At 60.6% G+C, this 57,671-nt stretch carries 46 protein-coding genes, 1 rRNA gene and 2 pseudogenes (1 of these 49 running past the window's edge); 34 read left to right on the top strand and 15 right to left on the bottom strand.

Features of this window, described 5'->3' with window-relative positions; all coding sequences use genetic code 11:
- The 3 genes in view from F2S13_RS17370 to F2S13_RS17360 are tightly spaced (at most 59 nt apart) and all read right to left on the bottom strand, a layout consistent with a single transcriptional unit that may run on beyond the window.
- Window positions 1-1,071, bottom strand: the 5' portion of a protein-coding gene (locus F2S13_RS17370) for a replication-associated recombination protein A (protein WP_166363008.1). 255 nt of this gene lie to the left of the window's left edge; only the first 1,071 of its 1,326 coding nucleotides appear in the window; the start codon lies at window positions 1,069-1,071; its stop codon lies beyond the left edge, outside the window.
- 29 nt (window positions 1,072-1,100) lie between these two features.
- Window positions 1,101-1,724, bottom strand: a complete 624-nt coding sequence (gene lolA / locus F2S13_RS17365; RefSeq protein ID WP_166363006.1) for an outer membrane lipoprotein periplasmic chaperone LolA — start codon at window positions 1,722-1,724, stop codon at window positions 1,101-1,103.
- Window positions 1,725-1,783: 59 nt separating this feature from the next.
- Window positions 1,784-4,294 (bottom strand): DNA translocase FtsK, encoded by a 2,511-nt coding sequence (locus F2S13_RS17360; RefSeq protein WP_166363004.1) that lies wholly within the window; start codon window positions 4,292-4,294, stop codon window positions 1,784-1,786.
- 286 nt (window positions 4,295-4,580) lie between these two features.
- Here F2S13_RS17360 and trxB point away from each other — a divergent pair, with 286 nt between their 5' ends.
- From trxB to infA, 4 genes are all read left to right on the top strand, one after another.
- Window positions 4,581-5,531: a thioredoxin-disulfide reductase gene (gene trxB, locus F2S13_RS17355; RefSeq protein WP_166363002.1), complete on the top strand. Its 951-nt coding sequence runs from the start codon at window positions 4,581-4,583 to the stop codon at window positions 5,529-5,531.
- Between the two features lie 90 nt (window positions 5,532-5,621).
- Window positions 5,622-6,302, top strand: a complete 681-nt coding sequence (aat, locus tag F2S13_RS17350; protein ID WP_166363000.1) for a leucyl/phenylalanyl-tRNA--protein transferase — start codon at window positions 5,622-5,624, stop codon at window positions 6,300-6,302.
- A 56-nt stretch (window positions 6,303-6,358) separates the two neighbouring features.
- Window positions 6,359-7,066: an arginyltransferase gene (locus F2S13_RS17345; protein WP_166362998.1), complete on the top strand. Its 708-nt coding sequence runs from the start codon at window positions 6,359-6,361 to the stop codon at window positions 7,064-7,066.
- A gap of 99 nt (window positions 7,067-7,165) precedes the next feature.
- Window positions 7,166-7,384, top strand: coding sequence for a translation initiation factor IF-1 (infA, locus tag F2S13_RS17340; protein ID WP_002553999.1), 219 nt, complete (start codon window positions 7,166-7,168; stop codon window positions 7,382-7,384).
- 124 nt (window positions 7,385-7,508) lie between these two features.
- On the opposite strand, the gene clpA is transcribed toward infA, so the two are convergent.
- Together clpA and clpS are read right to left on the bottom strand one after the other, a co-directional pair.
- Window positions 7,509-9,779: an ATP-dependent Clp protease ATP-binding subunit ClpA gene (gene clpA, locus F2S13_RS17335; protein ID WP_166362996.1), complete on the bottom strand. Its 2,271-nt coding sequence runs from the start codon at window positions 9,777-9,779 to the stop codon at window positions 7,509-7,511.
- Window positions 9,780-9,809: 30 nt separating this feature from the next.
- Window positions 9,810-10,172, bottom strand: coding sequence for an ATP-dependent Clp protease adapter ClpS (gene clpS, locus F2S13_RS17330; protein WP_166362994.1), 363 nt, complete (start codon window positions 10,170-10,172; stop codon window positions 9,810-9,812).
- Window positions 10,173-10,395: 223 nt separating this feature from the next.
- Between clpS and cspD the strand changes: the two genes are divergently transcribed.
- A complete protein-coding gene (cspD, locus tag F2S13_RS17325; protein ID WP_166362992.1) occupies window positions 10,396-10,647 on the top strand; it encodes a cold shock domain-containing protein CspD in 252 nt (83 codons plus the stop codon).
- Window positions 10,648-10,724: 77 nt separating this feature from the next.
- Here cspD and icd read toward each other — a convergent pair whose 3' ends face one another.
- The gene (gene icd / locus F2S13_RS17320) at window positions 10,725-11,981 is read right to left on the bottom strand and encodes an NADP-dependent isocitrate dehydrogenase (RefSeq protein ID WP_166362990.1); all 1,257 of its coding nucleotides are present in this window, start codon (window positions 11,979-11,981) and stop codon (window positions 10,725-10,727) included.
- A gap of 478 nt (window positions 11,982-12,459) precedes the next feature.
- Here icd and F2S13_RS17315 point away from each other — a divergent pair, with 478 nt between their 5' ends.
- On the top strand, window positions 12,460-14,688 hold the full coding sequence (locus F2S13_RS17315; RefSeq protein ID WP_166362988.1) for an NADP-dependent isocitrate dehydrogenase: 2,229 nt from the start codon (window positions 12,460-12,462) through the stop codon (window positions 14,686-14,688).
- A 101-nt stretch (window positions 14,689-14,789) separates the two neighbouring features.
- On the opposite strand, the gene F2S13_RS17310 is transcribed toward F2S13_RS17315, so the two are convergent.
- Window positions 14,790-19,655, bottom strand: a complete 4,866-nt coding sequence (locus tag F2S13_RS17310; protein WP_166362986.1) for a dermonecrotic toxin domain-containing protein — start codon at window positions 19,653-19,655, stop codon at window positions 14,790-14,792.
- A 147-nt stretch (window positions 19,656-19,802) separates the two neighbouring features.
- Between F2S13_RS17310 and F2S13_RS17305 the strand changes: the two genes are divergently transcribed.
- The 8 genes from F2S13_RS17305 to aceA all read left to right on the top strand — a co-directional run bounded on the left by F2S13_RS17305 (window position 19,803) and on the right by aceA (window position 28,037).
- Window positions 19,803-20,246, top strand: coding sequence for an NUDIX hydrolase (locus F2S13_RS17305; RefSeq protein WP_166362984.1), 444 nt, complete (start codon window positions 19,803-19,805; stop codon window positions 20,244-20,246).
- A 53-nt stretch (window positions 20,247-20,299) separates the two neighbouring features.
- Window positions 20,300-21,433, top strand: coding sequence for a tRNA 2-thiouridine(34) synthase MnmA (gene mnmA, locus F2S13_RS17300; RefSeq protein ID WP_166362982.1), 1,134 nt, complete (start codon window positions 20,300-20,302; stop codon window positions 21,431-21,433).
- Window positions 21,430-22,050 carry a high frequency lysogenization protein HflD gene (hflD, locus tag F2S13_RS17295; RefSeq protein ID WP_166362980.1) on the top strand — a complete coding sequence of 207 codons (621 nt, stop codon included), beginning with the start codon at window positions 21,430-21,432 and terminating at the stop codon, window positions 22,048-22,050. Before mnmA ends, hflD begins: the two co-directional genes overlap by 4 nt.
- A gap of 142 nt (window positions 22,051-22,192) precedes the next feature.
- A complete protein-coding gene (gene purB, locus F2S13_RS17290) occupies window positions 22,193-23,563 on the top strand; it encodes an adenylosuccinate lyase (RefSeq protein ID WP_166362978.1) in 1,371 nt (456 codons plus the stop codon).
- A gap of 83 nt (window positions 23,564-23,646) precedes the next feature.
- Window positions 23,647-24,813 (top strand): ribosomal protein uL16 3-hydroxylase, encoded by a 1,167-nt coding sequence (locus F2S13_RS17285; RefSeq protein ID WP_166362976.1) that lies wholly within the window; start codon window positions 23,647-23,649, stop codon window positions 24,811-24,813.
- Window positions 24,806-25,228, top strand: a complete 423-nt coding sequence (locus tag F2S13_RS17280; RefSeq protein WP_166362974.1) for a GNAT family N-acetyltransferase — start codon at window positions 24,806-24,808, stop codon at window positions 25,226-25,228. Before F2S13_RS17285 ends, F2S13_RS17280 begins: the two co-directional genes overlap by 8 nt.
- A 207-nt stretch (window positions 25,229-25,435) precedes the next feature.
- Complete coding sequence (locus F2S13_RS17275; protein WP_166362972.1) at window positions 25,436-26,176, top strand: secretin N-terminal domain-containing protein; 741 nt, start codon at window positions 25,436-25,438, stop codon at window positions 26,174-26,176.
- A 535-nt stretch (window positions 26,177-26,711) separates the two neighbouring features.
- Window positions 26,712-28,037: an isocitrate lyase gene (gene aceA / locus F2S13_RS17270; protein ID WP_166362970.1), complete on the top strand. Its 1,326-nt coding sequence runs from the start codon at window positions 26,712-26,714 to the stop codon at window positions 28,035-28,037.
- Window positions 28,038-28,147: 110 nt separating this feature from the next.
- Here aceA and F2S13_RS29255 read toward each other — a convergent pair whose 3' ends face one another.
- Window positions 28,148-29,029 (bottom strand): RHS repeat-associated core domain-containing protein, encoded by an 882-nt coding sequence (locus F2S13_RS29255; RefSeq protein WP_218583970.1) that lies wholly within the window; start codon window positions 29,027-29,029, stop codon window positions 28,148-28,150.
- Window positions 29,030-29,682: 653 nt separating this feature from the next.
- On the opposite strand from F2S13_RS29255, the gene F2S13_RS17260 reads away from it, so the two are divergent.
- The 14 genes from F2S13_RS17260 to F2S13_RS17195 all read left to right on the top strand — a co-directional run bounded on the left by F2S13_RS17260 (window position 29,683) and on the right by F2S13_RS17195 (window position 46,940).
- On the top strand, window positions 29,683-30,096 hold the full coding sequence (locus tag F2S13_RS17260) for an NADH-quinone oxidoreductase subunit A (protein WP_166362968.1): 414 nt from the start codon (window positions 29,683-29,685) through the stop codon (window positions 30,094-30,096).
- Window positions 30,097-30,106: 10 nt separating this feature from the next.
- Window positions 30,107-30,781, top strand: coding sequence for a NuoB/complex I 20 kDa subunit family protein (locus tag F2S13_RS17255; protein ID WP_166362966.1), 675 nt, complete (start codon window positions 30,107-30,109; stop codon window positions 30,779-30,781).
- An 80-nt stretch (window positions 30,782-30,861) separates the two neighbouring features.
- Window positions 30,862-32,643, top strand: coding sequence for an NADH-quinone oxidoreductase subunit C/D (nuoC, locus tag F2S13_RS17250; protein ID WP_166362964.1), 1,782 nt, complete (start codon window positions 30,862-30,864; stop codon window positions 32,641-32,643).
- Window positions 32,644-32,645: 2 nt separating this feature from the next.
- On the top strand, window positions 32,646-33,143 hold the full coding sequence (gene nuoE / locus F2S13_RS17245) for an NADH-quinone oxidoreductase subunit NuoE (protein WP_166362962.1): 498 nt from the start codon (window positions 32,646-32,648) through the stop codon (window positions 33,141-33,143).
- Entirely contained in the window at window positions 33,140-34,495 is a 1,356-nt protein-coding gene (gene nuoF / locus F2S13_RS17240) for an NADH-quinone oxidoreductase subunit NuoF (protein ID WP_166362960.1), read from the top strand. The genes nuoE and nuoF overlap by 4 nt, the downstream gene beginning before the upstream one ends.
- A gap of 137 nt (window positions 34,496-34,632) precedes the next feature.
- Complete coding sequence (nuoG, locus tag F2S13_RS17235) at window positions 34,633-37,347, top strand: NADH-quinone oxidoreductase subunit NuoG (RefSeq protein WP_166362958.1); 2,715 nt, start codon at window positions 34,633-34,635, stop codon at window positions 37,345-37,347.
- Window positions 37,344-38,351, top strand: a complete 1,008-nt coding sequence (nuoH, locus tag F2S13_RS17230; RefSeq protein ID WP_166362956.1) for an NADH-quinone oxidoreductase subunit NuoH — start codon at window positions 37,344-37,346, stop codon at window positions 38,349-38,351. The genes nuoG and nuoH overlap by 4 nt, the downstream gene beginning before the upstream one ends.
- Before the next feature lie 11 nt (window positions 38,352-38,362).
- Window positions 38,363-38,911 (top strand): NADH-quinone oxidoreductase subunit NuoI, encoded by a 549-nt coding sequence (nuoI, locus tag F2S13_RS17225; RefSeq protein ID WP_166362954.1) that lies wholly within the window; start codon window positions 38,363-38,365, stop codon window positions 38,909-38,911.
- A gap of 9 nt (window positions 38,912-38,920) precedes the next feature.
- Window positions 38,921-39,421, top strand: a complete 501-nt coding sequence (gene nuoJ / locus F2S13_RS17220; protein ID WP_166362952.1) for an NADH-quinone oxidoreductase subunit J — start codon at window positions 38,921-38,923, stop codon at window positions 39,419-39,421.
- A gap of 4 nt (window positions 39,422-39,425) precedes the next feature.
- Complete coding sequence (gene nuoK / locus F2S13_RS17215) at window positions 39,426-39,734, top strand: NADH-quinone oxidoreductase subunit NuoK (protein WP_166362950.1); 309 nt, start codon at window positions 39,426-39,428, stop codon at window positions 39,732-39,734.
- Window positions 39,731-41,584 (top strand): NADH-quinone oxidoreductase subunit L, encoded by a 1,854-nt coding sequence (gene nuoL / locus F2S13_RS17210; RefSeq protein ID WP_166362948.1) that lies wholly within the window; start codon window positions 39,731-39,733, stop codon window positions 41,582-41,584. Before nuoK ends, nuoL begins: the two co-directional genes overlap by 4 nt.
- A 39-nt stretch (window positions 41,585-41,623) precedes the next feature.
- On the top strand, window positions 41,624-43,156 hold the full coding sequence (nuoM, locus tag F2S13_RS17205; RefSeq protein WP_166362946.1) for an NADH-quinone oxidoreductase subunit M: 1,533 nt from the start codon (window positions 41,624-41,626) through the stop codon (window positions 43,154-43,156).
- Between the two features lie 7 nt (window positions 43,157-43,163).
- Window positions 43,164-44,633 (top strand): NADH-quinone oxidoreductase subunit NuoN, encoded by a 1,470-nt coding sequence (gene nuoN, locus F2S13_RS17200; RefSeq protein ID WP_166362944.1) that lies wholly within the window; start codon window positions 43,164-43,166, stop codon window positions 44,631-44,633.
- A gap of 183 nt (window positions 44,634-44,816) precedes the next feature.
- Entirely contained in the window at window positions 44,817-46,940 is a 2,124-nt protein-coding gene (locus F2S13_RS17195; protein WP_166362942.1) for a TonB-dependent receptor family protein, read from the top strand.
- A 10-nt stretch (window positions 46,941-46,950) separates the two neighbouring features.
- Here F2S13_RS17195 and F2S13_RS17190 read toward each other — a convergent pair whose 3' ends face one another.
- A complete protein-coding gene (locus tag F2S13_RS17190; protein WP_166362940.1) occupies window positions 46,951-48,006 on the bottom strand; it encodes an AI-2E family transporter in 1,056 nt (351 codons plus the stop codon).
- A 138-nt stretch (window positions 48,007-48,144) separates the two neighbouring features.
- On the bottom strand, window positions 48,145-49,464 hold the full coding sequence (locus tag F2S13_RS17185; protein WP_166362938.1) for a Na+/H+ antiporter family protein: 1,320 nt from the start codon (window positions 49,462-49,464) through the stop codon (window positions 48,145-48,147).
- Window positions 49,465-49,818: 354 nt separating this feature from the next.
- Between F2S13_RS17185 and F2S13_RS29870 the strand changes: the two are divergent.
- Window positions 49,819-51,108, top strand: a pseudogene (locus tag F2S13_RS29870) (methyl-accepting chemotaxis protein); the annotation flags it as partial.
- Window positions 51,109-51,210: 102 nt separating this feature from the next.
- Window positions 51,211-51,966 (top strand): methyl-accepting chemotaxis protein, encoded by a 756-nt coding sequence (locus F2S13_RS29865; protein WP_425500236.1) that lies wholly within the window; start codon window positions 51,211-51,213, stop codon window positions 51,964-51,966.
- A gap of 41 nt (window positions 51,967-52,007) precedes the next feature.
- Here F2S13_RS29865 and F2S13_RS17175 read toward each other — a convergent pair whose 3' ends face one another.
- From F2S13_RS17175 to F2S13_RS17160, 4 genes are read right to left on the bottom strand one after another with little or no spacing between them, the layout of a single operon-like run.
- Window positions 52,008-53,318, bottom strand: coding sequence for an ATP-binding protein (locus F2S13_RS17175; RefSeq protein WP_166362934.1), 1,311 nt, complete (start codon window positions 53,316-53,318; stop codon window positions 52,008-52,010).
- Window positions 53,315-53,983: a response regulator transcription factor gene (locus F2S13_RS17170; RefSeq protein ID WP_166362932.1), complete on the bottom strand. Its 669-nt coding sequence runs from the start codon at window positions 53,981-53,983 to the stop codon at window positions 53,315-53,317. Before F2S13_RS17170 ends, F2S13_RS17175 begins: the two co-directional genes overlap by 4 nt.
- Window positions 53,983-54,282 carry a PepSY domain-containing protein gene (locus tag F2S13_RS17165; RefSeq protein ID WP_166363085.1) on the bottom strand — a complete coding sequence of 100 codons (300 nt, stop codon included), beginning with the start codon at window positions 54,280-54,282 and terminating at the stop codon, window positions 53,983-53,985. Before F2S13_RS17165 ends, F2S13_RS17170 begins: the two co-directional genes overlap by 1 nt.
- Before the next feature lie 9 nt (window positions 54,283-54,291).
- Window positions 54,292-54,600, bottom strand: coding sequence for a PepSY domain-containing protein (locus tag F2S13_RS17160; RefSeq protein WP_166362930.1), 309 nt, complete (start codon window positions 54,598-54,600; stop codon window positions 54,292-54,294).
- Window positions 54,601-54,765: 165 nt separating this feature from the next.
- On the opposite strand from F2S13_RS17160, the gene F2S13_RS17155 reads away from it, so the two are divergent.
- The 4 genes and pseudogenes from F2S13_RS17155 to queD all read left to right on the top strand — a co-directional run bounded on the left by F2S13_RS17155 (window position 54,766) and on the right by queD (window position 57,222).
- The gene (locus tag F2S13_RS17155; protein WP_166362928.1) at window positions 54,766-55,848 is read left to right on the top strand and encodes a patatin-like phospholipase domain-containing protein; all 1,083 of its coding nucleotides are present in this window, start codon (window positions 54,766-54,768) and stop codon (window positions 55,846-55,848) included.
- 198 nt (window positions 55,849-56,046) lie between these two features.
- On the top strand, window positions 56,047-56,478 hold the full coding sequence (locus F2S13_RS17150) for a hypothetical protein (protein WP_166362902.1): 432 nt from the start codon (window positions 56,047-56,049) through the stop codon (window positions 56,476-56,478).
- Between the two features lie 180 nt (window positions 56,479-56,658).
- Window positions 56,659-56,802: pseudogene (locus F2S13_RS17145) on the top strand (helix-turn-helix transcriptional regulator); the annotation flags it as partial.
- A 63-nt stretch (window positions 56,803-56,865) separates the two neighbouring features.
- Complete coding sequence (gene queD / locus F2S13_RS17140; RefSeq protein WP_166362898.1) at window positions 56,866-57,222, top strand: 6-carboxytetrahydropterin synthase QueD; 357 nt, start codon at window positions 56,866-56,868, stop codon at window positions 57,220-57,222.
- A gap of 249 nt (window positions 57,223-57,471) precedes the next feature.
- Here the strand turns inward: queD and rrf are convergent.
- A 5S ribosomal RNA gene (rrf, locus tag F2S13_RS17135) occupies window positions 57,472-57,587 on the bottom strand.
- Window positions 57,588-57,671: the final 84 nt, after the last annotated feature.

Raw genomic sequence — 57,671 nt, 5'->3', positions numbered from 1 at the left:
ACCGTGTTCGGCCGCATCGCGCATGGCGGCCTTGAAGCCCATGTACACCGCGTTGCTCTTCGGCGCACAGGCCAGATAAACGATGGCCTGGGAAACGGCCAGCTCGCCTTCCGGGCTGCCCAGGCGTTCCTGCACATCCCAGGCGGCCAGGCACAGGCTCAGGGCGCGCGGATCGGCATTGCCGATGTCTTCGCTGGCCATGCGCACCACCCGGCGGGCGATGTACAGCGGATCGCAGCCACCGTCGAGCATGCGCGCGAACCAGTACAGTGCGCCATCAGGGTTGGAGCCTCGTACGGATTTGTGCAGCGCCGAGATCTGATCGTAGAAGGCCTCGCCGCCCTTGTCGAAACGGCGACGGGTGTCGCCGAGCAGGCTCTGCAGCAACTCGACGCCGATTTCCGTGCCGTCTTCGGCCAGGTCCGAAGCGTTTTCCAGCAGATTGAGCAGGCGCCGGCCATCGCCATCGGCCGCAGCCAGAAGCATCTTGAAGCCTTCGTCGCCCAGGCTCAGCTGGCGCTTGCCCAGGCCGCGATCTTCGCTCAGCGCCCGTTGCACCAGCTTGTGCAGGGCCGCTTCGTCGAGGCTCTTGAGCACGTACACCCGCGCTCGCGACAGTAACGCGTTGTTGAGTTCGAACGAGGGGTTCTCGGTAGTCGCACCGATGAAGATCAGGGTGCCGTCTTCCACATAGGGCAGAAAGGCATCCTGCTGGGACTTGTTGAAACGGTGGACTTCATCGACGAACAGAATGGTCCGGCGCCCGTACTGGCCGGCCTGCTGCTTGGCGATCTCGACCGCCTGGCGAATTTCCTTGACCCCGGCCAGCACCGCCGAGACTGTTTCGAAGTGCGCATCGGAGACTTTGGCCAACAACCGCGCCAGGGTGGTCTTGCCGACCCCGGGCGGCCCCCAGAAGATCATCGAATGCAGGGCGCCCTGCTCCAGCGCTTCACGCAGGGGCTTGCCGCGTGCCAGCAGATGCTCCTGGCCTACGTATTCGTCCAGGTTGGCCGGGCGCAGGCGCGCGGCCAGGGGCTGGGCGATCGGATCACTTCGAAACAGGTCCATGGGCTGGAGTTAACCTCTTCTTCCAGGATTTACTCCTGGATCACGTCCGCGCCTTTCGGGATAACGAACTTGAATTTGCTGGCGGCGATCGGCTCATTGGCTTTTACGCCCGTGAACAGGATGTTGGTGCGCTGGCCGACGCTGTCGATCAGTTGCATGTCATTAATCACCCCATTACGAAACGACAGACGCAGGGAGTCGAACAGTGTGTCCTTGGTTTTCGGCTTGAGCGTAAAGTCGATCACGCCGCCGGATTCCTTGGCAGAAATATCGAAGCTCTGGCTGATCTTCGACACGTCGCCGGACAGCAACAAGGCCGGCGTCTGGTTCAGGCGCTGATCGAGGGTCTTGATGGTGACCTGCTCCAGGTCCGGGTCCCACAACGAGACTTTCTTGCCATCGGACACCATCAATTGCTCTTGCGGTGCATCGGTGTGCCAATAGAACAGCCCCGGGCGCTGCACCGACATATCACCGGCGGTTTCCTGCAACTGGGTACCGCTTCCGTCGAGGGTCAACTGGGAGAAGCGCGCGGACAGTGTCTGGGACTTTTCCAGCAACTGGGTCAGACGTGCCACGTCCTTGTCATCGGCATGGGCCGGGATAGCGGAGAAAGCCAGTGCAGAGACCAACAACATGCGGATAAGGCGCATGGGAATCCTCATATAAAGTAAATAGGCCGGCCACCTTCCAGGGCGGCCGGCAACTTCGATCAATCGCGCATCGGCCCTGGCGCGATCACTTCGCGCGAACCGTTGGTGTTCATGGCCGTGACCACGCCGGCCATTTCCATGGCTTCGATCATGCGGGCGGCACGGTTGTAGCCGATTTTCAGCTTGCGCTGCACTGCCGAGATCGACGCACGACGGCTTTCCAGCACGAACTGCACCGCTTCGTCGTAGAGCGCATCGGATTCGCTGTCTTCGTCGCCACCGCCGCTGCTGCCTTCAAAGCCACTGCCAGCCTCTTCGACGCCGGCCAGGATGTCGTCGTTGTATTCCGGTGCACCGCGCAGCTTCCAGGCTTCGACCACCCGGTGAACCTCGTCATCGGAGACGAAGGCGCCGTGGACACGGATCGGCAGGCTGGTGCCAGGCGGCATGTAGAGCATGTCACCGTGGCCCAGCAATTGCTCGGCGCCGCCCTGGTCGATGATGGTCCGGGAGTCGATCTTGCTCGATACCTGGAAGGCCATGCGGGTCGGAATGTTGGCCTTGATCAGACCGGTGATCACGTCCACCGACGGACGCTGGGTCGCGAGAATCAGGTGGATACCGGCGGCACGGGCCTTCTGGGCGATACGGGCGATCAGTTCTTCAACCTTCTTGCCGACGATCATCATCATGTCGGCGAATTCGTCCACCACGACCACGATGGTCGGCAACTTGTGCAGCAACGGCGCTTCGTCGTGAATGCTTTCGCGCTTGTACAGCGGATCCGTCAGCGGCGTGCCGGCCTCCTCGGCCTCCTTGACCTTGTGGTTGAAGCCGGTCAGGTTACGTACGCCCATCTTCGCCATCAGCTTGTAGCGACGTTCCATCTCCGCCACGCTCCAGCGCAGGGCGTTGGCGGCGTCCTTCATGTCGGTGACCACCGGGCACAGCAGGTGTGGAATACCTTCGTAGATCGACAATTCAAGCATTTTCGGGTCGATCATGATCAGTTTGGCGTCTTCGGGGCCCGACTTGAACAGGATCGACAGGATCATCGCGTTCACGCCCACCGACTTACCGGAACCGGTGGTACCGGCCACCAGCAGGTGCGGCATTTTCGCAAGGTCGGTGATGACCGGCTTGCCGCCGATATCATGGCCCAGGGCCATGGTGACCGGAGACTTGGCCTCATCGTACTGCGGCGTCGACAGCACTTCGGAGAAGCGCACGATCTGACGGTCTTCGTTGGGGATCTCGATACCCACCGTGGTCTTGCCCGGGATCACTTCCACGACCCGTACGCTGTTCACGGCGAGCGAACGCGCCAGGTCCTTGGCCAGGTTGGAGATACGGCTAACCTTGACGCCTGCGGCCGGCTGGATTTCGTAACGGGTAATGACCGGACCCGGGTGAATCGAGTCGACCGAGACTTCGACGCCAAACTCCTTGAGCTTGATTTCCAGCAGATTACCCACGGCCGCCAGCGACTCGGGTGAATAATTGACCTTTTTCTGTTCGGCCGGATCGAGGATCGAAATGGGTGGCAAGGTGCCTTCAACGGCGCTGTCGACGAACAGCGGCACCTGCTTTTCCTTCTGCACGCGATTGCTCGGCTCTGGCGCCTTGGTCGGAGCGGGCGACGGCATGATGACCGGTGGCACGTGCGGTTCGCGCTGGCTCACCGGCTGCCTGACCGGGGGCTGTTCGCGCTCGATCACGGGCTGTCTGGCTGGAGGCAGTTCGCGCTCGATCACAGGCTGTCTGGCTGGAGGCTGTTCGCGCTCGATCACAGGCTGTCTGGCCGCAGGCTGTTCGCGCTCGGCGATACGCTCCCTGGGCTTGAGGGACTCGCGGCGCTCGGGCGCTGCGGCTTCCTGCATGTCCCGATCGACTTCGCGCAATTGCGCCACCAGTTGCTTGCGTTCGTTGCGTGCGGCCCACCAACGGCTGGCTGCGCCCTGGAACAATTCGAACAGGTCCAGGGTGATCTTGCCGGTGACATCCATGACCTTGAACCAGGACAGGTCGGCGAACACAGTCAGGCCGAACAGGAACAAGGCAATGAACATCAGCGTGCTGCCCTGCACGTTCAGGGCATTGCGCGCCAGGTCACCGAGGCTCTCGCCCAGCGCACCACCGGCCGAAGCCGGCAGGCTGGGGGCAGTGTGAAAGTGAATATGCGCCAGTGCGGCGCCGGACAGCACCAGGAACACCAGCCCGATCAGGCGCCAGGAGAACAGCCAGCCGCTCCACTGCCACGGCTCGTGGCGCTGGCGGAAGATCTGCCAGGTCTTGATCGCCAGCAGCAACGGGAAGATATAGGCGAAATAGCCCAGCACCATGAACAGGATATCGGCGCACCAGGCACCGGCACGGCCAGCGGCGTTCTGTACCTGATCGATATTGCTGGTGTGGCTGAAGCCAGGATCGCCCTGATCATAGGTCAGCAGCGCCATCCACAGGTACAGGCATAGAGCCCCCATGGCGATCAACGCACCTTCCTTGAGCCGGTAGTGCAGTTGCTGACGCCAGAGCGGAACGGGATTGGGTGTAGCAGTGGATTTCTTCAAAACGCGTCTTTTCCTGCGCTGGTAGCGCGTCCAACTGTTGATTGACGATGAAATACTGCCCTCGCGGGTCAGGTGAAAAGTGAATCAACGACTACTTTTAACATACTGCCCGATCTCTTGAGATCCCCGGGCCACAGCCCCCGGCTTGAGGCCAATCGGCATTGTACGGGTTTGCGCTGCCGATGCCACGCTTGCCCAGCTACGGTGCAGCATAGCCGACGGCAGCTTCACGCTCTTAATTTGAGCATGCATTCTCTTTTGTGACAAAGGCTTATGAGGTGTTTTTATGACACAGACAAAGCATTCACGCCTGATCATCCTCGGCTCTGGCCCCGCCGGTTACGCAGCCGCCGTGTATGCCGCCCGCGCCAACCTCAAACCCGTGGTCATCACCGGCATCCAGGCCGGCGGTCAATTGACCACTACGGTCGAAGTCGACAACTGGCCCGGAGACGTCGAGGGCCTGACCGGCCCGGTGCTGATGGAACGCATGCAAGCGCATGCCGAACGTTTCGACACCGAGATCGTCTACGACCACATTCACACCGCAGAGTTGCAGAAGCGCCCGTTCAAACTGCATGGCGACAACGCTGTCTACACCTGCGATGCCGTGATCATCGCCACCGGTGCCTCGGCCCAGTACCTGGGGCTGCCTTCCGAAGAGGCCTTCTCCGGCAAGGGCGTCTCGGCGTGCGCCACCTGCGACGGCTTTTTCTATCGCAACCAGGTGGTCGCGGTGATCGGTGGCGGCAATACCGCGGTCGAAGAGGCCCTGTATCTGTCCAACATCGCCAAAGAGGTTCACCTGGTCCACCGCCGCGACAAGCTTCGGGCCGAAAAAATCCTCCAGGAAAAGCTGTTCGAGAAAGCCGCCCACGGCAACATCGTCCTGCACTGGAACCAGACGCTGGATGAAATACTGGGCGATGACAGCGGGGTTACCGGCGCACGTCTGATCGACACCCAGAACGGCGCGACCAAGGACCTGACGCTCTCCGGCGTATTCATCGCCATCGGCCACAAACCCAACACCGACATCTTCCAGGGCCAGCTGGAGATGCGTAATGGCTACCTGATCGTCAAGGGCGGCAGCGAAGGCGATGCCACCTCCACGGGCATCCCCGGCGTATTTGCCGCTGGCGATGTGGCCGACCACGTCTATCGCCAGGCGGTCACGTCCGCCGGCGCCGGCTGCATGGCCGCGCTGGATGCGGAAAAATTTCTCGACGACAACTGACCCCGCATTCCCGACGCCAGCGGTCTACGTATGGCCCGCTGGCGTCTGGTCGTATACCCTCCCCTCTTCCATGTCTTTTGTTCGAATCCCATGCTGACCTGGCTCACTCGCGAAAACCTGACCTTTCCGCCGCTGGAAAAAGCCCTGCGCGAACCCAATGGCCTGCTGGCCGCCGGTGGCGACCTGAGCGCCGAGCGGCTGATCCAGGCCTACCGGCATGGCTGCTTCCCCTGGTACCAGGACGGCCAGCCGATCCTGTGGTGGTCACCCGACCCGCGAACGGTACTGTTCCCCGAAGAACTTCACGTTTCGCGCAGTCTGAGAAAACTGCTGCGCCAACAGCGCTACCAGGTCAGCTTCGACCGGGATTTCGCCGCCGTTATCCAGGCCTGCGCAGCACCGCGCGACTACGCGGACGGCACCTGGATCACCGACAACATGCAGGCCGCCTATCTGAAACTGCACCAGCGCGGCTTCGCTCACTCGGTCGAAGTCTGGGATGGGGACGCTTTGGTCGGCGGCCTCTATGGCCTGGCCATGGGCCGGCTGTTCTTTGGCGAGTCCATGTTCAGCCGTGCAGACAATGCCTCGAAAGTGGGCTTTGCCACGCTGATAAACCACCTGCAAGCATCCGGTTTTGTCATGATCGACTGCCAGATGCCGACAGAGCATCTGCACAGCCTGGGTGCCCGTTCCATTTCCCGAACGGCCTTCGCCGAGTATCTGCGGCGTTATGTCGACCAGCCCAATTCGGCCACCTGGGTTTCCTAGGCGAGTTGCCATGGCTGGCTTACACTTATTCCATAGGTCCATCCCGAGGGTTGATCATGACTGAGCTGGCGCGATTGAAGTTTTATGCCACTCAACCCCATTCGTGCAGCTATCTGCCCGAAGAACAGGCAACGACGCTGTTTCTCGACCCAAGTCAGCCGATGGATGTGAACGTCTACGCCGACTTGTCTGAAATGGGTTTCCGGCGCAGTGGCGATCATCTGTATCGCCCCCATTGCCAGCACTGCAATGCCTGCGTGCCGGCACGTATTCCGGCGGCCCGGTTCGCACCCAATCGCCAGCAGAAACGCATCCTCAAGCGCAATGCCGACATCCAGGTGATCGAAGCTCGCCCTGCCTACAACGAGGAGTACTTCGACCTGTACCGGCGCTATATCGAGCAGCGCCACGCCGATGGCGACATGTTCCCGCCAAGTCGGGACCAATTCTCGACCTTCCTGGTGCGCGACCTGCCCTTCTCGCGTTTTTACGAGTTTCGGATCGACGGCCGTCTGGTCGCGGTTGCCGTCACCGACCTGCTGCCCAACGGCATTTCGGCCGTGTACACCTTCTACGAGCCCAGCGAAGAACGTCGCAGCCTGGGGCGCTTCGCCATCCTCTGGCAGATCACCGAAGCCCTGCGCCTGGGCCTGGAAGCCGTCTATCTCGGCTACTGGATCAAGAACTGCAAAAAAATGAATTACAAGACCCAATATCGCCCCATCGAGCTGCTTATCAATCAGCGATGGGTCGCCTTGAACTGAAGCCCTTGGCTTGACACCCACTTTTCGGGCACAATGCACGCCGCTTTTGCCTGGCGCAGTTGCACCGGGCCATTAACTGGACACCGAGGGCTTTACTGCATGTCGAAAGAAGACAGCTTCGAAATGGAAGGCACTGTCGTCGACACCCTGCCCAACACCATGTTTCGCGTGGAGTTGGAAAATGGGCACGTCGTAACCGCGCATATCTCCGGCAAGATGCGCAAGAATTACATTCGTATTCTGACCGGTGACAAGGTGCGCGTTGAACTGACGCCCTATGACTTGAGCAAAGGGCGCATTACTTATCGCGCTCGTTAAGTAGTACCAACGAAAACGCCCGGCATGTGCCGGGCGTTTTTGTGTGGGCGGCAAAAAAGACCCTGCCTGTGTACCCTCGTTCCCACGCGGAGCGTGGGAACGAGGGATCAGACAGCCCTTATCGCTAGGCCATTTCCGCCGTGGTTTCGAACTCGAACGTCAGTTCGCCATCCTTGATGTCGATGTGCACCACCCCGCCATGCTCGGCCAGTTCTCCAAACAGGATTTCCTCGGCCAGCGGACGCTTGATCTTGTCCTGGATCAACCGCGCCATCGGCCGCGCACCCATCTGCGCGTCGTAACCACCGGCTGCCAGCCAGCTTCTGGCTGCATCCGTCACCTCGAGCAGTACCCGCTTGTCTTCCAGTTGCGCCTGCAGCTCGATAAGGAACTTGTCCACCACGCTCTTGATGACCTCATGACTGAGGCGACCGAATTGAATGATGGTATCCAGGCGGTTGCGGAATTCCGGCGTGAAGCTCTTCTTGATCACTTCCATGGCATCGGAAGAGTGATCCTGGTGGGTGAAACCGATCGAGGCCCGCGCGGCGGTTTCGGCGCCGGCGTTGGTGGTCATGATCACGATCACGTTGCGGAAGTCCGCCTTGCGCCCGTTGTTGTCGGTCAGGGTGCCGTGATCCATCACCTGCAGCAGCAGGTTGAAGACTTCCGGATGCGCCTTCTCGATTTCATCGAGCAGCAATACGCAGTGCGGCTGCTTGGTGATGGCTTCGGTCAACAGGCCTCCCTGGTCGAAACCGACGTAGCCTGGTGGCGCACCGATCAGGCGCGAAACCGTATGACGCTCCATGTACTCGGACATGTCGAAGCGCAGCAGCTCGACACCCAGCGCCTTGGCCAATTGCCGCGCCGCTTCGGTCTTACCGACCCCGGTGGGACCGGCGAACAGGAACGAACCGACGGGCTTGTCAGGCGACTTGAGGCCGGCACGTGACAGTTTGATGGCAGTGGCCAACGAGTCGATGGCCGCATCCTGACCGAACACGGTGAGCTTCAGGTCACGCTCGAGGTTGCGTAGCAGCTCCTTGTCGGAACTGGTGACATGCTTGGGCGGAATACGCGCGATCTTCGCGACGATGTCCTCGACCTGAGGCACTTCGATGCGCTTGACCCGCATCTCGATCGGTTGCAGGCGCTGATAGGCACCGGCTTCGTCGATCACATCGATCGCCTTGTCCGGCATGTGCCGATCATTGATGTAACGCGAAGCCAGTTCGGCCGCTGCACGCAACGCCTCGTCGCTGTACTCGATGCTGTGGTGCGCCTCGAAACGCCCCTTGAGCCCGCGCAGGATGCCGACGGTGTCTTCCACCGATGGCTCGCTGACGTCGACCTTCTGGAAGCGCCGAGCCAAGGCCCGATCCTTCTCGAAAATGCCGCGAAACTCCTGGAACGTGGTCGAACCGATGCAACGGATATCACCCGAGGACAGCAACGGCTTGAGCAGGTTCGAGGCATCCATCACGCCGCCGGAAGCCGCACCGGCACCGATGATGGTGTGAATCTCGTCGATGAACAGGATCGCCTGCGGACGCTTGCGCAATTCATGGAGCAGCGCCTTGAAGCGCTTCTCGAAGTCGCCGCGGTACTTGGTACCGGCCAGCAGCGCACCCAGATCCAGGGAGTAAACGACACTGTTGGCCAACAGGTCCGGGACCTGATTGTCGACAATGCGCTTGGCCAGGCCTTCGGCGATCGCGGTCTTGCCCACGCCCGCCTCCCCGACCAGCAGGGGGTTGTTCTTGCGCCGGCGAGCAAGGATCTGCGCAACGCGCTCGACTTCGCTCTCACGGCCGACCAATGGGTCGATACGACCCTGGCGAGCGAGCTCGTTGAGATTGCTTGCGTAGGCGTCCAGTGGATTGCCTGAGGAAGAAGACTCACCGCCCTCGTCGTCCTGCATATCTTGCTCACCCTCGTTGTGATCGCCATGCCCTGGCACTTTGGAGATCCCGTGAGCGATGTAATTGACCACATCGATCCGGGCAACGCTCTGCTGTTTCAGCAGAAACACTGCCTGACTCTCCTGCTCACTGAAGATTGCTACCAGCACGTTGGCGCCGGTGACTTCACGCTTGCCCGAGCTCTGTACATGAAAGACAGCACGTTGCAGCACACGCTGAAAGCCCAGGGTTGGCTGGGTTTCGCGATCCTCGTCATGCAGGGGGATCAACGGTGTGGTCGAGTCGATGAACTCCTGCAGGTCGTGCTTGAGTTTATCGAGATTTGCGCCGCACGCCCGCAGAACGGTGGCGGCCGCCTCATTGTCCGTTAGAGCCAGCAGGAGATGCTCCACCGTCATGAATTCATGACGCTTGGAGCGCGCCTCCTTGAAGGCGAGATTGAGGGTGACTTCGAGCTCGCGGTTTAACATAGCTTCACCTCATACCCAAGTGGTCGGCGATTAACCGTCCTTCTCGATTTCACAGAGTAGCGGATGCTGGCTTTCCCTGGCGTACTGATTGACCTGCATGGCCTTGGTCTCGGCGATGTCGCGGGTAAACAATCCACATACTGCCCGCCCTTCTGTATGGACGGCCAGCATGACCTTGGTCGCCAGCTCGCGATTCAGGTTAAAAAACACCTCGAGCACTTCGACGACGAAATCCATCGGTGTGTAGTCATCATTGAACAAAACCACCTTATACATCGGCGGGGCCTGCAACGCCGGCTTGGCCTCCTGTACGGCGAGGCTCCCTGAATCGTCCTCATGCGATTGCGGGTGATCCTGATTGAATGTTAGTCGAATCTGGCTGAATGCATGCATGGAAAGAAGGTTCATCGTTGAGCAAATAGGGTTGTGGGTTTGACCGTGTGACCGTTTTCAAATCGGCCATCGCATGACCTTGACTATCGGCAAAACGGTGTTACAAACAATAGAACCCACATTGGGTAATAAAGATCCGCGCAGTCAACCGTTTTTTGCGGTTCAGGAGCGGATGTAGTGGATGATACTCCAGTGATGGAGTCCTTTGCAGAGGGATATGAGCATGGCAAGCGGTAAAGTCAAGTGGTTCAACAATGCCAAAGGCTATGGCTTCATCAATGAAGACGGCAAGAGCGAAGACCTCTTCGCTCATTACTCTGCCATCAAGATGGACGGCTATAAGACGCTCAAGGCCGGCCAGGCTGTGACCTTCGAGATCATCCAGGGACCCAAGGGCCTGCATGCCACCGAGATCAAAGCCGCTACTGTTACACAAGACGCGTCAGTCGTCGCCTCACACACGACTACTGCCTAGAACGCAGCGCTTGCGTAACAAACGGATATAAAAAAACCGGCCAATCGCTTGGCCGGCTTTTTGTGCTTACTGCTCGCTTACATATGCGAGATCAGTGCATCACCGAAGCCGGAGCTGGAAACCAGCTTGGCCCCTTCCATCAGACGCTCGAAGTCATAGGTCACGGTCTTGGCCGAGATCGCGCCATTGGTGCCCTTGATGATCAGGTCGGCCGCTTCCGTCCAGCCCATGTGGCGCAGCATCATCTCGGCAGAGAGGATGACCGAGCCCGGGTTGACCTGGTCCTTGCCGGCGTATTTCGGCGCGGTACCGTGGGTGGCTTCGAACATGGCCACGGTATCGGACAGGTTGGCACCCGGAGCGATACCGATACCACCCACCTCTGCCGCCAGGGCGTCGGACAGGTAGTCGCCGTTCAGGTTCAGGGTCGCGATCACGTCATATTCGGCCGGACGCAACAGGATCTGTTGCAGCATGGCGTCGGCGATGGCGTCCTTGACGATGACTTCCTTGCCGGTTTTCGGGTTCTTGAATTTCATCCACGGGCCGCCGTCGAGCAACTCGGCGCCGAACTCGTTCTTGGCGATCTCGTAGCCCCAATCCTTGAAGGCACCTTCGGTGAACTTCATGATGTTGCCTTTGTGCACGATGGTCAGCGAGTCGCGGTCGTTATCGACCACATACTGCAGGGCCTTGCGCACCAGGCGCTGGGTACCTTCCTTGGAAACCGGCTTGACGCCGATGCCGCAGTCCTGGTCGAAACGGATCTTGGTGACACCCATTTCTTCTTTCAGGAACTTGATGATCTTCTGCGCTTCAGGGGAACCGGCCTTCCATTCGATACCGGCATAAATGTCTTCGGAGTTTTCGCGGAAGATGACCATGTCCACGTCACCCGGCTTTTTCACCGGGCTCGGCACGCCTTCGAACCAGACCACCGGACGCAGGCACACATACAGGTCAAGCTGCTGACGCAGGGCAACGTTCAGCGAGCGGATACCGCCACCGACCGGCGTGGTCAGCGGACCCTTGATGGAAACGACATAGTCTTTGACCGCGTCGAGGGTTTCCTGGGGCAGCCAGGTGTCCTGATCGTAGACCTGGGTGGCCTTTTCGCCGGCGTAGACTTCCATCCAGGAAATCTTGCGCTTGCCGCCGTAGGCTTTCGCGACTGCTGCGTCCACGACCTTGATCATGACCGGGGTGACATCGACGCCGATGCCGTCACCCTCGATGAATGGAATGATGGGCTGATCAGGAACATTGAGAGAATGGTCTGCGTTGACGGTGATTTTGTCGCCGACCGCTGGAACCTTGATTTTCTGGTATCCCATGCTGCACTCCGTTTGGTGTTATTAAACTTGTCCGCAGCCTTCGAGCGTAACCCAGTTATATGTTCACTGGAACCACATGTTCGGTTCCCCGCTGATCGAAAGTGCATGCAGATCGTCCCCCGACGAGTGATCTGCCAAAACAGAGGACCGAGACGCCAAATTGTCGTAGAATCGCGACCGCGCTTTAGACCAATGGACGAAAGTTCCCTGTGCTTTGCATAGTTAGCTAGCTTCCGACCGGTGGTATACTGTGCAGGTGACCACAGGGTCACACGGCCGGCCAGCCTTGACAGAGGCCCCGACCAGAAGAAAAAAGCTGAACTGTTACCGCAGCCCAGCTGCTTGACGCTCTATTGATGTACCCCACATCACCGCGACGAACCTCGACTTTCGGCTCATTGATGACATTGAACGAAAGCGCCTACCCTGCGCCCACGAGATTCTGTGCACGCTCAGCAAAGAGAGAGTTAATCCGATAATGCCAACCCGTTCGAAGATCATCTACACCTTCACTGACGAAGCCCCCGCCCTCGCCACCTACTCGTTGTTGCCCATCATCGAAGCCTTTACGGCATCGTCTGACATCTCCGTAGAAACCCGCGACATCTCTTTGGCAGGACGCATTCTCGCCAGCTTCCCGGAACGTCTGGGCGCTGACAAATCGGTACCGGACCACCTCGCAGAACTCGGCGCCCTGGCCATCACGCCAGAGGCCAACATCATCAAGCTGCCGAACATCAGCGCCTCGGTTCCGCAACTGAAGGCTGCCATCAAGGAACTGCAAGCGCAGGGCTTTGATATCCCGGACTACCCGGAAGCGCCGGCCAGCGACGCCGACAAGGACGCCAAGGCACGCTACGACAAGATCAAGGGCAGCGCCGTAAACCCGGTCTTGCGCGAAGGCAACTCCGATCGCCGCGCGCCGCTGTCGGTCAAGAACTACGCCCGCAAGCACCCGCACAAAATGGGCACCTGGAGCACCGACTCCAAGTCGCACGTTGCGCACATGAACAACGGTGACTTCTACGGCAGCGAAAAAGCGGCCCTGATGACCGCCAATGACAACGTCAAGATCGAACTGATCGCTCGGGATGGCACCGCCACCGTCCTGAAGGAAAAAACCGCCGTGCTGGCAGGTGAGATCATCGATTGCGCCGTCATGAGCAAGAAAGCCCTGCGCGCTTTCATTGCCGAACAGATCATCGATGCGAAAAACCAGGGCGTACTGTTCTCCGTACACCTGAAGGCCACCATGATGAAGGTCTCCGACCCGATCATGTTCGGCCAGATCGTTGCCGAATTCTATGAAGAAGCCCTGACCAAGCACGCCGACGTGCTGAACGAAATCGGCTTCAACCTGAACAACGGCATCGGCGACCTGTACGCTCGCATCAAGGCGCTGCCAGCCGAGCAACAGGCCCAGATCGAAGCTGACATCCAGGCCGTGTACGCCGTACGCCCTGCCCTGGCAATGGTCAACTCCGACAAAGGCATCACCAACCTGCACGTACCGAGCGACGTCATCGTTGACGCCTCGATGCCTGCCATGATCCGTGACTCCGGCAAGATGTGGGGCACCGACGGCCAGCTGCACGATGCCAAGGCCATCATCCCGGATCGCTGCTACGCCACCATCTACCAGGCCGTCATCGAAGACTGCAAGCAACACGGCGCCTTCGATCCGACCACCATGGGCAGCGTGCCGAACGTCGGCCTGATGGCGCAGAAAGCCGAAGAGTACGGCTCGCACAACAAGACGTTCCAGATCAAGACCGACGGCGTCGTTCGCGTCACCGACGGCGCAGGCAAACTGCTGCTGGAGCAGAACGTCGAAGCCGGCGACATCTTCCGCATGTGCCAGACCAAGGACGCGCCGATCCAGGACTGGGTCAAACTGGCTGTCAACCGTGCACGCGCCAGCAACACCCCGGCCGTATTCTGGCTCGACCCGATGCGCGCCCACGATGGCGTCATGATCGAGAAGGTCCAGCAGTACCTGAAAGATCACGACACTTCGGCACTGGATATCCGCATCATGTCGCCGGTCGACGCCATGGCGTTCTCCCTGTCGCGTATCCGCGCAGGTCAGGACACCATCTCGGTCACCGGTAACGTATTGCGCGACTACCTGACCGACCTGTTCCCGATCATGGAGCTGGGCACCAGCGCCAAGATGCTGTCGATCGTACCGCTGATGAACGGCGGTGGCCTGTTCGAAACCGGCGCCGGTGGTTCGGCACCCAAGCACGTCCAGCAACTGCTCGAAGAAAACTTCCTGCGCTGGGACTCCCTGGGTGAGTTCCTGGCCCTGGCAGCTTCCCTGGAGCACCTGGGTACTACCTACGCCAACCCGAAAGCGCTTGTTCTGGCCAAGACCCTCGACCAGGCAACCGGTCAGTTCCTGGACAACAACAAGTCCCCTGCGCGCAAGGTCGGCGGTATCGACAACCGTGGCAGCCACTTCTACCTGGCGCTGTACTGGGCCCAGGCCCTGGCCGCGCAGACCGAAGATGGCGCCCTGCAGGCACAGTTCGCCCCGCTGGCAAAAACCCTGACCGAGAACGAAGCGACCATCGTCGCCGAGCTCAACGCCGTCCAGGGCAAGCCAGTGGACATCGCGGGCTACTACAGCACCAACCCGGAGCTGACCAGCAAGGTGATGCGTCCTAGCGGCACGCTGAACGCAGCCATTGCTTCGTTGAACTGAAGCGACTGAGCCGGCGACTGCAATTCGCCGGCTGTCGGTCACTCCAGAAAAATGCTCGCATCTTCGGATGCGGGCATTTTTTTTTGCCGCAGCGACTCCTGTCAGTCGATATCGAAACGAATGATACCTATATCTCCGCCGGTTCTTACTCCAGCACCGAAGACCAGCAACCTGTCGTCGGCCCTGGCCTGTACCAGGCGACTGCGCAGCGGTTCGGCCAACCTGTCCAGGTAGTCGTCCAGAAACTCGCGCCCAGCCCCCGGGTTGGGGATGGACACCTCACGTGCACTTGTCGAGGTACTGGAGCGAATCACCAGGTAATAGTTATCTGAACGCGGATGACTGAAGACCAACTGCTCGGCCCCCATCCCCCTGTGCGCTTCCAGAAGCACTGGAACGTACCCGCTTTCCTGCAAGACCCGAGCAATCGGCGAACCCGGTCCAGGTGACTGCACGAAGCCCAGCATCGGCGCCCGCCCTCGCCCAAGGCCGAACATTGGATAGCGCCTGCCGTGCCCGGGCTGAAGCGGCGAACTTCGCGGCAACAGCGCCAGAGGGTCGGACATTACGGTCCGCGGAATCCGACCTCCTCGCCCTCGCCAGGCCGAAAGCGCCTCGAAGGAAGCCAGCAGTCGCGTGGACGTCAATTCGGTCGTGGACCGATCCGCCTCACGCAACATCCACCCGGCAAGGTCGGTTTGGCTTCGTGGATCGAGCAAAGGAAACATCTCCCCGATGATGCGCGGCAAGGGCTCGACGAACAGCGGCCCGAAATGCTCCCAGCTGCCTTCACGGCTTTCCAGCAGATGCATCTGCCGCAGCAGAGGGCTGAGGTCATGGCCCTGCAAGGCTTCAACAAATTGCGCATGGGAAACATTGGGGTCGAAAATAATCGCATAGTCCGGGTAATTCGCACCAATGATTGAAGGCGCACCGTTATCGGGTAACGTCGGGTAATAGCGACCTCCCACTTGTGCCACGACAGCCCGCTCGAAATGCCCGCCATCATTGAGCTCGACGCTCCAGAGCCGCCAGCCGTCTTGCGGCTGCGACCTGGCAGCAAATGCGGCCCCCAGCAAAGGATGCAGCCTGGCAGCTTCAGGCAAGCGAAAATCCAATGCTCCGGGCGGGATTCGACCCATTACTTCCAGATGCAACGCCAGGTTGAATTCCATGGACTCACGGTACATCTGCGGGAACGAAAAGTCCTCGAGGCGAACCGCAGGCGCCGAATCCGGGAAGGCCTCATTGGCCCGAGCCAGCATGGCCTGCACGCTGTCACGCGGGGCACCTTGGCGGAACTGCAACGCCCAGGCCGGCAAGCGCCTGTTCATTGCCACTGACCTGGCCATGGCCAGCTCCACATCCCAACCCAACCCGGTCATCCAGTCGAAGCCTTGCAACAGGGTTTCGATATCCGACCGAGTGACACTCTGGAAATAGCGGTGAAAATGCCCCGGATTCGAGGAGCCCGGCAAATTCAGCTGCGCACCCAGTGCGTTGGCTTCTGCAGGGCTCATCTGCCGCACCGCCTGCCGAAACAGGTCGATGGCATCGTCACGACCGCCGCCGAGCAAACCATAGCGCTTCCACACTTGCCAGCGACCGCTTCCCAGATGCTCGAGTGGCATGCCATAGCCACTGGGATTACGCTGGAGCAACCGCACCAGCCCATCACTGTCGACCTTGACCCGGTACCAGTAGCCTACTTCGTCCTTGATGTACCAGAACGGGTATCCGCTGGCATCCGGCGTGCCTTCATACAACCCCGCGTAGCGACCCTCGATGCGATAAACCAGAGCGCCCGCAGGCTGACGCTTGAGTGCGTGCTGCGGGTCGATTTCCAACTGCAATGCGCGTGGCACCGATTCGGCCTGACCGGCCAGGCCATCAATCACCCCGATGACTTTTCTGGCTTCAGGTTTCGCCGCCGCGCGCAACAGCCAGCCAATCCCCTTCACGCCGCCCGAAAGATCGCCGGCCGCCCCCAAGCCATTGAGCATCGCTGCAAACATGTAGCCGCTGGCTGCTTCATGCTCCCCACGGGCAAGCGAGCTTAACGCCTGGCCAGCATCCTTGGCCCACAAGGCCATCCCCACAACAAAACTGGCCACAGGAAATGGCAGGGTCAGCGCTGTGGCGATGATTTCCACGCTGGTCCAGACCAGACCGGCCAACATCTCGCCTCGCCCGACAGTACTGTCTTCGACATCCCTAAGCCTGGCTTCGATACGGGTGTCGAAGAAGGCCTCGAACAGGTTCTGTAAAACCGGGCCAGGCCCAGGGCCATCCTCGATGCCCAGGTCTCGCATGACCTCGAAGCGCCTTGCGATGGAGCGGCCCAGCGCTCGGGGCATGCGGTTCAGAAAGTAGTCGCCCATCCCCGGAGTATTCAGTATTTCGACGACCGACTCGTAGCTTCGCCAGGTCAAGCCATCGGGGGCGTCGGGGGTGTACAGCAACGCCCGGCTGCGATCGTTCAGCGAGTCGGGGTCGAAGAAAATGTAGACACCATCGACCTGCTCGCGCCTGGACGACAAGAGGAAACTCAGCGCAAAAACCGGATAGCGCTCCCTGATTGTCCGATCCATCCACTCAAAATTATCCAGACTGGCGCTCAGCCAGCGGTACTGCTCATCACTGAGCTCACCCTTGAGCTTGCTGCACAAAGCGCCGTGGCGCATCTGCAGACGGGTGATTTCCAGCGACACTTCTTGCCTGTAACGGTAGCCCCCACTGGCTGGATTGATCAGCGTGTCGCGAACAAGTGCGCAATAGCGATCTCCCAGCCACTGCCCGCGCACGGCACCCGCGACCTTTTCGGCAGTCAATGGACGGAGGTCGATGCCTTCCGGCCCGGCAAGGGTTGCCTGGTCGGCCAAAGTGGGATTCAGAAAACCAATACTGTCGTCATAACCATCACGCATCAGACGAGTGAAACTGAGGGTTTCACGCGGCGAGGTAATGATCACGTTATCCGGGTCGACCACTCCGTCAGGCGCACCCAACAACCGATTGAGCTTGATAGATGCCTGCTCGTGCACGAAGTCCGTGAAAGACTGGAGCCGGGTATGCGCCTGACTCTCGTAGAGCGCCCGCAGCCCCTTGATCCTGTCCTCCAGCGCATTCAGTTGGCGTCGCTCCCGAGCGTCGGCGGCGCCGTACCAGGCCGGGCTCAACCGCGAATGTTCAGCCCGATCCAGGGCAATCTGCAAGGACACCAACTGCTCAAGGGCTACGCTGTAGCTCGATTGCTCCTCCAGCAGCAAGTCGCTGTCCAGCAGGGCCGGCCTTTCGGCGATCCGGGCCAGGCGCTGCTCCAACGCTACACGTCCATCCGCTGGCACCCGCTCCAACAGATAACGCCGCAGAACCGGCTCGGCACTCCAGGCGAGCAACTCCTGTCGCAGCCGGGCCAGGCTGGCGAAGCGCTGCCAGTCCGGTCTGCCCGGCGCCTGGGGAGTATGAAGCAGGAACGCCTCCGGTAATTCGCTCTCTCCTTGCAAGGTGACAACCAGCACACTGGCGAGCTTTTCACCTGCCAATACCAGCAGGCTGGCGCGATCCGTCCCCTGCGCTCCGAGCGGCAAACGCAGCCGTTGAACCCGGTCATGCTCGGCGTCACTCATCTGACCCTGGAAGTGCGCCGTCAATGCCATCAACCGTAATCGCGCATCGATAACGCTGCCCATTGCACCGCGAACCTTATCATTCAGACTCCAGACATACTGCAACGGGTAGCGCGCCCGCATCTGCCAGGGCGCGATGACTTCGGCCAGCAACAGGGGAGTCAAACCGGGGATCAACGTTTCGGTGACAGGTTCACCACGGTAATGAAGGGTGCTTCTGGAGAAATCCGAACCCGGCGCTTCATCCCCCGGGTGCAACCCATTCCAGATCAGATCGAACACATCACAAGTCACTGTGTAGTGCTCGTTGGCAACCGGCTCATGACGCCTGGTCGTGACCGTCAGCAAGGCGGGATCAATGCTGCGGCCCAACTTGCGATCCAGTTGCTCGCGCAGGAACCTATGAGCCGAATGCCGGGCCGAGTAACCACCCCCCATGTTCGCCTGAAGGTCCATGACAGTCAGGTCATAAGCATGAACATTCTCGGCGTAGTCGATCCGCTGCGCCTCGCTGGCCTGCTTGTACCACTGTGGAAGGTTACGCCTGACCTCCCGCTCTTCGAGCAATGGCCGATAGTGTGCCACGACACCCGTCAGCCCCTGTTGACACCATCGCCGGGTCACCTGATTGATGCGATCGAGCAGCAGCGACTGATCGATGTTGCCTCCCTCAAGGACCAGGCCGACATCGCTACGAAGCTTGTCGATTCGGGCATTTGTGCAGGCTTCGAACAGCGGCCCGGCAACAGGCGTGAATGACCAGGACCAACTGTCATCATCTTCAGACAGGGTTGGCTGAGCCGAAAGCAAGGCCCGCATCGCCTCGCGGTCGAGGGAGCGCGTCATGCGCTGATCGAGTCCCTCAGTCGCCTCCTGCAGCGAACGGTAACCCTCGAGCCCAATTCCAGGCAGGTAAAGAAGTACGACACCGACATCGGCATCGACTTCTTCCGACTCCGGCATCTTTCGCTCAGTGAGCAAGAACGCTCCTGCCAATGGCATCGGCGCCTGGGAAAACGTCGCCATCTCCACCTGGTAGGCACAGGGTTCGACCTCTTCCTCAGTGCGATCCAGGAAAGCCTCGAACAAGGTTTTATGGGCACGGAGCAATAACCCGACTTCGACTTTCTGATTCAACTCGGCCCGTGTGGCAGCCTCGATCAATTGGATGATGCGTTTCTTTCGACTGCGTCCTGCATCATCTTTTCCCGCCCAGAAATCGTCCAGACGGCCCGGATAGTTCGCCTCCACAGGTTCGGGCAGTTCTTCCAACAGCACGTCATAGCGCCGCGCCGCATCCTCCAGCACATACAATTGGGTATCGTTTGCTTCATCCATTTGGGGCTCCCGAAACAAATCTGCAAGAATCGACAGGCGATTACCTGTCGGCAAACAGACTGCTGAAAGGCGCAACCCCGCGTGCGCTATCTATCTATGGTGGTGCTGCACGCCAACTCCCCCCCAATTCCAGAAGGACGCTCTCACATGGACTGGAAACCACACATCACCGTGGCCACGATCGTCGAAGATCAAGGCCGTTTCCTGCTGGTAGAAGAACTCAAGGGCGGCCGGGCCGTGCTCAATCAGCCCGCCGGCCACCTGGACCCCGACGAAAGCCTGATCGAGGCTGCCGTGCGCGAAACCCTCGAAGAAACCGGCTGGGATGTCGAACTCACCGGCGTCGTCGGCATCTACCTCTATACCGCCCCCAGCAATGGCGTGACCTACCAGCGCGTCTGCTTTGCCGCAAAAGCACTGCGCCACCACCCCGAACGCAGCCTGGACGACGGCATCATCGGCGCCTGCTGGCTGACGCGCACAGAGATCATCGAGCAGCGCGAGCGCTGGCGCAGCGAATTGCTGTTGCGCTGTGTAGATGATTTTCTCGACGGGCCGCTGCACAGCCTGTCATTGATCCGCGAGCGCTAAAGGCCACAGCCTGTTAGAATCTCGTCCTTTTTCCAGACACACATCGAATCCCTATGCGTGAACCAGTTGCTCTTCACCCAGAAACGAAACGCGTTATCGTCGGCATGTCCGGCGGCGTGGACTCTTCCGTTTCCGCCCTCCTGCTGATGGAGCAGGGCTATCAGGTGGAAGGCCTGTTCATGAAGAACTGGGAAGAAGATGATGGCACCGAGTACTGCACCGCCCGCGAAGACCTGGCCGATGCCCAGGCCGTGTGCGACAGGATCGGTATCAAGCTGCACACCGCCAACTTCGCCGCCGAGTACTGGGACAACGTGTTCGAGCACTTCCTGGCCGAATACAAGGCCGGGCGCACGCCCAACCCGGACATCCTCTGCAACCGCGAAATCAAGTTCAAGGCCTTCCTCGACTACGCCCTGATGCTCGGCGCCGACCTGATCGCCACTGGCCACTACGTGCGCCGCCGCGACATCGACGGCCGCACCGAACTGCTCAAGGGCCTGGACCCGAACAAGGACCAGAGCTACTTCCTGCACGCCGTCGGCGGCGAACAGATCGCCCGCACCCTGTTCCCGGTCGGCGAACTGGAAAAGCCGGAAGTTCGCGCCATCGCCGAGAAACACGGCCTGGCCACCGCCAAGAAAAAGGACTCCACCGGTATCTGCTTTATCGGCGAACGTCGCTTCAGCGACTTCCTCAAGCAATACCTGCCGGCCCAGCCGGGCGAGATCAAGACCACCGAAGGTGAAGTCATCGGCCGCCACCACGGCCTGATGTACCACACCATCGGCCAGCGCCAGGGCCTGGGCATCGGCGGCCTGAAGGATGCCGGCGACGAACCCTGGTACGTCCTGCACAAGGACCTGGAGCACAACGAGCTGATCGTCGGCCAGGGCAACGACCACCCGTGGCTGTTTTCCCGCGCCCTGCTCGCCTCGGAGATTTTCTGGGTCAACCCGATCGACCTGAGCAGCCCGCGCCGCCTGACCGCCAAGGTCCGCTACCGCCAGAGCGACCAGCTCTGCACCCTGGAAAAGACCGCCGACGGCTACCGCGCCGTGTTCGACGAGCCACAACGCGCCGTCACCCCCGGGCAATCGGTGGTGTTCTATGACGGCGAAGCGTGCCTGGGCGGCGGCGTCATCGAAGTGGCAGAGCCGTGGAACAGCAAGGAATCCAACGCATGAGCCCGCTGCAAGAGCAGTTGATTGCCCTGGGCGGCGTCTTCCAGGCCGCGGTCCTGGTCGACCGCATCGCCAAGACCGGCCAGATCAGCGAAGCGAGTCTGGGCTGCATGCTCGGCAGCCTGCTGGTCCGCGACCCCAAGAACACCCTGGAGGTGTTCGGCGGCGACGACCTGAACCTGCGTGACGGCTATCGCGCCCTGGTCAGCGCCCTGGAGCGCGACCCCAATACCTTGCAGCGCGAACCCCTGCGCTATGCCTTGTCGATGCTGGGCCTCGAGCGGCAACTGGCCAAGCGCGGAGAGATGCTCGACATGATCGGCAAGCGCCTGCCGCAGATCCAGTCCCAGGTCGAGCATTTCGGCCTGGTGCACGAGAACGTCATTGCCGCCAGCGGCGCCCTGTACCAGGACACCCTGAGCACCCTGCGCCAGCGCATCCAGGTGCATGGCGACATGCGCCAGCTGCAACAGCCCAGCAACGCCTCGAAGATCCGTGCCCTGCTGCTGGCCGGTATCCGTTCGGCGCGGTTGTGGCGACAGCTGGGCGGCCACCGCTGGCAGCTGGTGGTGAGCCGGCGCAAGCTGCTCCGTGAACTTTATCCGATGATGCGGGGCTGAATATTCAAGATACTGTGTTGCCTGCCAGCGATCGAGTCGACTCGGTATCAGCCTGACCGCCCGGCCACTCCTACATCCATGGCGCGTTTTTTCATGTATGATACGCGCCCCATTTCGTTGCCCGACTGTCCGAGAACACCCCATGCAGCTCTCTTCGCTCACTGCGGTTTCCCCTGTTGACGGCCGCTACGCCGGCAAAACCCAGGCCCTGCGCCCAATTTTCAGCGAATACGGTCTGATCCGTTTTCGCGCCCTGGTCGAGGTGCGCTGGCTCCAGCGCCTGGCATCTCACCCGCAAATCCCTGAAGTCCCGGCCTTTTCCGCCGAGGCCAATGCCATTCTCAACACCCTGGCCGAAGACTTCGCCCTCGAGCACGCCGAGCGCGTGAAAAAAATCGAGCGCACCACCAACCACGACGTCAAGGCCATCGAATACCTGCTCAAGGAGCAGGCTGCCAAGCTGCCGGAGCTGGCCAAGGTCAGCGAGTTCATCCACTTCGCCTGCACCAGCGAGGACATCAACAACCTGTCCCACGCCCTGATGCTGCGCGAAGGCCGTGATGGCGTGCTGCTGCCGCTGATGCGCCAGACCGCCGAAGCCATCCGTGAGCTGGCCATCCGCTTCGCCGACGTGCCGATGCTGTCGCGCACCCACGGCCAACCGGCTTCGCCTACCACCCTGGGCAAAGAACTGGCCAACGTGGTTTACCGCCTGGAGCGCCAGATCGCCCAGGTCGCGGCCGTGCCACTGCTGGGCAAGATCAACGGCGCCGTGGGCAACTACAACGCCCACCTGTCGGCCTACCCGCAGATCGATTGGGAAGCCAACGCACGCGCCTTCATCGAAGACGAACTGGGCCTGGGCTTCAACCCCTACACCACCCAGATCGAGCCGCACGACTACATCGCCGAGCTGTTCGATGCCATCGCCCGCTTCAACACCATCCTGATCGACTTCGACCGGGATATCTGGGGCTACATCTCCCTGGGTTACTTCAAGCAGCGCACCATTGCCGGCGAAATCGGTTCTTCGACCATGCCGCACAAGGTCAACCCGATCGACTTCGAAAACTCCGAAGGCAACCTGGGGATTGCCAACGCCCTGTTCCAGCACCTGGCCAGCAAATTGCCGGTTTCGCGCTGGCAGCGTGACCTGACCGACTCCACCGTGCTGCGCAACCTGGGCGTGGGCTTTGCTCACAGCGTTATCGCCTACGAAGCCAGCCTCAAGGGCATCAGCAAGCTGGAAATCAACACCCAGCGTATCGCTGCCGACCTGGACGCCTGCTGGGAAGTCCTCGCCGAGCCGATTCAAACGGTCATGCGTCGCTACAACATCGAAAACCCGTACGAAAAGCTCAAAGAGTTGACCCGCGGCAAGGGTATCAGCCCTGAAGCACTGCAGACTTTCATCGATGGCCTGGACATGCCTGCCGACGCGAAAGCCGAACTGAAGAAGCTGACACCAGCCTCTTACATCGGTAACGCGGCAGAACAAGCCAAGCGCATCTGACGCACTGCACACGGCTCTGACGCCCGGCAGTGCCGGGCGTTTTTATTCCTGCAACAAAAGTGCTTTTTTTCAATAGGTTACACATGAATCCTGATACTCCTCTTCAACTTTTGGGCGGCTTGACTGCACGCGAATTCCTGCGTGATTACTGGCAGAAGAAGCCCCTGCTGATCCGCCAGGCCTTCCCGGATTTCGAAAGCCCGATCGACGCCGACGAACTGGCCGGCCTTTCTCTGGAAGAGGAAGTCGAATCGCGCCTGGTCATCGAGCATGGCGAGCGCCCATGGGAAATGCGTCGCGGCCCGTTTGCCGAAGACGAGTTCAGCAAGCTGCCCGAGCGCGAGTGGACACTGCTGGTCCAGGCGGTCGACCAGTTCGTCCCGGAAGTCGGCGAACTGCTCGAGAACTTCCGCTTCCTGCCGAGCTGGCGCATCGACGATGTCATGATCAGCTTCGCCGCCCCCGGTGGCAGCGTCGGCCCGCACTTCGACAACTACGACGTGTTCCTGCTGCAAGGCCAGGGCAAGCGCAACTGGAAAATCGGCCAGATGTGCAATTCCGACAGCCCGCTGATCGACCACGCGGACCTGCGCATCCTCGCCGACTTCCAGCAAAGCGACGAGTGGACCCTGGAACCGGGCGACATGCTCTACCTGCCACCGCGCCTGGCCCACTGCGGCGTGGCCGTGGACGACTGCATGACCTACTCGGTCGGCTTCCGTGCCCCGAGCGCCGCTGAAGTGCTGACCCACTTCACCGACTTCCTCAGCCAGTTCCTGCCCGATGAAGACCGTTACAGTGACGCCGACGCCCAGCCCGTGAGCGACCCGCACCAGATCCAGCACGATGCCCTGGACCGCCTCAAGCGCCTGCTGGCCGAACACATGAGCGATGAACGCCTGCTGCTGACCTGGTTCGGCCAGTTCATGACCGAACCGCGCTATCCGGAGCTGGTGGCCGGTGACGAGCTAGAAGAAGAAGACCTGCTTGCTGGCCTGGAACAGGGCGCCATTCTGATCCGCAACCCGAGCGCACGCCTGGCCTGGTCCGAAGTCGACGACGACCTGCTGCTGTTCGCCAGCGGCCAGAGCCGCCTGCTGCCGGGCGAACTGCGCGAGCTGCTGAAGCTGATCTGCGCCGCCGACGCACTGCACATCGAAAATCTCGCACCCTGGTTGAACGACGAGCAAGGACGCGTGTTGCTGTGCCAGCTGGTCAAACAAGGAAGCCTGGGGTTTGCCGATGAATAAGATCGACGTGCGTGTAGCGGACTGGCAGAAGGACAACAACGAAATCCGTCGTATCCGCGAGGCGGTGTTCATCGCCGAGCAATCGGTACCGCCGGAGCTGGAATGGGATGCCGACGACACCGACGCCGTACACTTCCTGGCGTACGAGGGCGACTTTCCGATCGGAACTGCACGCCTGCTGCCCGATGGCCAGATCGGCCGCGTTTCGGTGCTCAAGGACTGGCGCGGGCTGAAAGTCGGCGATGCCCTGATGCAGGCGGTGATCACCGAAGCCGAGCAACGCAACCTCAAGCAGCAGATGCTCAGCGCCCAGGTTCAGGCCACGGCGTTCTATGAGCGCCTGGGCTTCAAGGTGCAGAGTGAGGAGTTTCTGGAGGCAGGGATTCCGCACGTCGATATGGTGCGGATGTCCTGATCCGAGCCTGGCTTGAGAGCTGGCTTGCCCGCATCGCTGGCAAGCCAGCTCCCACAGGGTTATGTGTCAGGCCAATTATTATATTCACCAATGATCTCTGTGGGAGCTGCGGTGCGACGTCTCGACTTGCCAGCGATGAGACCCACACCACTCTATCTATTCAAACAATGCGCCATAATGATTATCCCCCTCGCGGAGATAATGGACATGCCGCTACGCCCCCTGCTCGCCACCCTCCTGCTGACCTTCTGCGTCCAGGCACTGGCCGCCACTGAAATCATCCCGCTGAACCACCGCACCAGCGAAGACCTTCTCCCCACCGCACAATCCTTTCTCGGCGATGACGGCAGCGTTACCACCTACGGCAACCAACTCATCGTCAAGGCCGACGATCTACGCAAGATCACAGAACTTCGCGCCCTGGTCGAACAACTCGACACCGCACCCAAACGCCTGCTGATCAGCGTCGACACCAGCGACAGCAACTACCAGGACCAACAAGCGAACGGCACCCGGATCATCCGCCACAGCACCAGCAACCGCACCGGCGGCCTGCAACAGATCCAGGCCAGCGAAGGCTCGCCGGCATTGATTCAAGTCGGACAAAGCGTGCCCCTGACCAGCACCCAGGCCGACATTTACGGCGACCTGCAGAGCCAGACCCAGTACCGCAATGTCACCCAGGGCTTCTACGTCACCGCCAGCGTGACCGGCGATACCGTGCACCTGGACATCAGCACCAACAACGATCGCATGAGCCTGGAAAACCCTGATGTAGTCAATGTGCAAAGCACCGACACCAAAGTCAGCGGTCGCCTTGGCCAATGGATCACCCTCGCCGGGATCAACCAGCAGAGCCAGGCCGACTTGAACGGCCAGGCGCGCCAATATTCCACCCAGGGCCGCAATGACATGACGTTGCGCGTCAAAGTCGACACTTTGGACTGAGCCCGCGCCAATCAAGGCCTCGACCAGAGGCCTCGAATCTGACCACGCAGTCGTATCAGACTAAAGATGTAGTGCCACAAAAAAAGCACTACAAAACATTTGACGGCCCAATTTTTGGTTGGCATGATGGCCCCGCTCCCGCTGATCAGAGGCCCTGGCAAAGGGTCTTCGAGTCGCCGCTCTAATCTACCCACCTGAGCCGATTCGTGTCTGTACCGCCCACAAGGCAGTTTGACGAGGTTGCGACTGGAACGAAGTTGTCCTGAGGGACGGAAGCGCGTAACACGGTTCAAGGCAAGACCCTGACGAATCGCACATCGGCATCCACGAGCCACCGTGCATTCGAAAGACTCGCCCTCTGCACCTGCTCACTTCCCCCCAATGAGCCCTTCGTTCAATCGTCGCCATCCCATCAGATGCTGGCTTGATTGCCCAAAGCCTCTGATTTGCGAGTAGCCACCGGCACCACTGTTGATACAGCGCCAGGCGGAGCAAGAATTTTCCACCCAAGACCTATGCGACGAGGTTTATCCCCATGGCACTGACACGCGAACAGCAAATTGCAGCCCTTGAAAAAGACTGGGCAGAAAACCCTCGCTGGAAAGGTGTGACCCGCACCTACACTGCTGCTGACGTCGTTCGCCTGCGTGGCTCCGTTCAGCCTGAGCACACCCTGGCCCGCATGGGCGCCGAGAAGCTGTGGAACCTGGTTACCCAGGGCGCCAAGCCGGCCTTCCGTCCAGACAAAGACTTCGTAAACTGCATGGGCGCCCTGACCGGCGGCCAGGCTGTGCAACAGGTTAAAGCCGGTATCCAGGCTATCTACCTGTCGGGCTGGCAGGTTGCTGCAGACAACAACTCTGCAGAATCCATGTACCCGGACCAGTCGCTGTACCCGGTTGACTCGGTTCCAACCGTGGTCAAGCGCATCAACAACTCGTTCCGTCGCGCCGACCAGATCCAGTGGAAAGCCGGCAAGAACCCGGGCGACGCTGGCTACATCGACTACTTCGCGCCGATCGTTGCCGACGCTGAAGCCGGTTTCGGCGGCGTTCTGAACGCCTACGAGCTGATGAAGAGCATGATCGAAGCAGGCGCCGCCGGCGTTCACTTCGAAGACCAACTGGCCTCCGTGAAGAAATGCGGCCACATGGGCGGCAAGGTACTGGTTCCAACCCAGGAAGCCGTACAGAAGCTGACCGCTGCCCGTCTGGCTGCCGACGTTGCTGGCGTACCGACCATCATCCTGGCCCGTACCGACGCCAACGCCGCTGACCTGCTGACCAGCGACTGCGACCCGTACGACCAGCCGTTCGTTACCGGCGAGCGCACCCAGGAAGGTTTCTACAAGGTTCGTGCCGGCCTGGATCAAGCCATCGCCCGCGGCCTGGCCTACGCTCCGTACGCCGACCTGATCTGGTGCGAAACCGCCAAGCCAGACCTGGAAGAAGCCCGTCGCTTCGCCGAAGCGATCAAGAAGGAATACCCGGACCAGATCCTGTCCTACAACTGCTCGCCTTCCTTCAACTGGAAGAAAAACCTGGACGACGCGACCATCGCCAAGTTCCAGCGCGAACTGTCGGCCATGGGTTACAAGCACCAGTTCATCACCCTGGCAGGTATCCACAACATGTGGCACAGCATGTTCAACCTGGCGCACGACTACGCTCGCAACGACATGACCGCCTACGTCAAGCTGCAAGAGCAGGAGTTCGCCGACGCCGCCAAGGGCTACACCTTCGTGGCTCACCAGCAGGAAGTGGGCACCGGCTACTTCGACGACATGACCACCGTGATCCAGGGTGGCTCGTCCTCGGTAACCGCGCTGACCGGTTCGACTGAAGAAGAGCAGTTCCACTGATCATTGATCGGCGGTTGATGTACTGAAAACAGGCCACCTTCGGGTGGCCTGTTTTTTTCAGGCGACTTGCATTGCAAGCGAATGCCCTGGCCCTTCTTGATAACAACCTCCTACTTCTTTTTTTTATCTCCCGGATAATTGGATTTAGGATTAGGAAGTGGTTTCCCCCGATATCTATTTGTGTAATCACCTATCGGCTTTGCAGGTTCCGAACTGCGGATTGGCTTTTGGTTCACACCCCACGTTGCGCGATCATTTTTGTCGCTGCTACTGCCATTCCAGTCGATACTTTTGGGGGTATTCCAGAGGCCCTTGCCGCTGCCGCTGCTACCGCCACCACCACTGCTACTACTGCCACTGCCACTGCCACTGCCACTGCCACTGCCACTGCCACTACCACTGCGGCCGCTGTAGTAGGGATTATTTGCACTATTATTGCCGCGACTATAGAAATCGTCGGAAGCTTTGACCTTGAGGCCACTCGACAGCATTGTCCCCACCCCCTCCACCTGGCGGGATACGACAGCTCGAAAATCCTTACTACCAGCGACCCCACCGACCACAACGACTCCAGCAACGGCTTTAGGAATGGATACAAGTCGCCTTAATACGCTAAACGCTGCCTGAAGAACATGACCGGTCGGATCAACATAATTGACCGGATCGCCCTTGCAATACGAATAAGCATTCAACCCACCCCGACCGAACGGACTCCAGCTGTCCGGACTGTGGAAGCACATCAAGACAGAGTTGTAGATACGATACCCGTTACCCAGCAAATACCCGCCAAACACCTCGACCAGTTCACCATTGAAGCCCAGGCGACTCATCACGTCCTGATCTGCGGGTCGTCGGCCGTGTGGCGTGTAGGCAATGGGATTGAGCGCCGTCGGGGCCATTTCAGTGAATACCGTGTTTTTGCTGTCAGCTGCCAGCAGTACGGTGCGCCGATTGAGGGCGTCACCGGGCGAGTCGGGAATGGAAGGGTTCATGAGAAACCTCTTGAGGTATGGCCCGATACGAGCAGAGACAAGAATCTACTCGGGAGCCTCAAGGCCAGGTACTAGCAGAACTGATAGGGTGCCGCACCCGCGCCGTTGCACCTCTCATCGGGCAAGCACTGTCTTCGGGAGCAAACAGTGACCACTGTAGCCGCTGCCGCAGGCAGCGCTCGCGCGCGTTAGCGGGCGCAGAACCTCATGACCACCAGGGAGCCCCTGCGAGACTCCAGCGCAGCCTTCGGCAGCGGCTACGCCGAGCGCGTAATGGCTGAGCTTCGATCCTTGAGCGGTATATCGCGAAGAAATCGCCGTAAGCCTTCGTACATGAAACTTTGCCCTGCAACCCCGCCAATCAACTTCTATAATGTGCTGAATATCGGAAGATACCGATCATAGATGATATTAATTATCATTTCGATAAAACGGTTCATTGCAGCGGGCAAGAAACATAATTGACAAAAACCCGCCCAATGCCCGTAAAACGGGGCCTGCGGCGTTTCTCGCACAGGTTATGTCCTTATTCCTAATTTACTTGCCACCTGTTTACCCATAAAATCAGCGGGATAGATTTCACTGCGACATATCGTCACTGCATTCTTCTTTTCAAGCTCAGAGACCATTGCTCTCTGTTAAGGATTTCCAGCATGCCCGAATCGACAGGACTCATCGCCCACAACTGGGGTTTTGCCATCTTCCTTTTGGGTGTTGCCGGCCTCTGCGCCTTCATGCTCGGCCTGTCCGCCCTGCTCGGCAGCAAGGCCTGGGGTCGCAGCAAGAACGAGCCGTTCGAATCCGGCATGCTACCCACCGGGGGCGCTCGCTTGCGCCTGTCCGCCAAATTCTATCTGGTCGCGATGCTGTTCGTGATCTTCGATATCGAAGCCCTCTTTCTCTTTGCCTGGTCTGTGTCCGTCCGCGAAAGCGGCTGGACCGGATTCGTCGAAGCTCTCGTTTTCATAGCAATTCTGTTGGCAGGTCTTGTCTACCTATGGCGGGTCGGGGCGCTCGATTGGGCACCCGTGGGTCGTCGTATGCGGCAGGCGAAGCTGAAACAATGAGGCTTTGGCAATGCAATACAATCTCACCAGGATCGACCCGGATGCTCCTAACGAGCAATATCCAATCGGCGAACGGGAAACCGTTTCCGATCCGTTAGAAGATCAAGTCCACAAAAACATCTTCATGGGCAAGCTCGAAGACGTACTGAACGGTGCGGTCAACTGGGGGCGTAAAAACTCCCTGTGGCCGTACAACTTCGGTCTGTCGTGCTGCTACGTGGAAATGACCACCGCCTTCACGGCGCCCCACGACATCGCCCGCTTCGGCGCGGAGGTTATCCGGGCATCACCGCGTCAGGCGGATTTCATGGTCATCGCCGGTACCTGCTTCGTGAAAATGGCGCCGATCATCCAGCGTCTCTATGAGCAGATGCTCGAACCCAAGTGGGTCATCTCCATGGGCTCGTGCGCCAACTCCGGCGGCATGTATGACATCTACTCGGTCGTTCAGGGGGTCGACAAGTTCCTCCCCGTGGACGTCTACGTGCCCGGCTGCCCGCCTCGCCCGGAAGCGTTCCTGCAAGGCTTGATGCTGCTGCAGGAATCGATTGGCCAGGAGCGCCGCCCTCTTTCATGGGTCGTTGGCGACCAGGGCGTATACCGCGCCGAGATGCCTTCGCAGAAAGAGACGCGCCGCGCAGAACGCATAGCCGTCACCAACCTGCGCAGCCCCGACGAAGTCTGATCCAGCTTTTTTGTGCTTTACCTACAGCACGACAAGAACCCTGGCTTCATTCTTTACGTTGACCGATAGCGACCGAGACCATGACAGCGGACACCGCTCTGTATATCCCGCCTTACAAGGCTGACGACCAAGACGTGGTCGTCGAACTGAACAACCGTTTTGGCCCTGAGGCGTTCACCGCCCAAACCACGCGCACCGGCATGCCGGTGCTTTGGGTTGCCCGGGCCAAACTGGTGGAAGTACTGACCTTCCTGCGCAACCTGCCCAAGCCGTACGTCATGCTCTATGACCTGCACGGCGTGGACGAGCGTCTGCGCACCCAGCGCCGTGGCTTGCCCGGCGCCGACTTCAGCGTGTTCTACCACCTGATGTCGATCGAGCGTAACAGTGACGTAATGATCAAGGTAGCCCTGTCCGAGGGCGACCTGAGCTTGCCGACCGTTACCGGTATCTGGCCGAACGCCAACTGGTACGAGCGGGAAGTCTGGGACATGTTCGGCATCGACTTTGCCGGCCACCCGCACCTGACCCGGATCATGATGCCGCCGACCTGGGAAGGTCACCCGCTGCGCAAGGACTACCCTGCGCGCGCCACCGAATTCGATCCGTACAGCCTGACCCTGGCCAAGCAGCAACTGGAAGAAGAAGCCGCGCGCTTCAATCCGGAAGCCTGGGGCATGAAACGCCAGGGCGCCAACGAGGACTACATGTTCCTCAACCTGGGCCCGAACCACCCTTCGGCCCACGGTGCCTTCCGTATCGTCCTGCAGCTGGACGGCGAAGAGATCGTCGACTGCGTCCCGGACATCGGCTACCACCACCGTGGTGCCGAGAAGATGGCCGAGCGCCAGTCCTGGCACAGCTTCATCCCCTACACCGACCGTATCGACTACCTCGGCGGGGTGATGAACAACCTGCCGTACGTGCTCGCGGTCGAGAAGCTGGCCGGCATCCAGGTGCCGCAGAAGGTCGACGTCATCCGCATCATGATGGCCGAGTTCTTCCGGATCACCAGCCACCTGCTGTTCCTGGGTACCTACATCCAGGACGTGGGCGCCATGACCCCGGTGTTCTTCACCTTTACCGACCGTCAGCGCGCCTACACCGTGATCGAAGCCATCACCGGTTTCCGCCTGCACCCGGCCTGGTACCGCATCGGCGGCGTCGCCCACGACCTGCCACGCGGCTGGGACAAGCTGGTCAAGGACTTCGTCGACTGGCTGCCCAAGCGCCTGGACGAGTACACCAAGGCTGCGCTGCAGAACAGCATCCTCAAGGGTCGGACCGTCGGTGTCGCCGCCTACAACACCAAGCAAGCCCTGGAATGGGGTGTCACCGGTGCGGGCCTGCGTTCCACCGGTTGCGATTTCGACCTGCGCAAGGCTCGCCCGTATTCGGGCTACGAGAACTTCGAATTCGAAGTGCCGCTGGCCGCCAATGGCGATGCCTATGACCGCTGCATGGTCCGCGTCGAAGAGATGCGCCAGAGCATCAAGATCATCGACCAGTGCCTGCGCAACATGCCGGAAGGCCCGTACAAGGCGGATCACCCGCTGACCACGCCGCCACCGAAAGAGCGCACCCTGCAGCACATCGAGACCTTGATCACGCACTTCCTGCAAGTTTCGTGGGGCCCGGTCATGCCGGCCAACGAATCCTTCCAGATGATCGAAGCGACCAAGGGCATCAACAGTTATTACCTGACGAGCGATGGCGGCACCATGAGCTACCGCACCCGGATTCGTACGCCGAGCTACCCGCACCTGCAGCAGATCCCTTCGGTGATCCGTGGCAGCATGGTCGCGGACCTGATCGCGTACCTGGGTAGTATCGACTTCGTTATGGCCGACGTGGACCGCTAAGCATGAACAGCCCGTTAATCCAGACTGACCGTTTCGTCCTCAGCGAAACCGAGCGCTCGGCCATCGAGCACGAGATGCATCACTACGAAGACCCGCGCGCGGCGTCTATCGAAGCCCTGAAAATCGTCCAGAAGGAGCGTGGCTGGGTGCCTGACGGCGCGCTCTACGCCATCGGCGAGATCCTCGGCATTCCAGCCAGCGACGTCGAAGGCGTGGCCACCTTCTATAGCCAGATCTTCCGCCAGCCGGTCGGTCGCCACATCATCCGCGTCTGCGACAGCATGGTCTGCTACATCGGCGGCCATGAGTCGGTGGTCAGCGAGATCCAGAGCAAGCTCGGCATCGGCCTGGGGCAGACCACTGCCGACGGCCGCTTCACCCTGCTGCCGGTCTGCTGCCTGGGCAACTGCGACAAGGCCCCGGCCCTGATGATCGACGACGACACCTTCGGTGACGTACAGCCTGCCGGCGTTGCCAAACTGCTGGAGGGCTACGTATGACCCTGACTTCGTTCGGCCCTGCCAACCGCATCGCGCGCACTGCAGAAACCCACCCGCTGACCTGGCGCCTGCGTGACGACGGCGAGCCCGTGTGGCTCGACGAGTACCAGGCCAAGGACGGTTACACGGCAGCGCGCAAGGCACTTGCGCAGATGTCCCAGGATGACATCGTCCAGGCCGTCAAGGACTCCGGTCTCAAGGGTCGCGGCGGCGCAGGCTTCCCCACTGGCGTGAAGTGGGGCCTGATGCCCAAAGACGAATCCATGAACATCCGCTACCTGCTGTGCAACGCGGATGAAATGGAGCCAAACACCTGGAAAGACCGCATGCTGATGGAGCAACTGCCCCATCTGCTGATCGAAGGCATGCTGATCAGTGCCCGCGCACTGAAAGCCTACCGCGGTTACATCTTCCTGCGCGGCGAATACGTCACCGCCGCCAAACACCTCAACCGTGCCGTGGAAGAAGCCAAGGCCGCAGGCCTTCTGGGCAAGAACATCCTGGGCAGCGGCTTCGACTTCGAATTGTTCGTGCACACCGGCGCCGGTCGCTACATCTGTGGCGAAGAGACCGCGCTCATCAACTCCCTCGAAGGTCGTCGCGCCAACCCGCGCTCCAAGCCACCCTTCCCTGCCGCCGTTGGCGTGTGGGGCAAGCCGACGTGCGTGAACAACGTCGAGACCCTGTGCAACGTGCCGGCCATCGTCGGCAACGGCAACGACTGGTACAAGTCCCTGGCCCGCGAAGGCAGCGAAGACCACGGCACCAAGCTGATGGGCTTCTCCGGCAAGGTCAAGAACCCTGGCCTGTGGGAGCTGCCGTTCGGCGTGACCGCTCGCGAGCTGTTCGAGGACTACGCCGGCGGCATGCGCGACGGCTTCAAGCTCAAGTGCTGGCAGCCAGGCGGTGCCGGTACCGGTTTCCTCCTGCCAGAACACCTGGACGCCCAGATGTACGCCGGCGGCATCGCCAAGGTCGGTACCCGGATGGGTACGGGCCTGGCCATGGCGGTGGACGACAGCGTCAACATGGTGTCTTTGCTGCGCAACATGGAAGAGTTCTTCGCCCGTGAATCGTGCGGTTTCTGCACCCCGTGCCGTGATGGTCTGCCGTGGAGCGTCAAGCTGCTGCGCGCGATCGAGAATGGCCAGGGGCAAGCCGGCGATATCGAGACCCTGCTGGGTCTGGTCGGTTTCCTCGGCCCAGGCAAGACCTTCTGTGCTCACGCACCGGGTGCCGTGGAGCCATTGGGCAGTGCCATCAAGTATTTCCGTCCGGAGTTCGAGGCCGGTATCGCGCCTGCAAGCGCGGCCGCCCCGAGTCTGGCGCGTCCGATCACCGTCGGCGCATAACGCTCAAGAAAAGGCGAGTGGTCCGTGCCGCTCGCCTTCCGTTCGATGACGCCTTGACCGGCTGTTTTGATTCGCACGGATAACAAGATTCCATTAGCCACGCCCGTTGACACCGGGCCAACGAAGAACTTTGAACCATGGCCACTATCCACGTAGACGGCAAAGCGCTCGAAGTCGATGGCGCAGACAACCTGTTACAGGCATGTCTGTCGCTGGGCCTCGACATTCCGTATTTCTGCTGGCACCCCGCCCTCGGCAGCGTTGGCGCTTGTCGCCAGTGCGCGGTGAAACAGTACACCGACGAAAACGACAAGCGTGGTCGTATCGTCATGTCCTGCATGACCCCCGCTTCCGATGGCAGCTGGATCTCCATCGATGACGAAGAAGCGAAAGTCTTTCGCGCCAGCGTCGTCGAATGGCTGATGACCAACCACCCGCACGACTGCCCCGTGTGCGAGGAAGGCGGTCACTGCCACCTGCAAGACATGACCGTGATGACCGGCCACAACGAGCGCCGTTATCGCTTCACCAAGCGCACCCACCAGAACCAGGAACTCGGCCCGTTCATCGCTCACGAGATGAACCGCTGCATCGCCTGCTACCGTTGCGTGCGTTACTACAAGGACTACGCCGGCGGCACCGACCTGGGTGTATTCGGCGCCCACGACAACGTCTACTTCGGCCGCGTCGAAGATGGCACGCTGGAAAGCGAGTTCTCCGGTAACCTCACCGAGGTCTGTCCGACCGGCGTGTTCACCGACAAGACTCACTCCGAGCGCTACAACCGCAAGTGGGACATGCAATTCGCCCCGAGCATCTGCCATGGCTGCTCGAGCGGTTGCAACATCAGCCCGGGCGAGCGTTACGGCGAACTGCGTCGCATCGAGAACCGCTTCAACGGTTCGGTCAACCAGTACTTCCTGTGCGACCGTGGCCGCTTCGGCTATGGCTACGTCAACCGCGAAGACCGTCCGCGTCAACCGCAGCTGGCAGGTGGTCAGAAGCTGAGCCTGGATGCAGCGCTGGACAAGGCCGCCGACCTGCTGCGCGGTCGCAACATCGTGGGTATCGGTTCGCCTCGCGCCAGCCTGGAAAGCAACTATGCCTTGCAAGAGCTGGTCGGTGCCGAGCATTTCTACAGCGGTATCGAAACCGGTGAACTGGCACGCATCCGCCTGGTCGCCCAGGTCCTGAAAGACAGCCCGCTGCCGATCCCGACCCTGCGCGAAGTGGAAGACCACGACGCCGTGTTCGTCCTCGGCGAAGACGTGACCCAGACTGCCGCGCGCCTGGCCCTGTCCCTGCGCCAGTCGGTCAAGGGCAAGGCCGAAGCCATGGCCGACGCCATGCGTGTTCAGCCGTGGCTCGACGCTGCGGTGAAAACCATCGGTCAGAAGGAGATGTACCCGCTGTTCATCGCCAGCCTGGCCGAAACCCGCCTGGACGACGTTGCCCAGGAATGCGTGCACGCCGCTCCCGACGACCTGGCCCGCATCGGTTTCGCCGTGGCCCACGCCATCGACCCGAGCGCCCCTGCCGTCGAAGGCCTGGATGCCGAAGCCCTGGAACTGGCCCAACGCATCGCGGGCGCCCTGGTCGAGGCCAAGCGTCCACTGATCGTCTCCGGTACCTCGCTGGGTTCCGAAGCGCTGATCCAGGCTGCGGCGAACATCGCCAAAGCCCTGAAGCTGCGCGAGAAAGCCGGCTCCCTGAGCCTGATCGTGCCGGAAGCCAACAGCCTTGGCCTGGCCCTGCTCGGCGGTGAATCCGTCGATGCGGCCCTGCAAGCGGTCATCGATGGCAAGGCCGACGCGATCGTCGTGCTGGAAAACGACCTGTACACCCGTGTCGACGCTGCCAAGGTCGATGCTGCGCTGAACGCCGCGAAAGTGGTGATCGTCGCCGACCACCAGAAGACCCGTACCCTGGATCGCGCCCACCTGGTTCTGCCAGCGGCGAGCTTCGCTGAAGGCGACGGTACCCTGGTCAGTCAGGAAGGCCGCGCCCAGCGCTTCTTCCAGGTCTTCGACCCCACCTACCTGAACGCCGACATTCTGGTTCACGAAGGCTGGCGCTGGCTGCACGCCCTGCGCGCCACCCTGCTCAACCAACCAGTGGACTGGACCCAACTGGACCACGTCACCGCTGCCTGTGCCAACAGCGCGCCGCAACTGGCCGGCATCGTCAACGCCGCCCCTTCGGCATCGTTCCGCATCAAGGGCCTGAAACTGGCGCGTGAACCGCTGCGTTACAGTGGTCGTACCGCCATGCGCGCCAACATCAGCGTGCACGAACCGCGTACCACCCAGGACAACGACTCGGCGTTCTCCTTCTCCATGGAAGGTTACTCGGGCTCCGTCGAACCGCGCCAGCAAGTGCCGTTCGCATGGTCGCCGGGCTGGAACTCGCCACAGGCCTGGAACAAGTTCCAGGACGAAGTCGGTGGTCACCTGCGTGCCGGCGACCCGGGCACCCGCCTGATCGAAAGCCATGGCGACAAGCTGAGCTGGTTCAGCAACGTTCCTCGCGCCTTCTCCCCGGCCCGTGGCACCTGGCAAGCCGTGCCGTTCTTCCACCTGTTCGGCAGCGAAGAAAACTCTTCGCGTGCAGCGCCGGTGCAAGAGCGCATCCCGGCCGCCTACGTCGCCCTGGCCAAGTCCGAAGCGGATCGCCTGGGTGTCAACGATGGCGCCATGCTGAGCTTCAACGTTGCCGGCCAGACCCTGCGTCTGCCGCTGCGAATCAATGAAGAACTGGGCGCTGGCCTGGTTGCCCTGCCGAAAGGCTTGGCAGGTATCCCGCCAGCCATCTTCGGTGCATCCGTCGAAGGCCTGCAGGAGGCAGCACAATGACCTGGTTCACCCCTGAAGTGATCGATGTGATCATCACAGTCGTCAAGGCCATCGTGGTCCTGCTGGCGGTGGTGGTCTGCGGTGCGCTGCTCAGCTTCGTCGAGCGGCGCCTGCTGGGCTGGTGGCAGGACCGTTACGGTCCGAACCGCGTTGGCCCGTTCGGCATGTTCCAGATCGCTGCCGACATGCTGAAAATGTTCTTCAAGGAAGACTGGAACCCACCCTTCGTCGACAAGGTGATCTTCACCCTGGCGCCGGTGGTGGCCATGAGTGCCTTGCTGATCGCCTTCGCGATCATCCCGATCACCCCGACCTGGGGTGTCGCGGACCTGAACATCGGCCTGCTGTTCTTCTTCGCCATGGCCGGTCTGTCGGTGTACGCCGTACTGTTCGCCGGTTGGTCGTCGAACAACAAGTACGCCCTGCTCGGTAGCCTGCGGGCTTCGGCCCAGACCGTGTCGTACGAAGTGTTCATGGGCCTGGCGCTGATGGGCATCGTGGCCCAGGTCGGCTCGTTCAACATGCGTGACATCGTCGAGTACCAGGCGCAGAACCTGTGGTTCATCATTCCGCAGTTCTTCGGCTTCTGTACCTTCTTCATCGCAGGCGTGGCCGTGACTCACCGTCACCCCTTCGACCAGCCGGAAGCGGAACAGGAACTGGCCGACGGTTACCACATCGAGTATGCCGGCATGAAATGGGGCATGTTCTTCGTCGGTGAGTACATCGGCATCATCCTGATCTCGGCGCTGCTGGTGACCCTGTTCTTCGGTGGCTGGCACGGTCCGTTCGATATCCTGCCGCAACTGTCGTTCGTGTGGTTCGCCCTGAAGACCGCGTTCTTCATCATGCTGTTCATCCTGCTGCGCGCCTCTATCCCGCGTCCGCGCTATGACCAGGTGATGGATTTCAGCTGGAAATTCTGCCTGCCGCTGACCCTGATCAATTTGCTGGTGACCGGCGCCGTCGTGTTGATGAACACGCCTGCAGTCGCGGCTCAGTGAGGATGTGACCCATGTTCAAATATATTGGTGATGTCATTAAAGGCACGGGCACTCAGCTCCGTAGCCTGGTGATGATTTTCGGTCACGGCTTTCGCAAGCGTGACACCCTGCAATACCCGGAAGAGCCGGTCTACCTGCCGCCGCGTTACCGTGGCCGCATCGTCCTGACCCGCGACCCCGATGGCGAAGAGCGCTGCGTAGCCTGCAACCTGTGCGCGGTCGCTTGCCCTGTGGGCTGCATCTCGCTGCAGAAAGCCGAAACCGACGACGGTCGCTGGTACCCGGAGTTCTTCCGTATCAACTTCTCGCGCTGCATTTTCTGTGGCCTCTGCGAGGAAGCCTGCCCGACCACCGCAATCCAGCTGACACCGGATTTCGAAATGGCCGAGTTCAAACGTCAGGACCTGGTGTACGAGAAAGAAGATCTGCTGATCTCCGGCCCCGGCAAGAACCCTGACTACAACTTCTATCGTGTTGCAGGTATGGCCGTTGCCGGCAAGCCGAAAGGCGCTGCGCAGAACGAAGCCGAGCCGATCAACGTGAAGAGCTTGCTCCCTTAAGGAAGAAAGATGGAATTCGCTTTCTATTTCGCATCCGGTGTCGCTGTGGTGTCCACCCTTCGGGTGATCACCAACACCAACCCCGTGCACGCCCTGCTCTACCTGATCATTTCACTGATCTCGGTGGCCATGACCTTCTTCAGCCTCGGCGCACCCTTCGCCGGGGTACTGGAAGTGATCGCCTACGCCGGCGCCATCATGGTGCTGTTCGTCTTCGTGGTGATGATGCTCAACCTGGGGCCGGCTTCGGTCGCCCAGGAACGCGGCTGGCTCAAGCCCGGCATCTGGGCCGGTCCTGTGTTCCTGGCCGCCCTGCTGCTGCTCGAACTGCTGTACGTGCTGTTCGCCGAGCCGAGCGCTGGCGGCATCGGCCACACCACCGTGGACGCCAAGGCCGTTGGCATCAGCCTGTTCGGCCCGTACCTGCTGGTCGTGGAGCTGGCTTCCATGCTGCTGCTCGCTGCGGCAGTGACGGCTTTCCACCTCGGCCGCGCCGAAGCGAAGGAGTAACGACATGCCTGCAATTCCTCTCGAGCATGGCCTGGCAGTCGCCGGCGTCCTGTTCTGCCTCGGCCTTGTCGGCCTGATGGTGCGCCGCAACATTCTCTTCGTGCTGATGAGCCTGGAGATCATGATGAATGCCTCCGCACTGGCGTTCATCGTCGCCGGTAGCCGCTGGGCGCAGCCGGATGGGCAGATCATGTTCATCCTGGTGATCAGCCTTGCAGCCGCCGAGGCCAGTATCGGCCTGGCGATCCTGTTGCAGCTGTATCGCCGCTTCCACACTCTCGATATCGACGCTGCCAGCGAGATGCGCGGATGAACCTTATCTTCCTGACGTTCGTATTCCCCCTGATCGGCTTCCTGCTGCTGTCGTTTTCCCGCGGGCGCCTTTCCGAAAACCTGTCTGCGCTGATCGGCGTCGGCTCCGTTGGCTTGTCAGCCATCGTCGCCGCCTATGTGATCTGGCAGTTCAACGTGGCGCCGCCCGAAGCCGGCCACTACACCCTGGTGCTGTGGCGCTGGATGTCGGTGGACGGGTTCGAGCCGAACTTCGCCCTGTACGTCGACGGCCTGTCGATCACCATGCTGGGCGTGGTGGTCGGGGTGGGTTTCCTGATCCACCTGTTCGCCTCCTGGTACATGCGCGGTGAAGCGGGCTACTCGCGGTTCTTCGCCTACACCAACCTGTTCATCGCCAGCATGCTGTTCCTGGTGCTGGGCGACAACCTGCTGTTCATCTACTTCGGTTGGGAAGGCGTGGGCCTGTGCAGCTACCTGTTGATCGGTTTCTACTACAGCAACCGCAACAACGGTAACGCCGCGCTGAAAGCCTTCATCGTCACCCGTGTCGGCGACGTGTTCATGGCCATCGGCCTGTTCATCCTGTTCCAGCAACTGGGCACGCTGAATGTCCAGGAACTGCTGGTCAAGGCACCTGAACACTTCAAGGTCGGTGACTTCTGGATCGTCCTGGCGACCCTGATGCTGCTGGGCGGCGCCGTCGGTAAATCGGCGCAACTGCCGCTGCAAACCTGGCTTGCGGATGCGATGGCCGGCCCTACCCCGGTTTCGGCACTGATCCACGCCGCGACCATGGTAACCGCCGGTGTCTACCTGATCGCCCGTACCCACGGCCTGTTCGCCCTGGCGCCGGATATCCTGCACCTGGTCGGCGTCGTCGGTGGCGTGACCCTGGTCCTGGCCGGTTTCGCCGCCCTGGTCCAGACCGACATCAAGCGTATCCTCGCCTACTCGACCATGAGCCAGATCGGCTACATGTTCCTGGCCCTGGGCGTTGGTGCCTGGGAAGGCGCGATCTTCCACCTGATGACCCACGCCTTCTTCAAGGCCCTGCTGTTCCTTGCGTCGGGCTCGGTCATCGTTGCCCTTCACCACGAGCAGAACATCTTCAAGATGGGCGGCCTGTGGAAGAAACTGCCGCTGGCCTATGCCAGCTTCATCGTCGGTGGTGCCGCCCTGGCCGCCCTGCCGCTGGTGACCGCCGGTTTCTACTCCAAGGATGAAATCCTCTGGGAAGCCTTCGCCAGCGGCAACCACGGTCTGCTCTATGCAGGTCTGGTGGGTGCGTTCATGACGTCGCTGTACACCTTCCGCCTGATCTTCATCGCGTTCCACGGTGAAGCCAAGACCGAAGCGCACGCAGGCCATGGCATCAGCCACTGGCTGCCACTGAGCGTGCTGATCGTGCTGTCGACCTTCGTCGGCGCCATGATCACGCCTCCGCTGGCCGGTGTCCTGCCTGAAAGCGTCGGCCATGCCGGCGGCGAAGCCAAGCACAGCCTGGAAATCGCCTCGGGTGCCATCGCCATTGCCGGCATCCTGCTGTCGGCCATGCTGTTCCTGGGCAAGCGTCGCCTGGTCAGCGCCATCGCCAACAGTGGCCTGGGCCGTGTGCTCTCGGCCTGGTGGTTCGCGGCCTGGGGCTTCGACTGGATCTACGACAAGCTGTTCGTCAAACCGTATCTGTTGATCGTGCGCATTCTGCGCCGCGACCCGATCGACCGCAGTATCGGCCTGATTCCGCGCATGGCCAAGGGCGGTCACTCCGCCATGAGCCGTACCGAAACCGGTCAGCTGCGCTGGTACACCGCGTCCATCGCCGCAGGTGCAGTGCTGGTACTCGGCGCCGTAGTACTGGCAGCGATCTGATATGAATCTTGCGAACTTGCGAAAGGAAATGAGCCCGTCATGATTTTGCCTTGGCTGATCCTGATCCCCTTTATCGGCGGCCTGCTCTGCTGGGTGGGTGAGCGCTTCGGCGCCACCCTGCCCCGCTGGATTGCGCTGCTGACCATGTCCACGCTGCTGGCCCTGGGCCTGTGGCTGTGGACCACCGGCAACTACACGCTGGCGCCGGCTCCAGGCGCTGATCCGGCCTGGGCGCTTGAATTCAAGCTGAGCTGGATCGAGCGCTTCGGTATCAGCGTGCACCTGGCCCTCGACGGCCTGTCGCTGCTGATGATCCTGCTGACCGGTCTGCTGGGTGTCCTCTCGGTACTCTGCTCCTGGAAAGAGATCCAGCGTCACGTGGGCTTCTTCCACCTGAACCTGATGTGGATCCTGGGCGGTGTCGTCGGCGTGTTCCTGGCGCTGGACCTGTTCCTGTTCTTCTTCTTCTGGGAAATGATGCTGGTGCCGATGTACTTCCTCATCGCGCTCTGGGGTCATAGTTCGACGGACGGCAAGAAGACCCGGATCTACGCGGCGACCAAGTTCTTCATCTTCACCCAGGCCAGCGGCCTGATCATGTTGGTGGCGATCCTGGGCCTGGTCCTGGTCAACTACAACAGCACCGGCGTCATCACCTTCGATTACAGCCAGCTGTTGCACACCCAGATGTCCAAGGGCACCGAGTACGTGCTGATGCTGGGCTTCTTCATCGCCTTCGCGGTGAAGCTGCCAATCGTGCCATTCCACTCCTGGTTGCCGGATGCTCACGCACAGGCACCGACCGCAGGTTCCGTGGACCTGGCCGGTATTCTGCTGAAGACCGCTGCCTACGGTATGCTGCGCTTTGCCCTGCCGCTGTTCCCGAACGCTTCGGCCGAGTGGGCGCCAGTGGCCATGACCCTGGGTCTGATCGGGATCTTCTACGGCGCTTTCCTGGCATTTGCGCAAACCGACATCAAGCGTCTGGTTGCATTCTCAAGCGTTTCGCACATGGGCTTCGTACTGATCGGCATCTACTCCGGCAGCCAGCAGGCCCTGCAAGGCGCGGTGATCCAGATGCTGGCCCACGGCTTGTCGGCAGCGGCACTCTTTATCCTGTGTGGCCAGCTGTACGAGCGCATGCACACCCGTGACATGCGCGAGATGGGTGGCCTGTGGTCGCGCATCGCCTACCTGCCGGGGATCAGCCTGTTCTTCGCGGCGGCGTCCCTGGGCCTGCCGGTCACTGGCAACTTCGTCGGCGAATTCCTGATCCTGATCGGTACTTTCCCCGTCGCTCCAGTGGTCACCGTGATCGCGACTTCGGGTCTGGTGTTCGGCTCGGTCTACTCGCTGATCATGATTCACCGTGCCTACTTCGGCCCGTCCAAGTCCGACACGGTCCTGGCGGGCATGGATGGTCGTGAAATGATCATGGTGGTGGGCCTGGCCGGTCTGCTGATCCTGCTCGGGGTCTTCCCGCAGCCGTTCCTGGACACTTCTGCCGCCACCATGCATGGCGTGCAGCAATGGTTCAGCTCCGCCTTCACTCAACTCGCTTCGGCCCGGTAAGAGCGCTATGGACCTTACGACTCAAAGCTTTATCGCGCTTGCGCCGCTGCTGATCACCAGCGCCACGATCATCGTGGTGATGCTGGCGATTGCGTGGCGCCGCAATCACTCGCAAACCTTCCTGCTCTCGGTAGCAGGCTTGAACCTGGCATTGCTGTCGATCATCCCGGCGCTGAAAGTCGCGCCGCTGGCCGTCACCCCACTGATGCAGATCGACAACTTCGCCTGCCTGTACATGGCGCTGATCCTGGTCGCCACCCTGGCCTGCGTCACCCTTGCCCATGCCTACCTGGGTGACGGTGGCTCCGGCTATCCGGGCAACCGCGAAGAGCTGTACCTGCTGATCCTGATGGCTGCCGCCGGTGGCCTGGTCCTGGTCAGCGCTCAGCACCTGGCAGGTCTGTTCGTCGGCCTGGAGCTGCTGTCGGTTCCGGTCTACGGCCTGGTCGCCTATGCCTTCTTCAACAAGCGCTCGCTGGAAGCCGGCATCAAGTACATGGTGCTGTCGGCTGCCGGTTCCGCCTTCCTGCTGTTCGGCATGGCGCTGCTCTACGCAGACGCCGGCAGCCTGAGCTTCAGCGGTATCGGCAAGGCCCTGGCCACCACCAGCATGCCAAGCCTGCTGGCGCAACTGGGCCTGTCGATGATGCTGGTCGGCCTGGCCTTCAAGCTGTCGCTGGTGCCTTTCCACCTGTGGACGCCGGACGTGTATGAAGGTGCTCCGGCACCGGTCGCCGCCTTCCTGGCCACCGCCAGCAAGGTCGCGGTGTTCGCTGTGGTCGTGCGTCTGTTCCAGCTCTCCCCTGCTGCCAGCAGTGGCGTGCTGCAGGACGTGCTGGCGGTGATCGCGGTCGCTTCGATCCTGATCGGCAACCTGCTGGCCCTGACCCAGACCAACCTCAAGCGACTGCTCGGTTACTCCTCGATCGCCCACTTCGGCTACCTGCTGATCGCCCTCGTGGCGAGCAAGGGTCTGGCGCTGGAAGCCATCGGTGTGTACCTGGTCACCTACGTGATCACCAGCCTGGGCGCGTTCGGTGTCATCACCCTGATGTCCTCGCCGTACAACGGCCGTGACGCCGATGCCCTGTACGAGTACCGCGGCCTGTTCTGGCGTCGTCCGTACCTGACCGCAGTACTGACCGTGATGATGCTGTCGCTGGCCGGTATTCCGCTGACCGCGGGCTTCATCGGCAAGTTCTACATCATCGCCACCGGCGTCGAGTCGCACCTCTGGTGGCTGATCGGCACCCTGGTACTGGGCAGCGCCATTGGCGTGTTCTACTACCTGCGTGTGATGGTCACCCTGTTCCTGATCGAGCCGAACCTGCGTCGTCACGATGCTCCGCTGAACTGGGAACAGCGCACCGGTGGCGTGATGCTGCTGGCGATCGCGATCCTGGCCTTCGTGCTCGGCGTGTATCCGCAACCGCTGCTGGACATGGTGCAACACGCCGGTTTCCAGTTGGTCGGCTGATGTAACCTTCGCAACACCCAAACACCCCGCTTCGGCGGGGTGTTTCGTTTTTGGCCGCGAGATTTTTTGCGACCGCTGCGCTCGAGCGCGAAGCGGTCGCAAAATACACGTGCTCTGAATGATGCTCGGTTCGTCTGACCTCTCATTGCCTGCGTCAGACCGAATATTCTGGAGCTTCACCCCATGCGTTCCCCCCTGCCCTACTCCTTCCCGCTCGCGCTGTTGGGCGCCGCGTTTTCTGTCCACGCCAACGAAGGTATCGAACTGGGTCAGGTGACGATCCAGGGCGAGGAGACCAGCGAGCTCGAATCCGCCCGCACCCGCCTGAGTGAAGTACCTGGCGCCACCAACCTCATCGACATGAACCGGGTCGAGCAAGGCCGCACCGCAACCAATCAGGACGTGTTCGCCTATCAGCCGGGGGTGTACGCGCAATCGTCGGGCAATGAAGGCATCAAGCTGTCCATTCGCGGCTCGGGCATCAACCGCGCGCCGGGCAGCCACGCGTCCGGTATCTATACAATGCTCGACGGCTTGCCGCTGACCGGCCCGGGCGGCACGCCCTACGAGTTGCTCGAACCACTCTGGCTGAGCCGTGCCGAAGTGCTGCGGGGCGCCAATGGCATGGAACGGGGTGCGCTGGCCCTGGGCGGTGCCATCGATTACGTCACTCACACAGGCTTCGACGCCGCGCCACTTCAACTGCGTTATGAGGCAGGCAGCTACGGCTACATGAAGCGCCAGGTCAGCTCCGGCCAGGTGCTGGGCGACCTTGACTACTATGTAGCCCTGACCGACTCCGACTACGACGGCTACCAGGATCACACCAGTGGCAATAGCCAGGGCATCGCCGCCAACGTCGGCTACCGGTTCAACCCGAATCTGGAAACCCGTTTCTACCTGCGCTACCGGGAAACCGACAACGACCTGGCCGGCCGCCTGACCAAGGATCAGATCAAGCACCATCCAACGGCAGCCAACCCGGTGTACCTGGCCCGCGACTCCAGTCGTCCGCAACCGGGCAGTACCTGGCTGGCCAACAAGACCACCATCTATCTGGATGACGACTCACGCCTGGAAACCGGCCTGGTCTATCACGACTACCCGATGGACCTGAACGAAGGCACCAACCGCCTCAAGGTGGCCTATACCGATGTCAGTGGAACCCTGAACTATTTCCGCCGCGACACCCTGTTCGGGCGTGAAAGCAACAGCAACGTCGGCCTGCGCTCGACCAAACATCTGCCCAACAGTGGCTCGTCCGAATTCGTGCGCGTACCCACCGGCAACACCGCCGGTTTCCCCATCGGCACCCGAACCCGTGACTTCAGCTACCAGGGCTCGGATAACGTGCTGCACGCCGGCAATGACCTGGAACTGGTGCCCGACCTCTGGCTGACCACGGGGCTTGCGCTGATCTACACCCGCCGGGAAAGCGACGTCACCTACCCGGCCAGCGGCGGCAAGGTCAGCCAGCACGACTGGGATTACGCACCACGCATTGGCCTGCGCTACGCGTTCAGCCCGCAACTGCAGGTCTACGGCAATATCAGCCGCTCGGTGGAGCCGCCACATCCGTGGGCCTTGATCTGGAGCTCGAACATTTACTTCCCGGCTGGCAGCGGCGCGGCGACCGGCCTGCAACGCACGCCGATCGAGCTGCAGAACCAGACTGCGACCGCCTTCGAACTCGGCACCCGCGGCGAGGCGGCCATCGGTCACTGGGACCTGGCCTACTATTACTCGGCCGTGCGCCATGAACTGCTGACTGTCGAAACCCAGGCCGCCACCTTCAACAGTTCGCAGATCCTCGGTGAAGTGAATGCCAGCCCCACCGTGCACCAGGGCATCGAGGCCGGCCTGGATAGCCTGCTCTGGGACGGCGCGGCAGTCGGCAAGGTGTCCTTGCGTCAGGCCTATACCTACAGCGATTTCCATTTCCGCGACGATGACGCCTTCGGTGACAATCGCCTGGCCGGTATCCCGCAACACTACTACCAGGCCGAAGTGCGCTACGACCATCCACTGGGCTTCTATGTCGGCTTGAACACCCAGATGGCCTCGAAGATCGAAGTGGATTACGCCAACTCCTACACCGCAGATCCCTACGCCTTGCTTGGCGCCACACTGGGCTGGAATTCCCCGAAACAGGACTGGCAAACCTGGCTGGACCTGCGCAACCTGACCAACAAGCACTACGCCGCCACCGTCACCCCCGGCTACAACGACCGTGGCCAGGACCTGGCGCGTTCGACGCCGGGTGAAGGCATGGGCGTGTACGCCGGGGTTTCATACAGCTTCAGATGACCCCTTGTGCTCAGGGCAGTTGAACGCGCTGTTTGGTATCGATGTAGATATCCCAGCTGGCCATGAACAAGGCGGCGATCAACGGCCCGATCACGAAGCCGTTGAGGCCGAACACGGCCAGGCCGCCGAGGGTCGAAATCAGGATCAGATAATCCGGCATGCGCGTGTCCTTGCCGACCAGCAGCGGTCTGAGCACGTTATCCACCAGGCCGATGACGAACACCCCGTACAACATCAGTGTCATGCCCTGCCAGGTTGCGCCTGTGACCAGAAAATAAATGGCCACCGGCGCCCAGACGATCCCCGCCCCGACTGCCGGCAGCAGTGAAAGCATCGCCATCAGTACCGTCCATAACAAGACACTGGGAATGTCCAGGAACCAGAAAATCAAGCCGCCCAGCGCCCCCTGGGTGACGGCCACCAGCAGGTTGCCTTTCACCGTCGCCCGCACCACGCGGTTGAACTTCAGTTGCAGGAGACGTTTCTGGTGTTCGCCAAGGGGAATGGCGGCGCGGATGTTACGGGCCAGTTCGGCGCCATCGCGCAAGAAGAAATACAGCAGGTACAGCATGACGGCGAAGCTGACCAGTATGTCGAACGTGCCCTGGCCGAAACTGAACGCCTGGGTCGCGAAGAATTGACTGCCCTGCATTGCACTCTTGGTGATCTTGTCTTGCAGACCCTTGAGGTCGCCCATGCCCATCCGGTCGATCATGTGGCGAAAATACGAAGGCAACATGTCCTTGAAGTGCGCAATAAAGCCGGCGATGTCCAGTTGGCCGCTTTCGATGTTCTTGTACAGCGTGGCGCCTTCCTGCACCAGCAGGGTACTGATGACGATCACCGGCAGGATCGCAATCAGCACACAGATCATCAAGGTGATGAAGGCGGTCAGGTTACGTCGGTAACTCAGCCGCGCCAGCAGCCGGCGCTGCAGCGGTGCGAACAGGATAGCCAGGATGACTGCCCAGAACACGGCGCCGTAGAAAGGCAACAGGATCCAGATGAAGGCGACGGTGACCAGCGTCAGGAGCAGCACCAGGGATCTGTTTTGCAGGGTGTTCATGGCTGGTCCTTATCTGGAAGCGAGCGCTTAAAGATTAGTCAACCGAATGGGGGGAATAGATCCCTGGATTGCTGAAGGCCCTTTGGGCCTTATCGCTGGCAAGTCGATCGGCTGCGCAGCAGCCGCAAAAAAAGATGCCTATAACACCATCGCCGCCACCCACCCAAATCCCAGCAACGGCAGGTTGTAGTGCAAGAAGGTCGGCACCACGGTGTCCCAGATATGGTGATGCTGCCCATCAACGTTCAACCCCGATGTCGGCCCCAGGGTCGAGTCCGACGCCGGCGACCCCGCATCGCCCAGGGCGCCGGCCGTACCCACGATGCACACGATCGCCAGCGGGTCGAACCCCAGTTGCACGCACAGCGGCACGAATATCGCCGCCAGGATCGGCACTGTCGAAAAGGACGAACCTATCCCCATCGTCACCAGCAACCCCACCAACAGCATCAACAATGCACCGATGCCCTTGCTGTGATCGATCCAGGCGGCGGACGCTTCGACCAGCGTGCGGACTTCGCCGGTGGCTTTCATCACCTCGGCAAAACCCGAGGCGGCAATCATGATGAAGCCGATCATGGCCATCATTTTCATGCCCTCGGTGAACAGATCGTCGGTTTCGCGCCAGCGCACGATCCCCGACAGCGAGAAAATCAGAAAGCCGGCCAATGCCCCGATAATCATCGAGTCCAGCCAGAGCTGAATGATAAAGGCCGAGGCAATCGCGCACAGGGCAACCAGCAGAGTCAGCGGGTTGTAGCTGATCGCAACCTGCTCGACCTGTTCGATCTTCTCCAGATCATAGACGCGCTTGCCGCGATAGCTGATGAAGACCGCCACCAGCAGGCCGAACAACATGCCCGCCGCCGGGATCGCCATGGCGTGGGTGACGTTTACCGCGCTGACATCCACCCCGCTCTTGCTGACATTGGCCAGCAGGATCTCATTGAGGAAGATGTTGCCGAAACCCACCGGCAGGAACATGTAGGGCGTGATCAGGCCGAAGGTCATCACGCAAGCCACCAGCCGTCGATCGATCTGCAAACGGGTCAATACATACAACAGCGGCGGCACCAGTAGCGGAATAAAGGCGATATGAATGGGCAGCAGGTTCTGCGAGGCGATCGCCACGGCCAGCAGCAGGCCGATCAACAACCATTTGACCTGCCCGGTCTGGGCCGCGTGCCGGCGATCGACCATGGACAGGATCTTGTCGGCCAGGGCGTGGGCCAGGCCCGACTTGGCGATGGCCACTGCGAAAGCACCTAGCAGCGCGTAAGACAAGGCGACCGTGGCGCCCCCGCCCAGACCACCATTGAAGGCCTTCAAGGTGCCCTCGATACCCAGGCCCCCAACCAGACCACCGACCAGCGCACCGATAATCAATGCAATAACCACATGCACGCGTGACAGGCTGAGTACCAGCATGATGCCAACCGCGGCAATTACAGAATTCATTCTTGTAACCTCTTGAAGCAAGTGACACAAAAAACAATGCCAAATACATAAACAACAGTATCAGGAATTGCTGTTTAGTTGACCTGCCGGACAGGCTGCACTGGCGAAGGGCGCACACTCTGAAGCAGTGCTGACTGGATGTCAAAACGCGCTGACCCAAGGCATTAGCGGGGTCGCAAACTCGAACATTAACGACGAAAAAACGCTTGCAATGGCGATACTGGCGATTATTTAAAAATCGCAAGTTACATACATGCCATCCATGCAAATTAATTGGCCAGTTCAAATAAAGAAAAAGACCTGTTAGCCGTTAAAGACAATGGCCTTCGTGTTTATCGATCAAGGGACTTTGCCATGTCGCTCAGACAACTTTCCATCCAATGGAAGATTACCCTGCTTGCCGGGCTCTGCCTGCTGGGCATCGTTACCCTGCTGATAGGGCTCTCGCTGTACCGCATGGAGCACAACTCGGAGCTCGTGAAGGCCAGCAGCACGCAGATGCTCACCGAAGCCGCCCAGGCCCGCCTCGAATCCCAGAGCGAAGTCCAGGCCTTGAGCATCCGCCGCCAGTTCATGGATGCCTACCAATATGGCAACGGCTTTTCCCGCCAGGTGCTGTTTCTGCGCGACCAGGCCCAGAAGCGTTTTCTCGACGCCTTTGACCTGCGCGAAGACATGACCCGTCAAGTCAAGTCTGCCCTGCAAGCCAACCCGGAACTGCTTGGCCTGTCGCTGGTGTTCGAAACCAACGGGCTCGATGGCAAGGATGAACTGTTTGCCAACCAGGCGGAGCTGGGCAGCAACGAGAAAGGTCGATACGCACTCTATTGGTCGCAACCGACGCCCGGCCAACTGACGTCCATGGCCCTGCCCGAGCGCGACCTGGCCGACACCAGCACCGGCCCCAGCGGCCAGGCCAACAATGCCTGGTTCACCTGCCCGCGCACCACACTCAAACCCTGCGTGATCGAACCCTACTTCTATGAGATCAACGGCCAGAACGTGCTGATGACCAGCATCGTTTTCCCGCTGGTGGTCGACGGCAAGGTCATTGCTTCCCTTTCGGTCGATATCAATCTCACCAGCCTGCAGGCCGTCAGCCAGACAGCCAGCCGCAACCTCTACGAAGGCCAGACCAGCGTCAGCATCCTCAGCCCTGCGGGTGTGCTGGCCGGTTACAGCCCGGATGCGAGCAAGCTGGCCAAGCGTCTGGACCAGGTCGACACCGACAATGGTGCCGAGCTGGTGCGCCTGCTGACTGACAGCAAGACCATCCACAGCGTGCACCATGAAGCGCGCCTGAAAGTGCTGGCTTCGTTCGCACCGATTCCTGGTGGCAGTGCATGGGGCGTGCTGCTCGATGTACCTGAGCGCGCCCTGGTCGGCCCGGCCGAGGCACTGAAAACCGAGCTTGATCAGCGCAACACGGCCGGCACCTTGATCGAGCTGGGCCTCGGCCTGCTGGCGGCGGTCATCGGCCTGCTGTTGATCTGGCTGATGGCGCGCAGCGTTACCCGGCCGATCCTGGGCGTTGCGCATATGTTGCAGGACATCGCCAGTGGCGAAGGTGACCTGACCCGTCGCCTGCACTACGACAAGCGCGACGAACTGGGTGAGCTGGCCGGCTGGTTCAACCGCTTTCTCGACAAGTTGCAGCCGACCATTGCCGAGGTCAAGCGCTCGGTCCAGGATGCCCGCGACACCGCCGACCAATCCGCGGCCATTGCCAGCCAGACCAGTGCCGGCATGGAGCAGCAATACCGTCAGGTCGATCAGGTCGCCACGGCATCCCACGAAATGAGTGCCACCGCCCAGGACGTCGCCCGCAGCGCCGCTCAAGCAGCCCAGGCCGCGCGCGATGCAGACCAGGCGACGCGCCAGGGGTTGGCCGTGATCGACCGCACCACCACCAGCATCGACCATCTGGCTGCCGACATGAGCACCGCCATGTCCCAGGTCGAAGGCCTGGCCGCGAGCAGCGAGAAAATCGGCTCGGTGCTGGAAGTGATTCGTGCCATCGCCGAGCAGACCAACCTGCTGGCGCTTAACGCCGCCATCGAAGCAGCCCGCGCCGGCGAGGCCGGTCGTGGCTTTGCAGTGGTCGCCGATGAGGTGCGCAACCTCGCACGCCGCACCCAGGAGTCGGTGGAAGAGACGCGTCAGGTCATCGAACATCTGCAGGAAGGTACCAAAGTGGTGGTCGACGCCATGGGCAACAGCCATCGTCAGGCCAACGGCAGCGTCGAGCAGGTCGGCCAGGCCGTGACCGCCCTGCGCCAGATCGGCGACGCAGTGACGGTCATCACCGACATGAACATGCAGATTGCCAGTGCGGCCGAGGAACAAAGCGCCGTGGCCGAGGAGATCAACAACAACGTGGCGACCATTCGCGACGTGACCGAGTCGCTGTCCGGTCAGGCCAATGAATCGGCCCGTGTGAGCCAGTCGCTCAATAGCCTGGCCAATCAGCAACAAGGCTTGATGGACCAATTCCGCGTCTGATCAATGCCCCTGTGCTCCTGCCCTGCGCAGGAGCACGGCCCTCAGTCGCGTATTCTGGCGGGCAGTTCGATACTGACCCGCAACCCGCCCAACGGGCTCTCTTGCAATGCCATCCGGCCTCCCCAGGCTTCGACTGTATCGCGCACGATCCCCAGGCCCAGGCCATGGCCACTGACTTGCTCGTCCAGCCGGGCTCCCCGGTTGAGCACATCCTGACGCGAAGATTCGGGAATACCCGGGCCGTCGTCATCGATCCACAACCGATACAGCTGCGCCATTTCGGTGATCGTCAGGTGAACTTCGGCATCTGCCCATTTGCAGGCGTTGTCCAGCAGGTTGCCCAGTATTTCCAGCACATCTTCACGGTCCCAGGGCAAACGCAAGCCCGGCTGTACCGAATGGCCAAGCTGCAACTCTCCACCGTGAATCATGCTTAACGTCGACAGCAGTGTCGGCAGCTCGGCATCACAGTCGAATTGCGCTCCGGGCAAGGCATCGCCGGCCAGGCGAGCCCGGTTCAATTCTCGACTGAGGCGCTGCTGGATCTGCTCAAGCTGTTCGCGAAGTTGCGGCACGTCATGAAAACGCTCGCTGGCGGCCAGGCTGAGCAAGACCGCCAGGGGTGTTTTCAGCGCGTGCCCGAGATTGCCGAGCGCATTACGCGAGCGTTTCAGGCTGTCTTCGGTATGGGCCAGCAAATGGTTGATCTGTGCCACCAGGGGCTCCAGTTCGGCGGGCACTGCGGTATCCAGCTGAGAGCGTGTACCTTGCTGCAACTGTGCAATCTGTTCGCGCGTGCGCTCCAGTGGGCGCAATGAGCGCTTAACGATGATGCGCTGCAGGACCAGAATGAGGATCAACGCTGCCACGCCCAGCCCCATACCGATCTGCTGCATGCGCCTGAAACTCGCCCGCACCGGCGTGTAGTCCCGGGCGACGGTGATGGAAATCGCCTGCCCCAGGCGCCGGTAGTCGGCACGCAGGGCCAACAGTTTCTGGCCTTCGGGCCCCAGTTCAAGATCCGTGTGCAGTCCGGGTTCGTTCGGGCGCGGCATCTCCAGGTCCCAAAGCGAGCGCGAACGCCAGTGGCCATCGGCAAAATCGATGCGGAAGTAATGACCGGAGAACGGTCGCTCATAAGCGGGGGAAGTGCGTTGTTCGTCCAGCATCAACCCATTCGGCCCACGTACCAGCGCAACCAGGAGATTCTCGCTTTCGTTGCGCAGGCCGGCTTCCAGATAGCGTTGCAAGCCAACCTCGAACAGCCACAGACTCAGTTGTGCGACACCCAGGCCGACGGCGACCAGGACAGCGATCAGCCCCAGGCTCAAACGCGCCTGAATCGATTTCAATTCAGCGCCCCGCCGAACAGATAGCCCTGCCCGCGCCGGGTTTCGATGACACTGCGGCCCAGTTTGCGGCGCAGATGGTTGACATGGACTTCGAGCACATTGGAATCGCGCTCGGTTTCACCGTCGTACAGATGCTCGGCCAGATGACTCTTGGAGAGAATCTTCTGCGGGTGCAGCATGAAATAGCGCAGCAGGCGAAACTCGGCGGCGGTCAGTTGAATATCGACGCCGTCGCGGCTGACGCACTGGCGCGCTTCGTCCAGATGCAGGCCGGCAGCTTCGAGTTTCGGCTGATTGGCCAGCCCCCGGGCACGGCGCAACAGTGATTGAATCCGCAAGTGCAATTCTTCGGGATGAAAGGGCTTGGCCAGATAATCGTCGGCGCCGGCCTTCAGCCCCTCGATACGTTCGGCCCAGGAGCCACGTGCTGTCAGAACCAGCACCGGTGTCTGCAAGCCGCCTTCGCGCCATCGACTCAACACTTCAAGGCCCGGCATGCCCGGCAACCCCAGATCGAGAATGATCAGGTCGTAGGGCTCGGTGCCGCCCTGGTAGAGCGCATCGCGACCGTCGGCCAGCCAGTCGACGGCATATCCCTGCCGATCGAGGCCAGCCTTGAGTTCATCCGCCAATGGAACATTGTCCTCGACCAGCAACAAGCGCATCAGTCATCTTCCTTGTCTTTGAGTACCTGTCCGGTGGCTGCATCGAGCTCGATCTCGCGCACGATACCCTCGACGGTCAGCAACTCCACTTCATAGATGTAGGTACCGTCGTCCGCTTCCAGATCGGCCTCCAGCAACTTTGCCCCGGGATAGCGCCCCAGGGCAATGTGTACGAGCTGTTCGAGTGGCAGGATGACCCCCTGCTGGCGCAAGCGAAGGGCCTCATCCTGATCCAGATCTCGGGATGTGGCCACCGAGCTTGCCAGCAGGAGGCTGACGATCGCCAGAATCCGCGGCATCGCTTTCACTTATGTATCCTGATGGTCCTTGAGTACCTGGCCGTTGGTAGCATCGAGTTCGACATCCCACTTCGTGCCTTGCGCGTCGCGCAAATCGACCTCGTAAACGTATCCGCTGTCACGCTTCTCGAGTTCGGTTTTTTCAATGGTCGAACCGGGGTGCTTGGCCTGCGCTGCGGCATTGAGTTTTTCGAATGACTGGATGGTGCCAGCATCGCGCAATTTCAGCGCTTCGTCCGGACCGAGGTCCTTGGCCTGGGCAATACCGGCACTCAAGGCCAGGGCAGCGGCAGTCATCAAGGCGGTCAGCGTTTTCATGGTGAGTCTCCGTTGAGAAGTGTCTTGTCTACGGGGCCCAGAATAGCGATCGCAACTTAATTCAAGCTGAAAATAAGCGATGCCATGATAGCTGAATATCCGAGGCTATCCTTTGAGTCCTCTCGGTACGCTCTCTATAATCGCCGCTCCAGACATGAGACCGGTATGAGCGCTATCCAGATCAAGTCCCCTGCCCTGACGCTCAAGGCAGGCAAACGGGCCCTGCAACGCATCCGCGAGCGAGGCCTGAACCCGGCGGATGTCGGCATCATTCCCGGAGCCGCCGGTGGGCCCAAGGCACTGGGCATACAAGGGCTGGACCTGGCCTTGTTCGGCGAGTGGTTGCCTCGCGCACCGCGCGAACGTTCGCTGATTGGCGCGTCCATAGGCGCCTGGCGCTTTGCCAGTGCCTGCCTGCCCGATGCCGCCGAAGGCATACGCCGCTTGGGCGAGCTCTACGCCCAGCAGTGTTTCGCCAAGGGCGTGACCATGGCGCAGGTCAGCCAAAGCTGCCAACGCATGCTCGATGAATTGCTCGAGGGTCGCGATACCCACATTCTCGACAATGCCCATTACCGCCTGAACATTGTCGTGGTCAAAAGCCATGGCCTGCTGGCCGCCGACCACCGTGGCAGCCTCGGCCTGGGACTGTCGACGGTGATTGCCGACAACCTTATCGGCCGCCCGCGCCTGGCCCGCCATTTCGAGCGCGTGATACTGCATGACGCCCGTCTGCAGCCGCCGTTGCAGCCCTTGACCGACTTTCCTTCGCGCTACCTGACACTCGATACCGCCAACCTGCGCCATGCGCTGCTGGCCTCAGGCTCGATCCCCATGGTCATGGAAGGCGTGCGCGACATTCCCGGCGCGGGCAGTGGCACCTTTCGCGACGGCGGTCTGCTCGACTACCACCTGGACCTGCCTTACAGCGGTGACGATATCGTTTTGTATCCGCACTTCACCGACAAGGTGATTCCCGGCTGGTTCGACAAGGCCCTGCCCTGGCGCCGCAGCAATCCGCAGCATCTGCAGGATGTATTGCTGCTGGCGCCGTCGCGTGCCTATCTGGCGTCGCTGCCCTACGGCAAGCTGCCCGACCGCAACGACTTCAAGCGTTTCATGGGCGATGACCAGGGGCGTCAACGTTACTGGAGCCAGGCAATGGCACAAAGTCTGCGACTGGGTGATGAACTGCTCGAACTGATAGAAACCGGCAAGCTCGGCGAACAGCTCCAGCCCTTACCATAGGGCTGGTGATTGCCGCCGCCGTGCGGGCTTTTTTCCGTCCCTTGCCATTGCGGCGACCGTTGAGGGCCTTCAGTACCTATTAAGTCATTGCATGCCAAAAAACCAAAGGCGATGCCAATGTGCCACTACTTATTGTAGAATTGCCGACTCAAAGCCCAGCCGGGGCCGAGAATGGGTAAGCACTTAAAGGATTTTTGGATGTTCACACTTCGCAATTTGACAGCAGCCACACTCATAGCGTTGACCACGGGTTGCGCTACAGGCCTCAATTCATCTCAAGAGTCTGAACTCGCCAGCTATCGTGCCAAAAACCTTGCAGTGGAGGAGAAAAGTCCCGGCCTTGCCGCCGGCCTCGGCCTTCTACCTGGTGGAGGCTCCTTTTATGGTCGCTCGTATGGCTATGGCGTAGCGAACCTGTTGCTTTGGCCAATCTCCATCTTTTGGGATCCAGTGAGCGGGCATGACGCAGCAGAATCTATCAACTATCAAGCAACCAAAGCTCACGTTGCCAGCTTGAAAAAGCGGGATCTGGACGAGCTCGATACCAAGTTGGCCTCTGATGAGATCGACTTGAAGCGCTATACGCTTGAAAAGCGCAAGGTTGATGAAAAGTACTCATATAGCCTTTGATCAATTCAGAGTTCTCGCCACTCACATGGCAGATCGCCTCTCCTGCAATTTATTGCCCGCTTCAAGTTGCTATGCCCTTTCCTGACTGAAAGCAGGCAAATTCTCAGAAGCCCGCCACTGAGCGGGCTCTTTTGTGGTCAATCAGAACGGTGCCTCTTCCTCCTCGCGCCACATCGACGGCGAAATACCGTCTACCGCAGAATGAGGGAAGGCACTTTCCTAAAACAGGTTAGAATAGGACCCAATTCGGTCGCCTGGCGTCAGTCTGACATCTCGGTTTGGATGTCGTCTTTGGCCCCCAGCAACGACCAATCAGTACATTGAGCAGTACACCAAACGCGCGTGGCCTGCTCCAGCCCTTATCCCATCTGCTATACAGGCCACACCGTGGAAATTTTCAAAGAGTTCACTTTTGAAGCAGCACACCGCCTCCCCCACGTCCCGGCAGGGCATCAGTGTGGTCGTCTGCATGGTCACTCCTTCAAGGCCGCGATCTACATCAGTGGCCAGGTCGATCCATATACTGGCTGGATTCGCGATTTCTCCGAACTCAAGGCCATCTTCAAGCCTTTCTATGACCAGCTTGACCACAATTATCTGAACGAAATCGAAGGTCTGGACAACCCGACCAGCGAGAACATTGCGAAATGGATCTGGGACCAGCTCAAGCCTCTGCTGCCGGAACTGTCGAAGGTGCGTATCCATGAGACGTGCACCAGTGGCTGCGAATATACCGGCGATTGAGATTGGCTCGTGCATAAAAAAACCACCTGCAAAGGTGGTTTTTTTATGCACGGAATCCTGATCCTCTCCCCCCTCGTTCCCACGCTCCGCGTGGGAACGCAGTAGCAGACGCTCCAGCGTCGTGACGCGGAGCGTCAGGGGAGGCATTCCCACGCGGGAGCGTGGGAACGGGGAGTCATCAGCCAGTAACTTTTCGCGGGGCAAAAACAAAACCCCATCTGCGTTCGCAGATGGGGTTTCGGAATTTAATCTTGACGATGACCTACTCTCACATGGGGAAACCCCACACTACCATCGGCGATGCATCGTTTCACTGCTGAGTTCGGGATGGGATCAGGTGGTTCCAATGCTCTATGGTCGTCAAGAAATTCTGTTGCCAGAAGGTCTTGTCAGACACTCCAGCGAATCGGGTATGTGATGATTTGTGAGTCGCAAATTTTCGGTTCGTT

The organism is Pseudomonas akapageensis, assembly GCF_011355085.1.
GTDB classification, from domain to species: Bacteria; Pseudomonadota; Gammaproteobacteria; order Pseudomonadales; family Pseudomonadaceae; genus Aquipseudomonas; species Aquipseudomonas akapageensis.
Note: the sequence above shows the minus strand (reverse complement) of the source record. Positions and strands in the feature narration are given on the sequence as shown.

Excerpts from the sequence above, each read along its gene's own strand:
- lolA (WP_166363006.1), bottom strand. The coding sequence starts at position 1,724 with ATGCGCCTTATCCGCATGTTGTTGGTCTCTGCACTGGCTTTCTCCGCT.
- trxB (WP_166363002.1), top strand. The coding sequence starts at position 4,581 with ATGACACAGACAAAGCATTCACGCCTGATCATCCTCGGCTCTGGCCCC.
- aat (WP_166363000.1), top strand. The coding sequence starts at position 5,622 with ATGCTGACCTGGCTCACTCGCGAAAACCTGACCTTTCCGCCGCTGGAA.
- F2S13_RS17345 (WP_166362998.1), top strand. The coding sequence starts at position 6,359 with ATGACTGAGCTGGCGCGATTGAAGTTTTATGCCACTCAACCCCATTCG.
- infA (WP_002553999.1), top strand. The coding sequence starts at position 7,166 with ATGTCGAAAGAAGACAGCTTCGAAATGGAAGGCACTGTCGTCGACACC.
- clpA (WP_166362996.1), bottom strand. The coding sequence starts at position 9,779 with ATGTTAAACCGCGAGCTCGAAGTCACCCTCAATCTCGCCTTCAAGGAG.
- clpS (WP_166362994.1), bottom strand. The coding sequence starts at position 10,172 with ATGCATGCATTCAGCCAGATTCGACTAACATTCAATCAGGATCACCCG.
- cspD (WP_166362992.1), top strand. The coding sequence starts at position 10,396 with ATGGCAAGCGGTAAAGTCAAGTGGTTCAACAATGCCAAAGGCTATGGC.
- icd (WP_166362990.1), bottom strand. The coding sequence starts at position 11,981 with ATGGGATACCAGAAAATCAAGGTTCCAGCGGTCGGCGACAAAATCACC.
- F2S13_RS17315 (WP_166362988.1), top strand. The coding sequence starts at position 12,460 with ATGCCAACCCGTTCGAAGATCATCTACACCTTCACTGACGAAGCCCCC.
- F2S13_RS17310 (WP_166362986.1), bottom strand. The coding sequence starts at position 19,655 with ATGGATGAAGCAAACGATACCCAATTGTATGTGCTGGAGGATGCGGCG.
- F2S13_RS17305 (WP_166362984.1), top strand. The coding sequence starts at position 19,803 with ATGGACTGGAAACCACACATCACCGTGGCCACGATCGTCGAAGATCAA.
- mnmA (WP_166362982.1), top strand. The coding sequence starts at position 20,300 with ATGCGTGAACCAGTTGCTCTTCACCCAGAAACGAAACGCGTTATCGTC.
- hflD (WP_166362980.1), top strand. The coding sequence starts at position 21,430 with ATGAGCCCGCTGCAAGAGCAGTTGATTGCCCTGGGCGGCGTCTTCCAG.
- purB (WP_166362978.1), top strand. The coding sequence starts at position 22,193 with ATGCAGCTCTCTTCGCTCACTGCGGTTTCCCCTGTTGACGGCCGCTAC.
- F2S13_RS17285 (WP_166362976.1), top strand. The coding sequence starts at position 23,647 with ATGAATCCTGATACTCCTCTTCAACTTTTGGGCGGCTTGACTGCACGC.
- F2S13_RS17280 (WP_166362974.1), top strand. The coding sequence starts at position 24,806 with ATGAATAAGATCGACGTGCGTGTAGCGGACTGGCAGAAGGACAACAAC.
- F2S13_RS17275 (WP_166362972.1), top strand. The coding sequence starts at position 25,436 with ATGCCGCTACGCCCCCTGCTCGCCACCCTCCTGCTGACCTTCTGCGTC.
- aceA (WP_166362970.1), top strand. The coding sequence starts at position 26,712 with ATGGCACTGACACGCGAACAGCAAATTGCAGCCCTTGAAAAAGACTGG.
- F2S13_RS29255 (WP_218583970.1), bottom strand. The coding sequence starts at position 29,029 with ATGAACCCTTCCATTCCCGACTCGCCCGGTGACGCCCTCAATCGGCGC.
- F2S13_RS17260 (WP_166362968.1), top strand. The coding sequence starts at position 29,683 with ATGCCCGAATCGACAGGACTCATCGCCCACAACTGGGGTTTTGCCATC.
- F2S13_RS17255 (WP_166362966.1), top strand. The coding sequence starts at position 30,107 with ATGCAATACAATCTCACCAGGATCGACCCGGATGCTCCTAACGAGCAA.
- nuoC (WP_166362964.1), top strand. The coding sequence starts at position 30,862 with ATGACAGCGGACACCGCTCTGTATATCCCGCCTTACAAGGCTGACGAC.
- nuoE (WP_166362962.1), top strand. The coding sequence starts at position 32,646 with ATGAACAGCCCGTTAATCCAGACTGACCGTTTCGTCCTCAGCGAAACC.
- nuoF (WP_166362960.1), top strand. The coding sequence starts at position 33,140 with ATGACCCTGACTTCGTTCGGCCCTGCCAACCGCATCGCGCGCACTGCA.
- nuoG (WP_166362958.1), top strand. The coding sequence starts at position 34,633 with ATGGCCACTATCCACGTAGACGGCAAAGCGCTCGAAGTCGATGGCGCA.
- nuoH (WP_166362956.1), top strand. The coding sequence starts at position 37,344 with ATGACCTGGTTCACCCCTGAAGTGATCGATGTGATCATCACAGTCGTC.
- nuoI (WP_166362954.1), top strand. The coding sequence starts at position 38,363 with ATGTTCAAATATATTGGTGATGTCATTAAAGGCACGGGCACTCAGCTC.
- nuoJ (WP_166362952.1), top strand. The coding sequence starts at position 38,921 with ATGGAATTCGCTTTCTATTTCGCATCCGGTGTCGCTGTGGTGTCCACC.
- nuoK (WP_166362950.1), top strand. The coding sequence starts at position 39,426 with ATGCCTGCAATTCCTCTCGAGCATGGCCTGGCAGTCGCCGGCGTCCTG.
- nuoL (WP_166362948.1), top strand. The coding sequence starts at position 39,731 with ATGAACCTTATCTTCCTGACGTTCGTATTCCCCCTGATCGGCTTCCTG.
- nuoM (WP_166362946.1), top strand. The coding sequence starts at position 41,624 with ATGATTTTGCCTTGGCTGATCCTGATCCCCTTTATCGGCGGCCTGCTC.
- nuoN (WP_166362944.1), top strand. The coding sequence starts at position 43,164 with ATGGACCTTACGACTCAAAGCTTTATCGCGCTTGCGCCGCTGCTGATC.
- F2S13_RS17195 (WP_166362942.1), top strand. The coding sequence starts at position 44,817 with ATGCGTTCCCCCCTGCCCTACTCCTTCCCGCTCGCGCTGTTGGGCGCC.
- F2S13_RS17190 (WP_166362940.1), bottom strand. The coding sequence starts at position 48,006 with ATGAACACCCTGCAAAACAGATCCCTGGTGCTGCTCCTGACGCTGGTC.
- F2S13_RS17185 (WP_166362938.1), bottom strand. The coding sequence starts at position 49,464 with ATGAATTCTGTAATTGCCGCGGTTGGCATCATGCTGGTACTCAGCCTG.
- F2S13_RS29865 (WP_425500236.1), top strand. The coding sequence starts at position 51,211 with ATGGAGCAGCAATACCGTCAGGTCGATCAGGTCGCCACGGCATCCCAC.
- F2S13_RS17170 (WP_166362932.1), bottom strand. The coding sequence starts at position 53,983 with ATGCGCTTGTTGCTGGTCGAGGACAATGTTCCATTGGCGGATGAACTC.
- F2S13_RS17165 (WP_166363085.1), bottom strand. The coding sequence starts at position 54,282 with ATGCCGCGGATTCTGGCGATCGTCAGCCTCCTGCTGGCAAGCTCGGTG.
- F2S13_RS17160 (WP_166362930.1), bottom strand. The coding sequence starts at position 54,600 with ATGAAAACGCTGACCGCCTTGATGACTGCCGCTGCCCTGGCCTTGAGT.
- F2S13_RS17155 (WP_166362928.1), top strand. The coding sequence starts at position 54,766 with ATGAGCGCTATCCAGATCAAGTCCCCTGCCCTGACGCTCAAGGCAGGC.
- F2S13_RS17150 (WP_166362902.1), top strand. The coding sequence starts at position 56,047 with ATGTTCACACTTCGCAATTTGACAGCAGCCACACTCATAGCGTTGACC.